Origin of the sequence: Lysinibacillus odysseyi 34hs-1 = NBRC 100172 (assembly GCF_001591965.1) — a bacterium.
In the GTDB taxonomy this organism is placed as follows: Bacteria; Bacillota; Bacilli; order Bacillales_A; family Planococcaceae; genus Lysinibacillus_B; species Lysinibacillus_B odysseyi.
This window is the reverse complement of sequence record NZ_BCVX01000002.1, coordinates 401,639-459,309: the sequence shown is the minus strand read 5'-3', so window position 1 is coordinate 459,309 and position 57,671 is coordinate 401,639. Positions and strand designations below refer to the sequence as shown.

At 40.0% G+C, this 57,671-nt stretch carries 42 protein-coding genes and 1 pseudogene (1 of these 43 cut by a window edge); 32 read left to right on the top strand and 11 right to left on the bottom strand.

Features of this window, described 5'->3' with window-relative positions:
* Positions 1-155: 155 nt before the first annotated feature.
* The 13 genes and pseudogenes from BOD01S_RS04900 to BOD01S_RS04850 all read left to right on the top strand — a co-directional run bounded on the left by BOD01S_RS04900 (position 156) and on the right by BOD01S_RS04850 (position 10,045).
* The gene (locus BOD01S_RS04900) at positions 156-1,400 is read left to right on the top strand and encodes a PDDEXK-like family protein (protein WP_036150750.1); all 1,245 of its coding nucleotides are present in this window, start codon (positions 156-158) and stop codon (positions 1,398-1,400) included.
* Positions 1,401-1,943: 543 nt separating this feature from the next.
* Entirely contained in the window at positions 1,944-3,563 is a 1,620-nt protein-coding gene (locus tag BOD01S_RS04895) for a ribonuclease YeeF family protein (protein WP_063180285.1), read from the top strand.
* Positions 3,564-3,567: 4 nt separating this feature from the next.
* Entirely contained in the window at positions 3,568-4,044 is a 477-nt protein-coding gene (locus BOD01S_RS04890; protein WP_036150747.1) for a DUF2247 family protein, read from the top strand.
* Between the two features lie 42 nt (positions 4,045-4,086).
* Entirely contained in the window at positions 4,087-4,248 is a 162-nt protein-coding gene (locus tag BOD01S_RS23200) for a hypothetical protein (protein WP_156117003.1), read from the top strand.
* Between the two features lie 218 nt (positions 4,249-4,466).
* Complete coding sequence (locus tag BOD01S_RS23640) at positions 4,467-4,790, top strand: CdiA C-terminal domain-containing protein (RefSeq protein WP_063180282.1); 324 nt, start codon at positions 4,467-4,469, stop codon at positions 4,788-4,790.
* Between the two features lie 34 nt (positions 4,791-4,824).
* Positions 4,825-4,971 carry a hypothetical protein gene (locus BOD01S_RS23635; protein ID WP_244887268.1) on the top strand — a complete coding sequence of 49 codons (147 nt, stop codon included), beginning with the start codon at positions 4,825-4,827 and terminating at the stop codon, positions 4,969-4,971.
* Positions 4,972-5,445 (top strand): hypothetical protein, encoded by a 474-nt coding sequence (locus BOD01S_RS04875; RefSeq protein WP_063180277.1) that lies wholly within the window; start codon positions 4,972-4,974, stop codon positions 5,443-5,445.
* A gap of 627 nt (positions 5,446-6,072) precedes the next feature.
* Positions 6,073-7,119 carry a hypothetical protein gene (locus tag BOD01S_RS04870; RefSeq protein WP_156117041.1) on the top strand — a complete coding sequence of 349 codons (1,047 nt, stop codon included), beginning with the start codon at positions 6,073-6,075 and terminating at the stop codon, positions 7,117-7,119.
* Entirely contained in the window at positions 7,116-7,496 is a 381-nt protein-coding gene (locus BOD01S_RS04865) for a hypothetical protein (RefSeq protein ID WP_036155530.1), read from the top strand. Before BOD01S_RS04870 ends, BOD01S_RS04865 begins: the two co-directional genes overlap by 4 nt.
* A gap of 613 nt (positions 7,497-8,109) precedes the next feature.
* A complete protein-coding gene (locus BOD01S_RS23630; RefSeq protein WP_233153093.1) occupies positions 8,110-8,664 on the top strand; it encodes a hypothetical protein in 555 nt (184 codons plus the stop codon).
* Positions 8,613-8,807 (top strand): EndoU domain-containing protein, encoded by a 195-nt coding sequence (locus BOD01S_RS23625; protein WP_233153094.1) that lies wholly within the window; start codon positions 8,613-8,615, stop codon positions 8,805-8,807. The genes BOD01S_RS23630 and BOD01S_RS23625 overlap by 52 nt, the downstream gene beginning before the upstream one ends.
* Positions 8,808-8,827: 20 nt before the next feature.
* Entirely contained in the window at positions 8,828-9,163 is a 336-nt protein-coding gene (locus tag BOD01S_RS04855; protein WP_036155533.1) for a hypothetical protein, read from the top strand.
* Between the two features lie 388 nt (positions 9,164-9,551).
* Positions 9,552-10,045: pseudogene (locus tag BOD01S_RS04850) on the top strand (DUF4274 domain-containing protein).
* Positions 10,046-10,318: 273 nt separating this feature from the next.
* On the opposite strand, the gene BOD01S_RS04845 reads toward BOD01S_RS04850, so the two are convergent.
* Together BOD01S_RS04845 and BOD01S_RS04840 are read right to left on the bottom strand one after the other, a co-directional pair.
* Complete coding sequence (locus BOD01S_RS04845) at positions 10,319-11,095, bottom strand: response regulator (protein WP_052124886.1); 777 nt, start codon at positions 11,093-11,095, stop codon at positions 10,319-10,321.
* A gap of 112 nt (positions 11,096-11,207) precedes the next feature.
* Positions 11,208-13,079 carry a sensor histidine kinase gene (locus BOD01S_RS04840; protein WP_036155536.1) on the bottom strand — a complete coding sequence of 624 codons (1,872 nt, stop codon included), beginning with the start codon at positions 13,077-13,079 and terminating at the stop codon, positions 11,208-11,210.
* Positions 13,080-13,265: 186 nt separating this feature from the next.
* Here BOD01S_RS04840 and BOD01S_RS04835 point away from each other — a divergent pair, with 186 nt between their 5' ends.
* The 7 genes from BOD01S_RS04835 (at position 13,266) to BOD01S_RS04805 (ending at position 23,683) form a co-directional block, all read left to right on the top strand.
* A complete protein-coding gene (locus BOD01S_RS04835) occupies positions 13,266-14,654 on the top strand; it encodes an insecticidal delta-endotoxin Cry8Ea1 family protein (protein ID WP_036155538.1) in 1,389 nt (462 codons plus the stop codon).
* A gap of 18 nt (positions 14,655-14,672) precedes the next feature.
* The gene (locus BOD01S_RS04830) at positions 14,673-15,134 is read left to right on the top strand and encodes a GNAT family N-acetyltransferase (RefSeq protein ID WP_036155540.1); all 462 of its coding nucleotides are present in this window, start codon (positions 14,673-14,675) and stop codon (positions 15,132-15,134) included.
* Positions 15,135-15,176: 42 nt separating this feature from the next.
* On the top strand, positions 15,177-15,707 hold the full coding sequence (locus BOD01S_RS04825; protein ID WP_036155542.1) for a phage tail protein: 531 nt from the start codon (positions 15,177-15,179) through the stop codon (positions 15,705-15,707).
* A gap of 22 nt (positions 15,708-15,729) precedes the next feature.
* Positions 15,730-16,230, top strand: a complete 501-nt coding sequence (locus BOD01S_RS04820; RefSeq protein ID WP_036155544.1) for a phage tail protein — start codon at positions 15,730-15,732, stop codon at positions 16,228-16,230.
* Positions 16,231-16,251: 21 nt separating this feature from the next.
* A complete protein-coding gene (locus tag BOD01S_RS04815; protein WP_036155546.1) occupies positions 16,252-16,788 on the top strand; it encodes a phage tail protein in 537 nt (178 codons plus the stop codon).
* Positions 16,789-16,873: 85 nt separating this feature from the next.
* The gene (locus BOD01S_RS04810; protein WP_169745619.1) at positions 16,874-22,345 is read left to right on the top strand and encodes a cadherin-like beta sandwich domain-containing protein; all 5,472 of its coding nucleotides are present in this window, start codon (positions 16,874-16,876) and stop codon (positions 22,343-22,345) included.
* A 294-nt stretch (positions 22,346-22,639) separates the two neighbouring features.
* Positions 22,640-23,683: a YdcF family protein gene (locus BOD01S_RS04805; RefSeq protein WP_036155548.1), complete on the top strand. Its 1,044-nt coding sequence runs from the start codon at positions 22,640-22,642 to the stop codon at positions 23,681-23,683.
* A gap of 228 nt (positions 23,684-23,911) precedes the next feature.
* On the opposite strand, the gene BOD01S_RS04800 is transcribed toward BOD01S_RS04805, so the two are convergent.
* Positions 23,912-24,961: a DUF418 domain-containing protein gene (locus tag BOD01S_RS04800; RefSeq protein WP_036155551.1), complete on the bottom strand. Its 1,050-nt coding sequence runs from the start codon at positions 24,959-24,961 to the stop codon at positions 23,912-23,914.
* A 263-nt stretch (positions 24,962-25,224) separates the two neighbouring features.
* Between BOD01S_RS04800 and BOD01S_RS04795 the strand changes: the two genes are divergently transcribed.
* Together BOD01S_RS04795 and BOD01S_RS04790 are read left to right on the top strand one after the other, a co-directional pair.
* A complete protein-coding gene (locus BOD01S_RS04795) occupies positions 25,225-26,370 on the top strand; it encodes a VanZ family protein (RefSeq protein ID WP_036155552.1) in 1,146 nt (381 codons plus the stop codon).
* Positions 26,371-26,603: 233 nt separating this feature from the next.
* Positions 26,604-27,146: a hypothetical protein gene (locus BOD01S_RS04790; protein ID WP_036155554.1), complete on the top strand. Its 543-nt coding sequence runs from the start codon at positions 26,604-26,606 to the stop codon at positions 27,144-27,146.
* 131 nt (positions 27,147-27,277) lie between these two features.
* On the opposite strand, the gene BOD01S_RS04785 is transcribed toward BOD01S_RS04790, so the two are convergent.
* The 5 genes from BOD01S_RS04785 to BOD01S_RS04765 form a co-directional block, all read right to left on the bottom strand.
* Complete coding sequence (locus tag BOD01S_RS04785; protein WP_036155556.1) at positions 27,278-28,888, bottom strand: amidohydrolase; 1,611 nt, start codon at positions 28,886-28,888, stop codon at positions 27,278-27,280.
* Positions 28,885-30,222: a branched-chain amino acid transport system II carrier protein gene (gene brnQ, locus BOD01S_RS04780; protein WP_036155558.1), complete on the bottom strand. Its 1,338-nt coding sequence runs from the start codon at positions 30,220-30,222 to the stop codon at positions 28,885-28,887. Before brnQ ends, BOD01S_RS04785 begins: the two co-directional genes overlap by 4 nt.
* 239 nt (positions 30,223-30,461) lie before the next feature.
* Positions 30,462-31,766, bottom strand: a complete 1,305-nt coding sequence (locus tag BOD01S_RS04775; RefSeq protein ID WP_244887265.1) for a sigma 54-interacting transcriptional regulator — start codon at positions 31,764-31,766, stop codon at positions 30,462-30,464.
* Positions 31,767-31,783: 17 nt separating this feature from the next.
* The gene (rpoN, locus tag BOD01S_RS04770; RefSeq protein WP_036155561.1) at positions 31,784-33,055 is read right to left on the bottom strand and encodes an RNA polymerase factor sigma-54; all 1,272 of its coding nucleotides are present in this window, start codon (positions 33,053-33,055) and stop codon (positions 31,784-31,786) included.
* A gap of 5 nt (positions 33,056-33,060) precedes the next feature.
* Positions 33,061-34,413 (bottom strand): sigma-54 interaction domain-containing protein, encoded by a 1,353-nt coding sequence (locus tag BOD01S_RS04765; protein ID WP_036156088.1) that lies wholly within the window; start codon positions 34,411-34,413, stop codon positions 33,061-33,063.
* Positions 34,414-34,687: 274 nt separating this feature from the next.
* Between BOD01S_RS04765 and pruA the strand changes: the two genes are divergently transcribed.
* The 5 genes from pruA (at position 34,688) to BOD01S_RS04740 (ending at position 45,174) form a co-directional block, all read left to right on the top strand.
* A complete protein-coding gene (gene pruA / locus BOD01S_RS04760) occupies positions 34,688-36,238 on the top strand; it encodes an L-glutamate gamma-semialdehyde dehydrogenase (protein ID WP_036155563.1) in 1,551 nt (516 codons plus the stop codon).
* A gap of 14 nt (positions 36,239-36,252) precedes the next feature.
* Positions 36,253-37,455 (top strand): ornithine--oxo-acid transaminase, encoded by a 1,203-nt coding sequence (locus BOD01S_RS04755; RefSeq protein WP_036155565.1) that lies wholly within the window; start codon positions 36,253-36,255, stop codon positions 37,453-37,455.
* A gap of 1,078 nt (positions 37,456-38,533) precedes the next feature.
* Positions 38,534-41,599, top strand: coding sequence for an S-layer homology domain-containing protein (locus BOD01S_RS04750; protein WP_036155567.1), 3,066 nt, complete (start codon positions 38,534-38,536; stop codon positions 41,597-41,599).
* A gap of 149 nt (positions 41,600-41,748) precedes the next feature.
* Positions 41,749-42,921: a polysaccharide deacetylase family protein gene (locus tag BOD01S_RS04745; RefSeq protein ID WP_052124888.1), complete on the top strand. Its 1,173-nt coding sequence runs from the start codon at positions 41,749-41,751 to the stop codon at positions 42,919-42,921.
* Positions 42,922-43,167: 246 nt separating this feature from the next.
* Positions 43,168-45,174 (top strand): hypothetical protein, encoded by a 2,007-nt coding sequence (locus BOD01S_RS04740; protein ID WP_036155569.1) that lies wholly within the window; start codon positions 43,168-43,170, stop codon positions 45,172-45,174.
* A gap of 54 nt (positions 45,175-45,228) precedes the next feature.
* On the opposite strand, the gene BOD01S_RS04735 is transcribed toward BOD01S_RS04740, so the two are convergent.
* The 3 genes from BOD01S_RS04735 to BOD01S_RS04725 form a co-directional block, all read right to left on the bottom strand.
* Positions 45,229-45,516 carry a hypothetical protein gene (locus tag BOD01S_RS04735; protein WP_036155571.1) on the bottom strand — a complete coding sequence of 96 codons (288 nt, stop codon included), beginning with the start codon at positions 45,514-45,516 and terminating at the stop codon, positions 45,229-45,231.
* Positions 45,517-45,834: 318 nt separating this feature from the next.
* Positions 45,835-47,274, bottom strand: coding sequence for an HlyD family secretion protein (locus BOD01S_RS04730; protein ID WP_036155573.1), 1,440 nt, complete (start codon positions 47,272-47,274; stop codon positions 45,835-45,837).
* Entirely contained in the window at positions 47,274-47,960 is a 687-nt protein-coding gene (locus BOD01S_RS04725; RefSeq protein ID WP_036155576.1) for a hypothetical protein, read from the bottom strand. The genes BOD01S_RS04730 and BOD01S_RS04725 overlap by 1 nt, the downstream gene beginning before the upstream one ends.
* Positions 47,961-48,217: 257 nt before the next feature.
* Here BOD01S_RS04725 and BOD01S_RS04720 point away from each other — a divergent pair, with 257 nt between their 5' ends.
* From BOD01S_RS04720 to BOD01S_RS04700, 5 genes are all read left to right on the top strand, one after another.
* Complete coding sequence (locus tag BOD01S_RS04720; protein WP_052124889.1) at positions 48,218-48,877, top strand: S-layer homology domain-containing protein; 660 nt, start codon at positions 48,218-48,220, stop codon at positions 48,875-48,877.
* A gap of 173 nt (positions 48,878-49,050) precedes the next feature.
* Complete coding sequence (locus tag BOD01S_RS04715; RefSeq protein ID WP_036155578.1) at positions 49,051-53,283, top strand: hypothetical protein; 4,233 nt, start codon at positions 49,051-49,053, stop codon at positions 53,281-53,283.
* 99 nt (positions 53,284-53,382) lie between these two features.
* The gene (locus tag BOD01S_RS04710; protein WP_036155580.1) at positions 53,383-54,444 is read left to right on the top strand and encodes a CAP and S-layer homology domain-containing protein; all 1,062 of its coding nucleotides are present in this window, start codon (positions 53,383-53,385) and stop codon (positions 54,442-54,444) included.
* Between the two features lie 226 nt (positions 54,445-54,670).
* The gene (locus tag BOD01S_RS04705; protein WP_036155582.1) at positions 54,671-55,591 is read left to right on the top strand and encodes a C40 family peptidase; all 921 of its coding nucleotides are present in this window, start codon (positions 54,671-54,673) and stop codon (positions 55,589-55,591) included.
* 579 nt (positions 55,592-56,170) lie between these two features.
* Positions 56,171-57,671, top strand: partial view of an N-acetylmuramoyl-L-alanine amidase gene (locus BOD01S_RS04700; protein WP_036155585.1) — the 5' portion only. The gene runs 209 nt beyond the window's last position; 1,501 of the gene's 1,710 nt are visible here — the first part of the coding sequence; its start codon is at positions 56,171-56,173; its stop codon lies off the right edge, out of view.

The following is a 57,671-nucleotide window of genomic DNA, read 5'->3' as shown; positions in this document are numbered from 1 at the left end:
GAATATGAAATAGGAGAAAGCTTGCCGAAGGAAGAACTTCGATGGGCTTTTTCTTTTATAAGAATGTGAATAGACTTACAGAGTGTCAGCTTCTGTAGAAAGTTAGGAAAAGACTGACTGAAATAAAAAGGGAAAGGGGAAGAAAGGGATTGATAATGAAAACACAATTACTTTTAAACGAAGTAACGAGTATCTCCAAGAAGTATCAATTAATCAATGAAAAAACGGGCAAGAACTTTAATATTTTTCGGATTTTAGGGAATGGCACAGCAGAAACAGCGATATGCAGGGTGATTCACGAATTATTGGACCCCCACGGAAGTCATGGACAGGGAGATATCTATTTGCGGTTATTTGTTCAATCTGTTCTGCAATTAACGTTCACCGAAAAAGATTTCCAAACAGCGCAGGTATACCGCGAGTATGTTATCGATGAGAACCGCCGGATTGATTTATATATTAAGACAAGAAATTATGCTGTTCCGATTGAAGTGAAAATTTATGCAAAGGATCAGGCCAAACAGTGTGAAGATTATTACCGGGTTGCGGTAAATTCGCCGCTCTATTATTTGACACCACTAGGTTCCATGCCTGGAGAGGAAAGCATAGGAAGCTTGACGGAGAAAGAAATCCAATGCATTTCCTTTAAGGAGTCGATTGTTTCGTGGATAGAAAAATGCATTACCTTAAAGGAGACTATCCGGCTTTCTTCTATTAGAGAGGTGCTATGGCAGTTTCTAGATACAATCAAGTTATTTACGAACCAGTCAGGAGATGAACAGGAAATGGAGATTCAGCAGTTACTTGCATCGAGCAGCCAGAATATGAAAAGTGCCCTTCAAATAGAGAGTAATATAAACGAGGCCCGCATTTTACTGATGAAACGGTTATTCCAAGCACTGGAAGCGGGAATAGAGATGGAGAAATTACATATACAGGATGACTATGCCTACAATGATTACGAAAGAACAAAAGGGTATTATGCTAAACGCAGCAATGGATTGCCGGGTCTTCATTATTTATATAAACAGGATGTAATAGAGGGGAATGATCTTTGGTTCTCCATTGAGATAGACCATTATTTATATGCTGGTTTTTATCTATCAGTTGAAGATGAGTCGAGGGAGTATTTAGCTCCTGAGGATATCCAAACATTACTGCCCCATATAAAGAAGTTTAATCGGGACGGTTTGTATTTGCATTGGGAGTACCTGCCTTTACATGAAGAGGAGAGACCTAATTTTCATATGGCCGGTTTATCAGATTGTTACAGTAATTTATTTGATGAGGCAACATTTCGGTTATTTATAGAGAGATGCTTGGAAGGTATACATACGTTATTGGATTCCCGTTTTATTGAACGACTGAATCTGCCTCGTAAACCGATAAATAACTGGTAGGTAGGAAAGGTTTCTTCCTTCAGCAAATCAAGATAGTGGATAAAAGAGGCAAAAACAACTACAGGCGCTTTCTAGGCTTATCCAAGTTTTTCGCGCCAACCATCTGCCTTACTTCAATTTATCTTTGTATCAACTAAACTGGGATTCTTGGCTATATTCAGATATACAAAAGTAAGAGGATAGATTTATATTCATCTCTTTTTCTATAGGGCTAAACAGACAAAAATAGACTAGAGAAAACAGGATGAAAAGCGATGTTAGAGAAGTTCTTTGTTATGTAATAATATGGTTATTATTTGCCTTGGATGGTACAGCGCCGTTCAAGGTTTTCCTGTGTTAAAGAGAAAGTAGTATGTAGAAAACTATGTTAGAAGGCTGAGGACATACTTCTAGATAAATTGGAGTGGGTGATCCTAATCAATTTACGCCTTGGCGTAATTGCGTCGGGATTCGGCTTTGTGCTTGCACAAAGAACACCTTTTCGAATCCATGACATCCAATACTTTCGCTTCTTTCAGCGGACAGCTGTAAGAAGCGAAAGTATTGGATGTCGATCATCTCCAAGATGGATTGACCCGTAACATAAACCGAATGAACCGGCTGGAAAAGGAAATAACCGCCATCCAGAAGGCAGTAGAGGAACTGACGAACATGGAGGAGGCGCTGAAAGGGGAGGGCGGCCAGGCAATCCGCGACTTCTACACGTCCTGCCATCTTCCTTTTCTTCAGTATTTCCTATCGTTTAAAGAGGAGTTCAATACAATCCTCCAGCAGGCCCAGCAGGCACTCTCGTCATTAGAGCCGATGGATGATGGGCATATCGTAGAAGAATTTCTCGAAACAACGGTGGAGGAAGGACTCACAGCAAGCGCTGATATCACGACAGCGCTGACAGACGAAGCGAATGCCATTATGGACGAGGTAGCCGATATTGTCGGCCTGCCGAAACTCGATGATACGCTTGTCCATGAAAGTATCGCGGATGCCAAAACAAAGCGGGATGATACGGTAGAGGCGCTACATACATTTGATAGCACGCAGACGGCACAGCTGCTCCCCATTGAAACAAGTATTCAGTCGATGAAGGAATGGGTGAAAAACATCGAAGGGCTGTTCCAGGCGGGATTGACAGATGTCAATTTCCCAGCTGATACCTGGTCTGCGATGGCTTCCCGCTCCAGCCTGGGCATGGCGATAGCTGCCCAGCAGGCACCAGTCGGCAGTGTGGCACATGCGCTGCATGAACAGAATCAGCTTACTCTGATGCTGCAGGCTTCCTTATCCAATATGGCACCGATCCGATTCGGCTTTGGCGGATTTGCGCAAAAGTCCTACCCAACGTATGGCCCTGTGATGCTCGGCTTAGGGAACCTATCACCAGGCAATCAAACAAGTGAAACGGTGCAGCAGGTAAGCAAAAGCAGCGATCCAGATCTGGAGGAAATCTATGCTGCACTGGCCAAGCAGGCAGAAGGCATGGATGTTAGCAGCCCGTCCTCACCTGGTACCTATTCGGCGAAGGAAGAGCTTACCTATGAAGGCATGCGGAAGGTGCTTGGGGGAAATGGCTCAGGTACACCGGACGGGCTTGCGCTATATGCCAAATCTATGGGGCCATCTGCCAAGTATGTATTCGATTTCTTTACGGAGGATATTCGGACCATACTGGACCCAGAAGCAACAGCAGTTGAAAAAGCAATGGCGATCGGGTTTACCTTCTTTAAGCCTGCGAAGCTATTGGATAAGGCAGGAGACGTTGCAGGGGCTGCGAGGGATGTAGGTAAGGCTGTTGATAGGGGTAGGGGTACGGGTGAACTTAAGCATCCAGTTTTAGATAATCCACGAGTAGGTAGTGCATTAAAAGATGATTTTTATCATAACTTTAATGATATAATTGATAATTATGCAGATGATGCTCAAAGATTTGATTTGCCAAATAAAAAAGGACATATGGATTCGTTGTATCAGATAGAAGGTTCAGTGGTTAAGTATGAAACGAAATATGTAAAGGTTAAGAATAACGCCTCTGAAATGATACAGACGAAAGAAACAAAAGATGGAGTGTTTGAATGGGTGGTAGATCCTAAGACTAACACAGTAACCCATAGAACATTTATACCTGGTGGCAAAGTTACAGGAAAAATAAATCAATGGGGGAAATAGGAAATTGTATAAAATCGAAATAGTTGAGAAAAATGGATTTAATTGTAACTGGGCTACGTTATTTATTGGTAGACAGTTTAAGTTAATATCTTCCTTAGAAGTAACAAATTACGCTACCGAATATCTAAAGAATAATCCTAATGTTAATAATGAGTTCATCCTTGAATTGGCGTGGGAACAAGTAGAAGATAAAGTAGATGATATACTTGAAAGAATAATCTCTGACAGTTCTTCGGAAGACATGGCTAAAGAGTATCATAAGTGGTTATATAGTATTATAAAAGAGGCATATAATAATTATTCTGATGAAAATATCTTTGAAGAAATTGAAAATATTTTTTCAATGTTTAATACGCCCCAAAATATGTATGACTTTTTTAGAAAAGTATCGGATGCATTTTATTATCCATCTGATTCAAAACATACAATTAAAGAACTTGTTGAGGAGTTTTTGGATGCGGAGAAGCAATTAATATTATAATAACTAGAGAGTTTAAAGAGAACGATGGACTAATAAGCCATCGTGAAAGAAAGTTTAATTGATATAGATATCTTTGTAAAAAAGACACTCATAAATGCACAAAAGTTTTTAAGCTTTGTATCAGTATTAAACCCTCAATTATTAAAAAGTGAAAATATAAAAATGGTACAAAATTTAATCTATGAGCTAGAGCTTAGTTTGTAGTAAAAATAATCTTCCTTTTAGATAATTGATGTTGATTAATGCTTATAGATTAGAGTCAGCAATAGACGCAAACTCATTGTCTATATCTTCTAAGAAAGCTAGACACATAATAATTTATCCAGATATTTTATTTTCAATCCTATCAGCAGAACTTACAATACAATCAATAAACCATAATGTGAGCTAGGCGCTTGTATTGTGGTTTGTGTTTTTTATAAATGGTCTATAAAATCCTATTGCCAGGGCATAAGGCTACGGGTAATACTAATCTGACTGAATCTTCATTACCTAATGGGAGTAAGCCAAAAGGAGAATACACAAAGGGTGATTCACCTGGTGTTAAGAAAGAGAATGAAACAGCAGAGTTCTTGGCAAATAAGGGCTATGAAATAAAAATGTTAAATGAAGTAAATGGCGGTAATGGTCACGGTATAAAAGCAACATCTAATCCAGATTTTCTCATTGAAGGCAAAGTATTTGATTGTTATGCTCCAACACCAAATACGAAGACAGATAATGTCCTTAGGACCCATAACAAGTAAAACAAAAACACAGGCAGAAAGAATTGTTCTTAATGTGGATAATTTTCCACCTGAGAAAATTCTTGAAATTACTGAAGGTATTCAAAGAAAAGCTAATCCAAATGGAGATTTGAAAAACTTAAAAGAATTACTTATTGTGAACGACGGAAAAATTACACGAGTATTTGGAGAGGAGAAATAAATGGATTACGAATTGTTTTTAAGCTCTAATTTAAGTTGTAAATCCCTGGCGGAAATTATTCGAAGTATAATAGTTGAATCTGTGAACGAAGAGATAACTGTTCACATTAGTGAAGAAGAAATAGTTATTGGGATTAAGTATTTTTCATTAGCTCTAGAAATTGAGGATATATCTGACATAGCTTTTATTAGAAGGCATTACGATTTAGATGTAAATGTATGCATTAGAGTTCAATTATTTGGTAACACTTTCTATCAAGGAATAGAAGTTTTGTTTAAAGTTATTGGGAATCTTATGAGACAAGTTGGCGGAAATCTATTGTTTTTAGAAAACGGTTCGGATCAATTACTTAGAAAAGAGAATGGTCAGTTAATTGTCAATAGTGATTTAGATCAATACCAGGTAAAATATTTAACCAAGAGTTTGCTTAGTTTTCTTGAACATTCTTACATTAAAGAAAAATTGCCAAACTAGGCATTTGGTTATTATAAACGAATAAAACCATTATAATTATAGAAGAAATTAACATCTACCTAAAAGTTAGAGCAGTCTTAGGTGCACGAGCATTACTAGATGATAATGACCTAAGAATTGAGCAGGAATAGGAAGAGTTAATTGTTTTACTAAGTAAAGATGAAAACTTGACTTTGAGTTTTTTAAAGGTTTGTACAAAAAAAACAGAACTTTCATTTTTAAGTGAGGTTGTTGAAGAAGTGGCTTATAATTTACAAAGTAAAAAGTATATTGAATTAATATATTGCCTAGATCAAAGATACCTAGATTTAAACTTAAAGAGAAGTATACGAATTGCTGAGGAGTATATGGATTAAATTTGAGATATCAAAGTTTTGAATCCAAAAGTTTATGCGAAAAATTACTTTATTTAGACTAATTACTTCTTTAGAAGAAACAAATAATGATATTTTGTATCAAGAGAGATTAATCCTGGTTTCCAAGCAAAAACCTTGATTGGCTAAATGCCTTTCAAGGTTTTTTCTCTGATGATAAAATTAGCTGATACATTCGAGACAATTTAAAACCGATTTATCTGCGAGTGGAAAGCTCAAGTAGATTGCAATAATATTTTGTTTCATTATACGGATGACGAGAATAGCAAAGTTCGAGGGTAAAGCGGGGTTGACGGATGTCGATTTCCCAGCTGATACCTGGTCTGCGATGGCTTCACGGTCCAGCCTGGGCATGGCGATAGCTGCCCAGCAGGCACCAGTCGGCAGTGTGGCCTATGCGCTGCATGAACAGAATCAGCTTACTCTGATGCTGCAGGCTTCCTTATCCAATATGGCGCCAATTCGGTTTGGTTTTGGCGGATTTGCGCAAAAGTCCTACCCAGCGTATGGCCCTGTGATGCTGGGCCTAGGGAACCTATCACCAGGCAATCAAACAAGTGGATCGGTGCAGCAGAGCGATCCGGACCTGGAGGAAATCTATGCCGCACTGGCCAAGCAGACAGAAGGCATAGATGTAGGCAGTCCCTCCTCACCTGGTACCTATTCGGCGAAGGAAGAGATTACCTATGAAGGGATGCGGAAGGTACTGGGCGGCAATGGGCCTGGCACACCGGACGGGCTTGCGCCATATGCCAAATTCCTGGGACCATCTGCCAAGTATGTATTCGATTTCTTTACGGAGGATTTGCAGACGATAGCAGATCCGAATGCAACTAATATTGAATATTTCCAGGCTTTGAGTTCCTTTCTCATTAAACCTGTAAAGTTATTGGATAAGGCAGGGGACGTTGCAGGGGCTGCGAGGGATGCAGGTAAGGCTGTAGATGCAGTTGATGATGTGAAGAGCACAGGAAAGGCTGTTGATAAAGGTACGGATAAAGAGGATGGCTTTGCAAAGGAACTATTTGTACCTGATGAATATTGGAAAAGTAAGGCACCTAGTAATGCAACGCCAGGTTTAAAAATAGAGCATTACAGAGATTATAATGGAAAAAAAGAGAAATCCACTGTAATTTATGATGACTTCGGTAGGCAACGATATCGGATAGATCATTCGGACCATAGTATGCCACTAGACCATTCCGTTCCACATTTACATGAATATAAATTTGACGACCCTGGATACTCTGAAAAAGGTAAGGACTTCAGGTATAACTTTTTTGAGGAGGAAAAGAAATGATAAATGAGTGGTATGAAGGAACAGAGTTAGAAAGTAAAATTCCTAATTTCAAATCAACTGATGTTAAATTTATTACTGATTTCCATTATTTTATTGGATACAATTCTTATTATGATCAAGTCTCATTTTTAGAAATGAGCTTTTTAGTAGAAGCCGATAGTAAAAAGTTCGTTTTGAAAATGAAGTTTAATGATGTTACTACTTTAGATTTATTAGGATTTGGAAATAGTTATAATCAAATAACGGGCTTTAGAATTAATAATTTGAAAGGTCAAGGTTTTGAATTACCAAAAAAATATTTGGTAGAAGATTATGAGAATAACATTCTTAAGTTTTTCTGTGCAAGCTTTGAAGTGTTGTCATTAGTAGAAATGTAAAAAGGGATCACTACTTAATAATAAGATCACTATTTTACTAGATGTAATTCTATTATAATGAGAGTTTACATAGGTAGTACTATCATGAAGTTTTATTTTACATCCCAGCTAGTAAGAAAAATGTGAGAACTGAGCGAAATGAAACTTTTAAGTGAAGTATAATACGAATGAGAATGACTAAACTCGGGGAGATAAATACGAGGTATAATATGACAGACTCATTTAAAATTTGTTTACGGTTAAAGATTCCTCGAGTTTGAATTACTAACTCAGGAAGGCATGCCATCAAGAGATATTATTTTAATACTAATGTAATAATAGTGAGAATAGAAGAGATGGCTTTTTACTTACAAGAATCGCTTTATGGATGGCATAGGTAACAAATAAACAAAATTAAGCAGGCTAAAGAGTTTAAACATTACACTTGCCATATGATAAAAAAGATAGCACGTTGTTCACAACAAAAATAACTTATAAAACTTGCAAATGTTAATAAAATTAGAAAGTCTATAAACTTAAAGCACTTGATTGTCTACTAAAGGCAGCGAGTGCTTTTTTGTAAGGAGTCACTGCTTTGAACAACAGCAAAATAACTGTATGAAATATATAAATCATGAAGGTAGTACCATCATGGATCAACACGGGCAAAGAAGTGCTGGGAAAGATGAAAAATTTGCTTCATCCAGACAAGGTGAAAGAAGCTGCCAAGAAAGTGTACGACGATTATATCAAGTCTCCACTGCAGAAGGGGTATACGTACTTTAAAAATTATACGAAGAAATTAGGAGATGTAAAAACACCTCTTACGCATGAAGCAGTGACACCGCTAGGCAGCACAAAAGTGCCGAAGACAGTAAGTGAGGTCACACAGGACTTAAAGAAAGCCACTGTTCAGATGGCCAAGAAGCTGGATGAGAAGATTGGTGGTAAGGGTGCAGATAAATATAATACTGGTACAATGAAGCATATATATCATGGGGAAATTAATAAAAATGGAAAAGCAGTTGGGTATCATCACGAGAGTATGAGGGGTGGAAAAGTTATCCCCGGCACTGAGAGTATTCCTGATAAAAATGGGATGTATAGGGCTAGATTGAAATTGATGGGGGTAAAAAAGTGGCTAAATCTAGTTTCTTTCCAAAGGAATGGAATCGTGTTGATGTATTAAAAGCAATTGATGAAGCTTACCAAAATAAAAAACAGATAGGTTCTTATAAGTATATAGGTGAGACTTCATCAGAAATAAAAGTAGAAATGTACTTGAATAAGGATGGTTCAATAGCTACAGCCTATCCATTATATAATAAATAATAAAGAAGGTAGCCGATAATATGAAATATTCCTATGAATTGAAGAAAGACCCGTTTGGCATTACAAGAATTGTACTGCCGGATGAAATAAGTATTTTATCAGATTTTGTTGAAGATATTTCAACGCAAGAAGAGATGGATGAGTATATAAGATACATTAAGAATGTATTAGAAGGAGTATATAATGATTTTGAAATCACACTGAATACTACGAGTGTAAGTATTAGGAAAGACGTGACAATAGCTGAACACCATTACCGGATTGATGAACCTTGTGAAAATACAATTGAAACTAAGGAATTTTTAGAGTTGATGCTAATATGGGAAGAAAGAATTATAGATGAGTCAAGAGAATGAATGGGGGAATATTATTACCTTGATTGGCCAAATGCCTTTCAAGGTTTTTCCATGATTAAAACAATGCAACTCCAGAATGACAACTTATAATGTAGCCTGTTCACTATAATTTATTTAGAGAAAAAGAGATAAAACTTGTAATGTTTATTTTATATACAATAGATAAGTCACACTATATTGTTAATTCTTATGTTCTAGTTGAAGAAATTATCCCTAGGGAATTTACTCAACAGTCAAGATTATAAGAGAAGACGGCATTAAGTGAGTTTACTAAAAATATTCTTCTGGTTAGAAAATTGCCTTTTTCAAATTTAATCCGAATGCTTTAAAAGATGGTCGACTAATTAGACGACTAAACTTTTCAAAACATAGCGGGAGGTAAGCGGAGATGGACGAGCAAGAGATTAAATTCCTTGAAGAGTTGCTTTATAATACGGATAAAAATAATATAATTAGTCAGTTAGGCGAGGTAGATAACCCATTAATGCTCCATGTTTTTGCAGCAAATTATATTGGAATAGTGGATTTGATATTCCAATAGTTATTTTAGAAAATAAGGTTTGTGATTTAGGGACGGGTTTACTCATATTCCATTCGGCAGATAGCTACCGTCTATTGGGAAATACCGATGAAGTTTCAAGGTCATCATTAGATCAATGGAAAGATTTTTTAAGGAAAGTTTATAACAACCTTATAAAATTAGTATTTAAATCACAGAATATTTCCTTTGACCCTGGTTTAACAAAAGTTCAAAAATATAGGTTGAAGAAAGATAACCCGAATCTTCCTGAAATTCTTATTAGTAAATCTCCAGGTGAAGTGGTGGATATATCTAAAATAGAATATAGTTACCTAAAACCTTGGATGATTTTCGGCTTTTGAAGTTGCCTCTAAAAGTTTGGTATGTTAACACCAAGCCGGACCAAAATTATAAGGCCTGTTACTTCAATCCTGAAGATGTTAAATAGCTCGTGTTTCCATAAATTCGTATGTTGCTGAATCAATGAACAAAATCTGCTAAGCTCAAGAACGAGCTGTTCAAGAGAAATGAGCTCCGTTAGTGAATGATATTTTAAATACCTTAAACATGACTTCAGCTTATGTTCTATCCCAGCTCCTCCAAATTAAGGAGAGCATTAACCCCCTCAAATAATATTAAATATTTAACCCCTCTACCCAGGAATATTGCTTATCCCCAAATAGTACTGCTTTGTTAAATTGGCGCTGCTCGTCTATGTCTATTGTACAGTTAGATAATTCGAGAAAATATTTACCTTTCGCATTTTTAATCCGGACATCCAGACCGCTTTCCAATAAAATTTTCTTCAGCCGGTAGATGGTTGTATAAAGGTTTTGCTCAGCCTTTTTCAGTTCGATACTGGGCCATAGCTTTTCTGTAAGCTGCCACTTTTCAATCCCGTGGTTACGGCACATAAGCATGAGGGCAAATAATTCTTCCACTTTTACGGTCGGCCATTTTAATCGCACTTCTTGACTATTTTGAAAGATTTTAATGTGGCCCAGGAGCTCAATTCTCAAGTTGTTATTGAGTACAATATCCGAATAAGCTTTCCTTTTTTCGATAACTCTTTCCAGTGCTATGCGAAGATCTTCTTCATCAGCTGGTTTCAATAGGTAATGGATGGCGTTTAGCTTGAAAGCATCTACAGCATATTGATTGTATGCGGTGACAAAAATAATTTCTAAGCCTATGCATGTATTGAGGAGCTTTGTACCAAGTTCAATTCCGTTCATTCCAGGCATCTCGATATCAAGGAAAACAACGTCTGGTTTTAGATTCGGAATTTCGCTAAGTGCAGTAGACGGTTTTTGAAATTGGTCAATCACAGTGGCTAAGCCGGTACTTTCTAATTGTATTTTTAAAAAATTGGAGACTAGCATTTCATCGTCAACAATCACTGCTTTAAGCATAAAACGCTCCTTTCTTATTTGAAAATATATGTATAGTTTTAGCCCCGCGATTTTTCCTCCGTAGACGAAAATCATTTTATTAACGGGGCCTAAGCAGGACGCCTTCACTTATTTAATGAAGAGGTATTTCAAATTTTACCTTCGTCCATAATCCTTGCTCACTTTCTATTATTAACTGCGTACGGTAGTATTTTGTTAATCTTTTATTAATGTTGGCTATGCCGATTCCACGTTCTGCCTGCTTTGTTGCATTCAATAAATCTAGAATCTTTTCGGCCGGTATCCCTACCCCCGTATCAAACACACTAATCACTAAATTTGACTGTTCCTTATGGATAGAAATGTTGATAACACCGCCATCTTCCTTTGGATAAATACCATGATTAATCGCATTTTCCACTAAAGGCTGGATGGAAAGGGGGATAATATATTCTTCTGATGCATTAGGATCAATGTCGTATTCAATATGCAGTTTCTCTCCGAATCTTTCCTTCTCGATGGCAATATAAGAATGGAGGAGCTTCATTTCTTTTTCGACTGTTACAAACATATCACGGGAATTAAATTCAAAGGACTGTCTCAGAAAACTGCTGAAATGTGCCAGTAATTGGGCAGCCTTTTTTCCATCCGTATAGCATAAAGACATCACACTCGTTAATGTATTGAAGAAAAAGTGCGGCTTGATCTGGGCTACTAAATACGCCTGTTCTGTCACATCCAATTCATGTGTTAGATACTCATTTCTTTTGTAGGATTGGTTGACTCTGATCGTTAAATAAATTGCAAGGGCGATAGCATAAAGCAGGATGTTTAAAAAGCCAAGCTGCAATTTTGTTGTTAATCCAAAACTATATAGAAGTAAGTTGATATTATATATATTAATATTCAAAATACTAAACAAAATAATAGTTTGCTGGTAGTCATTCGAAACCGTATTCTTTTTCAGATAAAAGTAGACAACTTTTATCATGATATACAAATAAGTGAAACAATTTAATGAAATAAAGATAAGTAAAAAGGAGTGATAAAACTTCAACGGTGTCAATAAAATCATTAGAATATAAAGAGAGTAAGCCGTAATTAATGAGTTTCTTAATCGATGGGATAGTAATCTTTTATCGATTTGAGTCACAATCAGTATTAAAGAAATGGTCGCAAGAAAAATTGAGATGTCTTTAATTTTAAACATTGTCTCGAAGGATAGACCCGGCAAGAGATAAAGAATCGTCCGCTCGCTTAAACATAAATTAATCAATGCAAAAAATATACACGATAAAGCAAAAGCAAGGATGAAGAATTCTTTTCTGCGATACTTTTCCACAAATAGATATAAAAGAATATATAACAATCCTATCGTCAGTAAAACAGTAATAATCGCTAGCTCATAAAGTACGTTTTTCAGGCTTTGGGTAACGATCGTTTCCTGTTCACCGAAATGGATGGAGTTTGCAATTCCCGCGCTATTAAAGGAAAAGTCGGAAACTTGGATAATCACCTCAATCCGGTCAGTATCCGATTGGAAGAAAAGCAGCTTAGGGACATTCCCTTCTGTATAATTTGCCTCGTTCTTTGTGACAGTTCCCTCTTCACTCATCAATTTTCCATTAATAAAAATTTTACTCGCACTGCGGATGTTCTGTTTCTTAATGCCAAGAACCTTCCCCGTTGGCACGTTGTTAATGACAAGTCTATACGTACCGACCCTCTTATTTTCTTCCTCAGTCGTCCAGGCACCCGGAACATGAATAAATACTGCATTTTCCTTAGTCCCATTCGTAAATGCGCTCGGTTCATATAACTTTCCTTCGTAAAATTCCCATTTTCCATCAAGTGTAATCATTTTGTCATCATGAAATGGCGTCTGATCAAGATCAAGCGTACCGTGTGAGGTAAAAGAAGGTTGATCATTTTGTAGTAAAAATAATGTGAGTGTTAATAGAAAAGCAAAACCGACTAAAAAAAATAGCACTTTCTGTTTTTTCAATCCCATTCCTCCATCCGGCTATAGGAACTAAGCTCTTATTTTCTGTCGAACCTTGTAAGATTCTTGTAAGAAAGTTCTATTTGAAACATTAAATCTTCTATTTCATAATAAGAATTATAAATTTGTCTAGGTATTAAGTCTATAGTGAAAATTTACTCAACTATAGTATGTAGGGGGACTGAAAGAATGGGAATGTTGGAGATAGCTGATTCAAATTCATTGAACAATAAATTAAAAGGAATTGTATCAGCGGCAAGTTCAAAAATTCCGGTAGTAGGCGGAGCGATTAAAGTATTGTTAGAGACAATTTGGCCTACAAAGAAAGTAAGCATTTGGGAATCTTTGAAAGACCAAGTTTCTCGTTTGGTAGACGAAAAAATTCTGCAAAAAGAATTAGAGGAACGAAAAAGTGAGTTAGATGGATTGAAATCTTCAATGGAGAGCTATTTGAATGCAAAACCATCAGAACAAGGGGTTTGGTTAGGTGCCATGCTGACAAATGCCAATACCATTTTTAAAAAGCTAACGAGCTCTTCAAACAGAATTCATTTGCTTCCGTTGATTGTTATTCATGCACACTTACACCTCATCTTATTACGTGAAAGATTACTATTTGGACAAGAAATTTTCAAGGAAGATAATCGCGGTGAATGGGAAAAGGATTTGATAAGTACCTATAACAACTATAATAAGTATTTTCAGTCGAGTACCCTTTTTTACGATTGGAGAAAGTGGCGTGAAGACCAAATCAGCTATAAATCTTGGGTAGAAAGAGATTGGTACACGGCTTTCGTAACAGCAAGCACTTTCGGTGAATTGTCTGATCAACTAAATAGCGCAGCACATGTTAAGTTTCAGGCTGATTATGTTGATGGAGATACATACTATAACAAAGGATTACGAGCTATTCGCGATAATATTGTAAATCAGGCGTATGCAGATTTACTAAAAGTAGTAGAACCGATTTTCTACCTTGGGAAATTAATACCTGGCAGAGAAATGGAACCGCCTCATGTGGATTTCCACTTTGGCAAGCTGTGGCTCGGCCCGCAATCGATGTTTATCTATGACAAACAAAAGAAGGGATATCATACATCTAGCGGCCGTCTTGGCTTAGTAGAAACAGAGAATAATGGAGATTTACCGGGACATATTAAACAGGTATATGTGTACGTCAAAGAAACGGTATGTGGCTTGAAATTTATCTTTGATGATAACGGAGTAAAAAGAGAGGGAAGTCTACTCGGAACGAAAAATGACTGCAGACCTCATTTAATAAATATTCCTGAAGACTCTTACATCATTGGGGTAACAACAGACATCTGTGACGGTGTATTGACGAGTATTCAATTCCATTATTTAAACGGTGAAAGCAGCGATATTATCGGCAATACAAGTAAGACACAATATAAAAATATCGCAACAATTCATAATGACAACTATATGTTAGTAAACGCTCAAGTGGGGTCCTATTGGAAATATACATCAGGTATTGAAGCCATTCAGTTCCAATTTGCCCATATCGATTATGACCTGCAGGATGAAAGTGATCCTAACTTAGTGTTGCATGAATAGGGAAGGGTTTATCGCGAATTGAGGTTACTAAAAGCAGCACTTGAAGATAATGAATTTCTGTTCGAAGTATATGCCAGTTCAAGAATGAATGAACTGAATGAATGGCCGTGGAATGAAGAACAGAAAAAACAATTTATGCAAATGCAATATCATTGTCAGCAAATCTCGTATAAACAGAAATACCCGCATTTAGAAACTAGCATATTAGTTTCTCATAAAGAAAAAATTGGACGATTGTTACTAGCGGATCTGAGAGATACGTTAGTAATTGTCGACCTGACAATCCTGCCGCATTTTCAAGGAAGAGGAATGGGAACGAAAATACTGCTGGAATGCCAGAAAAGAGCACAGCAGCATGACAAAACTGTTCAGTTAAGTGTTTTTCGTTCAAATGAAAGAGCAAAAAGCTTATATGAACAACTAGGTTTTAAGCAAATAGAATGCAGCGATATGTATATTTTTATGGAATGGACAGGTTAGGAGCAATTCATTGTAAGGCGAAAAAGAGAGGAGTGAAATAGTATGGAGCCATATGTAGGGGAGATTCGTATGTTTGCTGGGAATTATGCTCCGGAAGGGTGGGCATTTTGTGATGGCCAAGTTCTGAAAATAGAGCAAAATGAGCTGTTATATGCTCTTATAGGAGTTACTTATGGAGGAGATGGACAAACAACATTTGCACTTCCGGATTTTTGCGGAAGAGCCGTTCTTCATCAAGGAGTCAATCCTTTAACAGAGACATCTTTTAATATGGGGAGTACAGGCGGAGTGGAGTCTGTCTCTCTGACACTAGATCAATTACCGGCACATACCCATACTTTAAATGCATATTCATTAGCCGGTAACAGTGAGCTTCCCGCTAATGCAGTATGGGCAAAAACAAACCAGGCACAGTACGCTGAAGTTCCAACAATTAATCCCGAAAAGTTTGGGAAGATGAATTCAAAAAGTGTGTCTCAGGTCGGCGGAGTTCAGGTTCATGAAAATATGATGCCTTACCTTACAATCAGTTACATTATTGCATTAGTTGGGCTTTACCCAGCACAACCTTAAATAGTGAAAAGGAGAAACAAACATGGCAGAACCATATGTTGGTGAAATAAGATGCTTTGCATTTAATTATGCTCCGAAAGGTTGGATGAAATGTGAGGGGCAGCTTCTTCAAATTCAACAAAATGTAGCACTATATTCGATTATTGGAACAACATACGGCGGTGACGGAAAAACAACATTCGCTTTACCAGATTTAAGAGGAAGAGCTCCCGTACATATAGGGGGAAATGATGTTACGTTGGGTTTAAAAGGAGGAGAGGAAACACATACACTCTCAATAAATGAAATGCCGGCACATACCCATCAAATTTCTGGATCTTCTCAACCTGCAACTTTAAAAAACGCTTCCGGCAACGTATGGGGAGGTAATAAACAAAAAGTCTACTCGAATGTAATAGACTCACCAATGAATTCTCAAGCATTAACTATAGCTGGAAGCTCGGCACCACATACAAACCTGCAGCCTTTTAGTGTAGCAAATTATTGTATTGCTATTATCGGGAATTTCCCATCGAGAGGATAAATGAGGAGGGACAAAATAAATATGGATGCTTTTGTGGGAGAAATCAGACTGTTCGCGGGGAATTTTGCACCGTTGGATTGGGCATTTTGTAATGGCCAATTATTAAATATTAGTGAGTACGGAGTTTTATATTCAATATTAGGGACACAGTTTGGAGGAGATGGTAAGACTACGTTTGCCCTTCCAAATTTATGTGGTAAAGCCGCTATTCATCAAGGAACAGGACAGGGGTTAACCTCCAGAAAATTTGCCAGTGCTGGTGGAAGTAAAACTGTAACCTTGTTGGAAAATCAAATGCCGGTACATACTCATACTCCACAATATCGGACTGATACGATGGCAGATCAAATGAACCCGGCAAATAATATTTGGGCGAATATCGATAATAAACCCTTTTTGCCAAATGTATATAAAAATATTGAATCACCCGAAGCGCCTATGGGCCCAACAGCCATTAGCCAGGTAGGGGGGAGCGTACCACATAACAATATGCAGCCATTTCTAGGGTTGAATTTTATTATTGCTCTCTACGGTGATTATTATCCAATAAAACCCTAAAAGGCTCTTCAGGGCCATGTACGAAAGGAAAATAGAAAATAAAATGAAAAGAGTTTTTAAAATATTTATAATAGTTATACTTCTGTTGGTCAATTTGCCCAAAGCTTATGAGGCCAGTGGTACTTCTGCTGGGTCATCAGGACCTAATGGTGAACCACCAAATATTCCAGCAGATGCAAAATGGGCTGTTATCGATTATCTTTCTCTTGAATGGGGAGACTACTTTACTTACTACTATAAAGATGAGAATGGAACTTTAATTGAAGTAAAACAGCCCCAGGCTTTCGCTACCATTCCTTCTAATGTAAATTGGGTTGTTTACGATGCTCCAGATATTGGAAGTGAATATATTTATTCGGATGGAACAAGTCAACATATTGTAAGTTCTCCAAGCGAAATAGACAAGGATGCAGTTTGGGCAATTCAACGTCCAGATTCAAATTTAGAGTGGGTTTGTGAGGGGTTAACTGTTAAGTTTTATTACCCGGGTGGTATTGCTGATAATATAGAAGATGTACCGGCTAATGTAAATTGGGTAGTTACAAATGACTTGTTTTCTTACAAGTGCTGGGAGTATAATTCTGAGTATTATTACGGGGGAGTCGTATCGCCAAAACCTAACCCGCCTTCTGCACTAGACCTAGAAGCAGGTTCTGACTCAGGGTCCAGTAATACGGACTATCTTACAAGTGACGATACGCCAACTTTTGTAGGGAAAGCTGAAGCAAATAGTACAGTCACTCTCTTAAGTAATGGAACTTCTATTGGTACAGCGCCTGCAAATGGAAGTGGTGATTGGTCATTTACACCGACAACACCAATAATTGAAGGAACAAATACAATCACTGCTACCGCTACAAATGCTGGTGGGACAAGTAATGAATCTGAACCATTAGTAATAACGGTTGATAAGACTGCACCTGCAACTGGTGTCATCTCTTCATCAAATATTACTACATCGGGAGTATCGCTAAGCTGGTATAAAGCAATAGATAATATCACAGTCCTAGGTGACCTGGAATACCAAATCTATCAATCTACTAGTAGCAATTTTAATACAGTGGGTGAAGTAGAAAGCGGTATTCCGGTGAGTGATAGATTTATAAAAGACCTGAATACACTGGATATCATAGGTTTATCACCAAATACAACTTACTATTTCAACATCCTGGTTAGAGATGCGGCGGGAAATAAGAGCGTTTATTCAATGCGGCAGGTTACAACACAAAATATAAAAAGCAGTAATGCAGATTTGAGTTCATTATCGTTAAGTCCTTTTCTTATCAATGAAACTTTTAGTTCTAATACAGTAAACTATACTGCAACAGTACCATACACAACGACAGAAGTACCTGTAACTGCCATTGCAGCTGATTCGAATGCAGAGGTACATATTATAGGGGCTTCCAATGGGAAAGTACTATTGGATACAGATGGCTCAACCAATATCCAGGTGGAGGTAACAGCTGAGGATGGTACTGTTAAGACATATACGATTGTCGTAACAGAAGCACCACCTTCTAGTAATGCTGATTTAAGTAATTTAACGATTTCCACTGGCCCGCTAAACCCTGTTTTCAGTAAAGATAAGATAAGTTATACAGCGATTGTACCTTTTATATCATCTACCATAATCGTTACACCGACTTTGGATGATAGTAAAGCAACTATGATGTTAATGATTAATAATCGACTGGGATTTGAACATGAACCAATGCTGCTTAATATGGGTGAAAATATTATTAATATTTTTGTCACAGCAGAAAATCAGTCAATAACAAAGATATATACTATTAAGGTTTATAGATTATTCCCTCCTCCCATTGTTAGAGGAGATGATGAGAACAATGTCCTTATCCCAGATACGGACGCTCCAATAGAATACCAAATTAACGGAGGTACGTGGACGACATTTGATTTAGCAAATCCCCCTGATTTAAGCGGAGATAAGACAGTGAAAGTCCGTTATCCTGCGAATATTTCAACTGGTCAACCTGCCAGTGAAGAAGCAACTTTACTTTTTACGGAAAACCCGAAGACAGAAAGCGCACCTCCACATGTAACAGAGGCAACTACTGAGGAGGATACAATGAGCACAAGTGGGTTGGTGATTACACCGGACGCACAGGACAACAATGGTGTAACTCACTATAAGATAAGTGAAATTACGGGCGGTACTCTTTATAAAAATGATGGGACCTTCCCAATTGGAAATGGTGACTTTATCACAAAAGAAGAAGGGGAATTAGGATTGAAGTTTCACCCAGACTCTGATGCAAATACGTTAGCAGGCGATAGTTTCTCCGTTAAAGTACAGGCATCTTTGGATGGGACAGGCAGTGGGTTAAGCGAGGCTGCGACCGCTTCTATCACTGTGACAGAAGTAAATGATGCTCCGATAGCTGCTGATGACCAGCTTTCAGAAAAAGTAATGACTTCAGAGGGTATCGAGATTCCATTTGGAGAACTTTTACAAAACGATCAAGCAGGACCGGAAAATGAAAATGCCCAGACGCTAGCAATTGTCTCCGTTTCAGATATAGCTGGAGGCACAGTTCATCTTGAAGGTAAAAAAGTTATCTTTAACCCAAGCGGTACAGGAACGGCAAGTTTTAACTATACAATTCAAGATAACGGTACAACAGATGGAACTGGCGATCCGAAAACAGCTAGCGCAACAGTTCAATTTAACGTAATTTCAAAACCTCTCATTTATCTTGAAGGTGACCATACGATTTATATCGAATTAGGTAGTCACTATGTAGAGCCTGGATATAGTGCACGTGATGAAATAGACGGTGATTTAACAGATAAGGTAACTGTTACTGGAACGGTTGACCGTAACCAACTTGGTACGTATACGCTGAAATATAATGTGAAAAACAGCAAAGATGTCTTTGCTGCAGAGATAACTAGAGTTGTCCATGTTGTTTCAGCGAATTTAGAAACACTATCCGTGTCGTCAGGGAATTTAATACCTTCATTTGACCCGGCGCAAACAAATTATCATTTGACTGTACCATCCAATGCGACGAGTATTGATATTTCGGCTGGTACATTAGATGAAACGGCAAGTGCTACGCTAAACGGCGAAACAATCGGTAATAGCGAAAGCCGTTTAATCACACTGCGCCCTGGGGTTAACATTGTGTCGATAGTTATAACGACTCAAGGTGGAATGACAAAATCTTATACATTGGAAATCATAAGACAGCTTACTCACGCGGAAGTACCAGTAATCTTACATCAGCCGGCTGACCAAACAGTAAGCATAGGCGGAGAGGCAGATTTATCTGTGAATGCCACATCAACGAATGGCGGGCTAAGCTACCAATGGTATTTCAATACAACAAACAGCTCTGTAGACGGAGTACTTATTCCCGGTGCAACAAATGCAACATATTCAGCTCCAACTTCAGTAATTGGCACGACGTATTATTATGTAAAAGTAACAAATACAGATAGCAGTGCTACAGGTAACAACACAGCTGAGGCAACAAGTGAAGTGGCAGCCGTGACGGTAAATGCTTTAACACATGCAGCAGTACCAGCTATCACAGTGCAGCCAGAAAACAAAACGGTAAGCGTGGGTGATGCAGCGGATTTATCTGTAGATGCTACGGCTGTCAAAGGCGAATTAAGCTACCAATGGTATTCCAACACAACAAACAGCAATATTGACGGAACATTAATTCCTAGCGCAACAAACGCAATATATGCAGTGCCAACTGGAGACGCCGGCACAACATATTATTATGTAAAAGTAACAAATACAGATAGCAGTGCTACAGGTAACAACACAGCTGAGGCAACAAGTGAAGTGGCAGCTGTGACGGTAAAGGCGAAAAGTACGAATGCTTATTTAGATGATTTAACTTTATCTAGCGGTGTGTTAAGTCCGGTATTTACTAAAGATAGAGAGACTTACACAGTGAATGTCCCGAATTCAGTGAATAACATCACATTCACGCCGGTAGTAGAAGATATCGGTAAAGCAACAGTCACGGTTAATGGGCAATCTTCAACGACAGCTGTACCGTTAACGGTAGGAGTGAACGTAATCAAGGTAGTGGTGAATGCCGAAGATGGGGTCACGAAAAACACGTATACAATTACGGTCAATCGGGCACAGCCATCATCCAGTGGTGGCAACGGCTCTACACCAGCACCACAGCCAGACCCAACGCCAACTCCACAACCGACGACGGAACAAATCGTTGTAGATGTAGATGGCAACAACGGTTCGCATTTAACAAAAACACCGATCACTCGTACGACAGAACCAAACGGTACAGTGAAGGATAAAGTAGCAATGACAGATTCTATTGCAAAGGAAACAGTTCAAAAAGCAAAAGAGCAAGGTGTCGATACTGCAAGCATCATTATTCCAGATAAGGAGGATAAAGTGGCAGAAGTGCTCGTTGAAGTTCCCCAATCTGCATTAGACGAATTAAATAATGGGAAGCTGAAACTTGAAATTGTCACACGAAATGCGGTAGTTTCGATTCCAACGAAATCTCTTAATAATTTCGAAGGAAATTTATACTTCCGTGTCGTCCCTATCAAATCTGAAAGTGAAAAGCAGCAAGTAGAAGATCGTGCGAAAAATGAATCATTAATCCAAGAAGCCATTGGAAATAATACTGTGCAAGTTATTGGCCGTCCAATGGAAATTGAAACGAATATGCAAAGTCGTGAAGTAACAATTATGCTTCCATTAACAGCAAGCTTACCGACAAATACAGCTGAGCGTGAAAAGCTTTTAACTAACTTAGGTGTTTATATTGAACATAGTGACGGTTCAAAAGAGTTAATAAAAGGTACTATCGTAAAAATGCCTGATGGTTCGGAAGGTCTTCAATTCACAGTGAATAAATTCAGTACATTTACTATGGTGTATTTAGAAGGCTGGGAAGATGAAGCAGCTGACGAAACATTGCACACACCATACATCAAGGGCTATGGAAACAACGAATTCCGACCTGAAGCATCGGTCACTCGTGCCCAAATGGCGACAATGTTAGCGAGAAATATAAATGCCGCACCTTCTAAGCAGGCATATACTGATGTTCCAACGAAGCATGGGGCATATGAAGCGATTATGGAAGTGAAGGGTGCAGGCATTATGATGGGTAAAAACGTTTCTACATTTGACCCGAATGGAACAGTCACTCGTGCCCAAATGGCTGCTATTGTGTATCGTTGGGTTCAAAACCAATGTAAACAAGATGCCGCATCCTATGCAGGCTGTGCAATATTAAAAGATATCCCAGTCGCAGACTTCAAGGATGTAAAGGACAACCATTGGGCAAAAGAAGCTATGAATTTCACAAAAGCAACAGGTATCATGGTTGGAGATAGTAAGGGACAATTCCGACCAGAGGAAAACTTAACGCGTGCTCAAGCTGTGAAAGTTCTTAACCGCCTATTCAAAAGAGGTCCGTTAACAGGAATAACAACGCCAACGTTTAAAGACGTTTCGGCAACACACTGGGCATTCAGTGAAATTGAAGAAGCCGCAAGAGAGCATCTTTCTTCATTGGATACAACGAAATAAAGGACAGGGGGACAGGTTTCTGTCTCCCTTATTCTGTCAACAGCAGTTTCTACAACGGAAATGCTGCAAATGCAAAGGGTTAGGCAGCTGCTTGACGTATATACTAGGAACCGGCCATGAGCCGGTTCTTTTCTTTTCTATAAAACACCGGAACATGCTGTACGGAAATGAAAGACGCCCACTCAATGAGTTGTTGATCGTAAATATAAACAGGCAAAAGTAAAAAAGACTTTAAAAGCGGGTACTACTCTATCTATAATGAACAGGACAATCTTATAAAAAACGAGGTGCAAAATGCTCATTACCGGAATTATTACCCTTACTTTATTTTTGGTTTTCCTGGGATTTTATTTAACAGATCCGAGAAGGATGATAAATGGTTTTCTATTTAACCTGTTTTTTTGTTCATTACTTCTTTTTTGTGGTTATGTGGGCTTCAGCTCAGGTAATCGGATTTTAATAATAATTGCCCTTATTCCAATGGTATTTCTTTTCTTTATTTCGACATTTGGATTATTCGCTCTAGGCATCGGGTTATTTTTAAATGGCCGAACTCTGCTGAAAAAAGAAAGCAGAAGATTCTCCAACAGTTTAGCTCTTATTTTAGGTGTTTTTCTTTTATTATTATTCCTATTTCAAATCATAAGTCCTGAGCGCTTTTTATCTCCTGAATTACGGCCTTTATATGCAGGTATTTCTTTAATAATGGTATATTTCTTCCTGCACATAACTAATTTTTTAACTGCTTATATTTTGTACCAATTTAATAAGCCGAAATACAACCAAGACTTTATCATTGTACTTGGCAGTGGGTTGATTAATGATAAGGTCCCGCCGCTCTTGGCCAGCCGGATCAACAAGGCAATTGAGTTTTATCGGAAACAGGCGGCTGCCAATTTCCCACCTATTCTCCTTTTCTCAGGTGGACAAGGGGTAGATGAAAATCTCCCGGAAGCGGAAGCGATGCAGAAGTATGCAGTTGAGAAAGGAATTCCTCCTGAACATACATTGACGGAAACCGAGTCGGTTAACACCCTCCAAAATATGCTTTACTCAAAACGAGTAATGGATTCAATAAAAGGGGACAAATATAACAGCATCTTTACTACGAACAATTTCCATCTATTCAGGGCCAGCCTATATGCAAAAATGGCAGGCTTAAAGAGCCAGGGAATTGGTTCAAAAACAGCATTCTACTACTGGCCGAATGCGATGATCCGTGAATATATTGCCATTGTTGTTATGCAGCGTAAACGTCATATCGCTGTTGTGGTGACTATTCTAGGGGGTTCTATCCTTTTAACTTTAATGAATGTTTTATTTATGAAATTAGTATAGAAAGCCGCTCATCTTTTGTGAGCGGTTTTCCAAGCCCGATCAATGAGTGGCAAGAGGAAACTTTAATACTTCGCACATAATAAAGGCTATCTTCAGCATTAAGATATAAGAAATGCATGTATCTTATTATATGAATCAATTGAAAAGGCAGACGGAATGCGCTGATTTACGCATTTCGTCTGCCTTATTTTTAACACTAACGGAAGAATCGATATATTTATAGCCTAATTATTTCTTAACAGATACACCGTTCCTGCCGTATGTCATAAACCGCCACACTTTTTCCATTGGCCCCATCTTAAAGAATTTGAACCAGATGACGCTAAAAACGATTTGAATGATGAAAATAATGACCGAAATGATAACACTGTTAATCGGCGAGACAATTTCAAGGCCCATCAGCGAGATAATGGCAAGGCCAATGAAGCTCTGGGCCAGGTAATTTGTAAACGCCATTTGTCCAACACGTGCAATCGGTTGGAGAAGTTTTGCAATACGTTTGTTTTCCAGGATCGCAAATAGAGTCGATAAGTACAAATAGGTTGTCGGTATTGTACCTAAAGCAATGATTCCTTGAACACGTTCATAATTGTCTTGCGGTGTGAACCAGATCCAAACAGAAAAGCCGATAAACAATGGCAGTGTAACAATTTGAATCCATTTTATTTGAGGAGCGAAATTACCTATGTTTCTAAACCAATTTGCTTTAGCTGCGAGAAATCCTGATAAAAACATGATGAAAATCGTTACCGTATCATTCCCAAGAAAGGCAATAACGTTTGAAAAGACCCCCAAATCCGAAGTGAAGATTCCTAATAGCTGCGATATGACATATACAGTGATGATTCCGCAAAGCCACTTGCCAATCGTTGACACTTTTGCCCGGTAAAAAGGAATCAGAAGGAAGCCGATAACAGCGTATATCGCTAGAATGGAACCCCAAAAAAATATGAAATGAATAATTCCAATCAATAACAGAGCTAATAAACGTCTGGCAAAACGCCGGCGCGGCTTATCACCACGGCTTTCGGCACGTGAGGCAAAAATATAAAACCCCGCACCAAATAAAAAAGAAAAAATGGAAAAGAACTTCTTTTCGATAAGGATTTGAATTAGCAATTCTATCGTGCTATTCAAGCCGGTATAGTCAGGCAACTGAACGCCATCAGTAAGAACTAGAAATGCTCTAACATTAATAAATAAGATTCCGAGCAGGGCAATGCCGCGGATAATATCCAAGGAAATGATCCTTTCCTTCTGTGAAATGGATGGATTCATGCTGTTATTACTCCTTTTAATAAGTAGTTTCTAATATAAAGTTAGTATAGCGAGGCATCCTTACACTAAATTAATGTAAACCTTACATTAACCTTAAAGTTTACAGGTTTTTTAAAACGGGCCTTTGCAGCACAATCAATTTTTCATATGATCCTATTAATAGAAAAAGGTAAATCAATACGACTGACCATAAACAACATGAAAAAGGGTATACTGTTGAAAAACTGAACTTTTATTTATTATTCTTCTAGGGAGGTGCCAATATGTCTGTATATTTTGTTCCAATCAATACGGCATTTATTGTTTTTTGTTTAGCGGGCTTTCTCCTCATGATTCCGTGGCTGATATATAGTTATAGAAAGTATGGTTATGTAAGTCTTTGGGCTTCACTTGTGGCTTTCTCCTTCATTTTTTATATGTTAGCTGCTTTGTTTCTAGTTCTTCTCCCTCTTCCCAATACTCGAAATACTTGTGCCTTGCAATCACCTGGTACAGTGCATTATATGCTTGTCCCGTTTACTTTCGTTCGAGATATAGTTGACGGCAGCTCAGTTATTTGGTCACAACCATCCACCTACAGCAGGTTACTGACACAAAATGCATTTTTGCAGGCGGCATTCAATTTTCTATTATTGCTCCCTCTTGGTGTTTATTTGAGGTATTTTTTTCAGCACAGACGATATTGGAAGAAAGCGCTTGGTTGTGGATTTGCGTTATCTCTTTTTTATGAAATAACCCAGGGAACAGGGATTTATGGTATTTATAATTGTCCGTACCGTATTTTTGATGTCGATGATCTTCTATTAAATAGTACGGGCGCTTTAGCTGGCTTTATTATTGCACCTGTCATACTTGCCCTATTTCCGTCCCGGAGAAGCCTTATGGCAAAGGGCGAAAGAATACAAGAAAGCCTTATTGTATTTCCGTTAGCACAATTACTTGCAGTGTTTATCGATTATTTATTGATCAAGATAAGCTGGAATCTTACGGTTGGATTCTTTACAAACAGCGGATTCATAGAATTTGTTTATACAACGATTTGCTTTTTTATTCTTTTCTTTGTAGTGCCTTCTATTTGGGGAGGAAAAACAATTGGAACAAATATACTGCGTTTTAAACTTATTAATGAGGATGGAGGAGTACCATCGCGGCGGTCGTTGTTAAAAAGAGCCTTTGCGCTCTATTTACCTTTGGCAGCATCATGGTCCCTAACTATATTGAATGGTACTGAGTTAGACATGAACTCAACTCTGTATCCTTATCATGTATGGACTACTATGACTATATTTGCACTGCTCATCATTATGTGGGCTGTCTTATTTATCCATACTATGTTCATCCTCTTTAAAGGAGGAAAACGGAATTTTTACTTTGACCATGTAGCTGGTTTAGTGCTGAGGAAAAAATAAATAGTATCTAAAAAAACAAATCATGCTTCGGTGGGGGATGTATAAAGTTACATCTCCCTAACGTTTGATTTAGAACTGAAGTTATTAAAAGAGTATTGGCTTCCATCATACTGCTCGTCACTTAGTTGGAATGCTGCATTAATAAGGAAGAGAACCCAATAATGCTACTAGACGATATTATTTTCCGTAGTTTATGATAAAGGGCAGTCTTTAATTATAGGAGGATATAGAGGTTGAAAAGGTATTTATTGGCGGGGATTGTTTTAGGTGGTGCTATTTTGCTCGGTGCTTGCAGCGGAGAAGAGGCAGAGGAATCGGAAATCGAGGAACTGGAGGAATCCGTGCCTGAAGAAATTCAGGAAGAGCCGGCTGTAGAGGAAACAGTTGAAGAGCCAGAGCCGCAGCTAGAAGAAACACAGGCGGTGGAACAGGAAGCGGAGGATGAATCATCGTCTTACGGGCCATTAACAGAGGAGACGGCAAGATCAGTTATTAGTGACTTTTTATATAATGAAGGAGACCTGCAGACGTTTTCCTTCCGGGACGGCCATATTTCGATAGATGTGACAGGACAGGGTTCAGCAGATGAGGCGGCAAATTGGTATATGCAGGTGAGTGATGAGCTGCTATTTTATGAGGGTATGCAATCACTAACGGTTAACTTTGCCCCGTATGGCACGGTGAGCTTTAGTATTAGCGAGGCAGAGACAAGTGATTTCGGGGCATATTTCCCGTCTGAAGAAATTGAGGAACAGTTGGGCATTACATACGAGTAATAGTGGGACAGTGGAGAAAGGCTGAAGTTCAGACCAAGGCACACACGGAAATAGCTGTCCGCCCATAAAAAACAAAGCCGCAGCAGGATTTCCCGCTGCGGCTTGTTTATTGAATTTAATGAACAGGAAGGCTATATTTCATTTCCAACACCCGTTGCCGCCTGTATTCTTTCAAATACCTTTTCGCCCTTAATATAGGTAGCAAGCGGCTTGATATGCATAAGCTGATCTGCAGGTATATTCATCAAATCTTCTTCTAATATAACGAAATCAGCAGCGTAGCCTTCTCTTAATTGGCCGATACAATCGGTTCTTGTCAGTGTTTGAGCATGTTTTGTATAGAGCTGGAGAGCCTCGGCCGTCGTAATGCGTTCAGACTGGCCAAGGTCTGTTCCATCGTAAGCCTTCCGTGTGACAGCGACCTGCATGGAAATGAATGGGTTAACCGCCTCTGCCCAGCTTGTAGCAGGGGCATCGGAAGTGATGGCGGTTGCTGCCCCGGCATCAAGAAATGAACGAAGACCGTATAATGTCTGGGATTTCTTCAGGCCAAGGTTTGATAAATAGCTTTCAATTTCACAAAACAAAAAGATTGGTTGGGGGACAAGACCGATTCCCCAATCGACTGCTTTTTTCAGCACTTCGTCACTGATCATGGTCGCGTGCTCGATACGTACAGATGGGCCGTCTGTGAGCCAAGGTGTCAGTTGGCTGCATGTATTAACAATCTGCTCAATCGCTTTATCACCCATTGCATGGATGGCGAGCTGGACACCGTGTTCCTCTGCTTTCCTAGCAGCTGCAAGGATTTCCTCAGGGGAAGTCATATCAATGCCCGTCTGATTTGACTTCAGGAAGGGCTCATGAACAAGCGCTGTTTTCCCGGAAATGCTGCCGTCGGCGAAAAGCTTGATACCGGCAATATACGTATCATTTGCGGTATTGGTTGAAACCAGATTAAGCGGATTTTTCCGCTGAATGGATTCAAAATGATAATAGTTGGCAACGCGCTGCTTAACCCCTTTTTGCTGTGCGTGCTGGTAAATTGTAAAATAATCGAACGGCTCCTCTGTTGCCATCATCTCGGTAATCGTTGTAATGCCGTATGATGATAGAGTGTTTGATAGCTTTACTAGCTTTTCGATGATTTCCTGCTCTGTATCAGGCTTAATATGCTTGAGGACAAGATTTCTGGCATTTTCCCGTAAAATGCCTGTTGGCTCGCCTGTTTCATCCCTGTCGATTTCACCACCTGGAGGATTTGGTGTGTCCTTCGTAATCCCGGCGATTTCCAATGCCTTGCTGTTAACCGAGATGATATGGGCGCATGTTCGCATGACAACAACCGGTAACTCTGTCGATACCCGGTCAAGATCACTGCGGATGATGCTGCGCTTTTCGGCAAGTTTTCCTTCATCATATCCCCAGCCTTCATAGCAACCCTTTGCAGACGGATCATACTGCTTCATTACTTCGATCAGTTCTTCAATTGAATGAATAACAGGTGGAAGGCAAACGACCTGCTCTAATAACTGGGCGAGCATGATGGGATGAATATGTGCTTCGATCAAGCCTGGTATAACAGTTTTGCCTTCGAGGTTGATTACCTTCCCATCAACCGGCGGAATATCCGCTTCCTGACCAACCCAAATAATCTGCCCATCCTCGACAATCATGGCCTCTACTTGCGATTGTACATCTGCTGCTGTATAGATAACGGCGTTTTTATAAATTGTTTTCATATCGATTCTCCCTCTTTCAGCTCTAGTTGCTCAAATGTATGTTTCACCGGTGACTTCCATTTAAAGAGTTTATGGAAAACTGCACCTACAATAAAGCCAATAATGGCGGGCACTACCCAAGCGAATCCGCTCGACTGGAAAGGCAGATGATAAACGAATGATGTCAGCACAGGTATAGAGTAGCCGTAGCTGGCAACCGTTTCGATAATGCTGATAAAGAAGGTAAGCAGCATCGCTCCCCGGTAAGCCCCGGCATTTGGCACAAAACGGTCCATTACTCCTAATAGCACAAGGACGATGACCGGCGGGTAGATGATTAATAAAATCGGTGTTGTAAATTCACCAATTTTATCCACACCTAGGGAGCCGATAACGGTTCCTATAATAGCGATAATTCCTACCCAGCTTTTATAACCAAGCATGTTCTTCGTCAATTCATTTAAAAACTCCGCTGCGATAGCCATGACACCGATAGCAGATGTGAGACATGCCAAAATGATGGCAATTGCCAGTGCGTATTTGCCAAAACTTCCGAGTGCTATTCCTACGATGCTGGAGAGCAGCTCTGTACTGCTTGTAGTACCAGACAGCATGGCACTGCTTGTTGCCCCGATATAAAGTAGGCCGCCGTAAACAACAATTAGTGCAATCATTGCTACTAAAATGCCGCCCCAAGCTATTTTTTTGAAGGCTTTTCCACGATAACCGTAGTTTAGTACTGCTGCTAAAAATATAGGTGCTACCAATATGCCTGTACCAACATCACCTGTTTGATATGCCGTGATGACGGCTGAAGAGAATTGGCCTGTGGCATCTGTATCTGTAATCTCGCCAATCGGTGTGAAGATACCTTTCCCGATGATAACCAGCAAAATGAGGACAAGGACCGGCGTTAGCCATTTGCCGATTTTATCTATTACATTAAGCGGGTCAATGGCAAAGTAAAAACAAATCACAAAGAAAAAAGCGACTGAAACAAATTGCGGTATATTCGGTGCAAATGATGTAACACCGATTTCATGTGTTGTTGCCGCCATACGAGGGATTGTCAAACACATCCCGATACAGACCATAAGTACCGTATTAAAAGCCTTGTAAAACCAGTCTCCCATAGGACTTGTTAACGCTTTCATCGTTCCCCCGGTATTATAAATAGCGACAACAGCTAGTAACGGTAGAATGACGCCTGTCAGACAGAAGCCGAGTAATGCCGGGAACCACTGTTCACCGGCTCCATTCCCTACAGCAGGGGGGTAAATCAGATTCCCCGCTCCAAAATATAATGCAAATAAAGCAAAACCAACGACTAATACATGCTGTGATCCCTTCCCCATACATCCACCCCTTGTTAAAAAAGTTTTAATATTTCAATATTAAGAAATATTAAACTGTAAAAAAAGGAGGTAAAAAATTGCCTCCTTGCGTAAAAAAATTTTTACATCTTATTTATGGGAAACAGGAAATAATAGCGTGTGCTTCCGTAAACATAAAATTATTGAAGTCTTTTGGCAGGCAGTATGATTGAAAGGATTATTCGCCTTTAGCCGGAAATTCGTTCAAATCAGCATCCGTTTCAGCGGATTTCATATTTCGTGCATTTATATTTTAATAGTTGTCGGGAAATACCTAGTTGGCGCGCCGTTTCGGCCAGTCTGCCGTTCGTTTGTTTCAGCTTGTCTGCTATAAGTGTTTTTTCATATTGCTCTGTTAGATCCTTTAGTGTTCCATGATATTCACCGGCCGGCTGCTTTTCCTCTTTCATATGCCGAATGCGGGAAGGGATATGTTCCCGTGTAATAACTCCTTCATGTGGCTCATTATAGGCATTTTCAACGGCATTTTTTAATTCGCGGACATTACCCGGCCAGTTATACATAAGAAAGAGCTGTTTTACCTCGTCTTCTATGCACTTCACCTTTTTTGTCATTTTGTCATTAAAAAACATAATGTACGTTTCGACGATAGGCAGGATATCCTCTTTTCGATTGGAGAGGGGTGGCAAGTCTACTTGCACAACATTCAACCTGTAATATAGCGAGGCATCGAGCGTACCGTTTACCAATAATTCATCAGGCTGGTGGCTCGTTGTGCTGATATATCGAATATTCAGTGGTACAGCTTGACCATCGATTACTATCTGCTGCAAATCCAAAGCATGTAGAAGCTTTGGCTGTAAAGATTTTGGCAGCAGATGGATATGGTCAAGAAGCAGTGTCCCTCCGTTCACCATGGCTAACATTCCATGCTGTTTGGCATCGCCGTATAAGAGTATATCTATATTTTCAGCTGTCAGCATGCCGCAATTTAATACACGATAAGGCTTTGTAAAGCGATCACTTTCATTGTGAATGCTTTGTGCAAACATTTCCTTGCCTGTTCCAGATGCACCATAAATCATGATGGCTGAATTGGTTTTGGCACTGTTTTTAGCGCGGGCGATCTGCCGAAGCAGCAGCTCGCTGTACCCAATGATATCTTCAAAGCAATAGACGGTGTGATTGTCACGGTACAGCTTATGAGCAGCATGCTGATGAAGCATGGCAATATCAGGAGGCTCGTACGTATGTCGTGAAAATTCAATTGTACCGATGCACTGTTCACCATCAAAAATAGGATAAGTAGAGTTCGTTGAGTAAAACGTGAAGCCGGCCTTCGTCTGCAGAAGCTGATTTTGCAGATGTACGGGCTTTTTATGTTTTAATACTTGGTAAATAGAGCTTGTCTCTTCATCAAGTGCCTCGTAATTGTCTAAAAAACATCTATGAAAAAAATCATCCGGTGTAACACCCATTTGCTGCAATACATTTATATCAGCTAAGTCATAAAACAAAACAGTACCTTGTTCATCTGTTATGAGCACATTATCATAATGGCTCATCGCATGGCGATCCTTTATCATAAACGGTTTTTCCTTTCCTTTCGATCGATGGAGGAGGGGAGGCGGAGCTGTTCCCTGTATTTCGCCACCGTTCTTCTTGTTACCTGGATGGATTGCAGCATCAGCAAAGCCGCAATCTGCTGATCGGAAAATGGCTTTTGTTTATTTTCCCCATCAATGATTTCCTTTATTTTTAATTGAATAAATGACCTTGAAACATGTTCCTGGGATTCGTTATGAACCCCTCTTTCAAATAGAGACTTCAGCGGCAATACTCCTTTTGGTGTTTGAATATATTTTTCATGCACCGCCCGGCTGATTGTTGAGACATGTAATCCCAGCATGCTTGCCATGTCCCGCATACGCAGCGCGCGAAGCGGTTTTCCGCCAAGGAAAAAAGCGGACTGGTATTCAACTGCTGTTTTAGCAACACGGAATAATGTTTCATACCGGTTTGTGACGCCGCTTTTTAGGCGGAGAGCTTCGGAGAGGTGAATTTTTAAATAATGATTCTCCCCATGGTCTTTTAACAGTTCCTGATACACCTCGTTTATTGAGATAGCCGGAAAATATTTCTCCTGAAGCTGTACTACTACTTCTTGGCCTATTGTTTCTACAAGAATTTCAGGAAACATATAGGTATTTTCGTACCTTTCATGGTCAGCCCGGAGTGACGGCTTTAAACGGCGGATAAGGGACAGACAGCTGTCGGCATCTTCTTCGGTTATATTGTATTTTTGAGCAAGCTTCCAAAACTGCTGGTCGGCAAGCAGCTCAAGGTCATTTTTGATAATCGGTGCTATATAATCCGGTACCTCCTGACAATCACGCAGCTGCAGTATAAGACATTCCTGCAGATCTCTAGCTCCGACACCGGCTGGTTCAAAATGCTGCAATGCTTTCACCTGTTTTTCGCAGTGTTCCAAAGGTATAGAGAAAATGTCTGCCATCTCCTCCAGGTCGCATTGTAAATAGCCATCCTCTGTTACATGCTCGACAAGGTAGAGAAGCTCCGCATGAGCAGCTGCGGGTAGACGAAGAGAAGCAAGCTGCTCTAATAAAACTGTTTCTAAAGAAGGAACCTGTTCATGGGCTATATATTCGGTCATATTCGTATTTCCGGGATGAGGAAGAGGGAAGTCGATCTCCAGTAAAGGATTGGACTCTGCCTTTTCCTGCAGGCAGTCAAGCAGTTCTTCATAGCTATAGGTTAAAAGAGAAAGAGACTGCTGTAGATGCTTTGACATAAAAAGCTTTGTCTGAAGCCTTTGCTCAAGATGCTGTTCCATTTTTCTCACCTTTCTCGCAGATTGCATTTTTTCATCCGGTATTGCAGGCTTTGTCTGCTAAGACCGAGATGGGCAGCTGCATTTGTAATATGGCCTTGATGTGCCTCCAGGGCCTGCTGAATAATCAGCTTTTCATACATGGCTAACTGTTCTGCAAGCGTTCCTTCCATCTCAACATGCAGCGTCTGCTCTCTAGGGGAAAATGGCATCCGCTTCCGGTAATGATAGGGAAGGTGCTCGTAGGTTAATGTTTTTTCATATTGAATCAGGTTCATTGCGGCTTCTATGACATGCTCCAATTCACGTGCATTGCCCGGCCAGTCATGTGCATATAAAAGCTGCTCAACTTCCGTTGTATAATCCAGCACGTTCATCTGAAACAAACGATTGTATTTTTGGATGAAATGATGAACAAGTACAGGGATATCTTCCTTCCGTTCGCGAAGCGGCGGAATGGCTATCGTAATAACGGCCAGACGATAATACAAATCCTTCCGCAAACGGTTATGGGTGATGAGATCGACCGGGTCCTCATTCATTGTCGCAATAATCCGTACATCTACGGGCTGGTCTGTTTTTCCACCGATTCTTCTAACCTTTTTTTCCTGGAGCACACGCAGCAATTTTGCTTGCAAGCTGAGGTTCAACGAGTTCAATTCATCGAGCAGCAATGTACCGCCATTTGCCTGCTCGAATAACCCCGGGCTGTCCACTGCACCTGTAAAGGCGCCCTTTGCCGTCCCAAATAACATACTTTCCATTAATGTATCCGGTATAGCGGCACAGTTCTGGGCGATAAAGGGACCGTTTACCCGGCTGCTGCCTGTATGAATGCTTTGTGCAAACAGCTCCTTGCCTGTGCCTGTCTCCCCAATAATCAGTACATTTGATGTCGTTCTGGTTGCCCGTTTTGCAATATCTATAATTTCCAGGAGTGAGGGACTGTTGCCGATAATTTTATCGAATGTGTATGGTTCATGCTCATACTGTACCTTTTGCTGCATGAGCCGGCTCATTTTTGAAATGTCAGTCGCAATCTCGACAGCTGCACAGATTTCCCCGTTTTGTTCAATCGGAATCGTCTGATTGACAGTCGTAATTTCAGTACCCTTGTTGTTGAAATAGGTCTGTTTTACATTGATGATCCGTTCAGCTTCGGCTAATGACTGCAGTAGAGTGCTCGTTTGATTGTCATTGAACTGAAATACCTCCCGCACATTCCTGTTCATCACATCCGCCGCAGGCATTGATTCAATCTCCCGCATTTTTTTATTATAGATGATTGTCTTTCCGTCTTTGTCTACAGCATGTATGCCAACGTCAACAGCTTCAATGATTGTTTCATATACTTTTTCCATCCAGCTCACTCGAATGCCCCCTATCGCAAAAAAAAATTGCCTTTTTCGGTAATAGCAAAAATATTTTGCGCAAAATTCTAATTTATCTATCTAAAGAATAGCATATTTTCAGATTTTTATGTTGGCACAAAAATTGCTACATAGTTTGTATAAAAGCAGGTGTATAGATTACCTAACTATTTAATGAGCATGAAAATAAAAATGCAGCAGAAGGTCATTGCTGATAAGAGGGAAACTATATACCCGCCGTTAAAGAAAATAAGGAGAGATGAGAATGCCGATCCCATACAAACATGAACCATTCACCGATTATAAAACCGATGAAGCAGCCTATACAGCTATGAGCGATGCCATACAATTAGTAGAAAGCCAGCTTGGAGCTGTGTACCCGGCGATTATCAACGGTAAGGAAGTAACGTCTGATCATACAGCGCTATCTATCAACCCTGCCGATATAAAGGAATGTATCGGAACGGTCCACTTAGCGACGAAAGAAATGGCTGAGCAGGCGATCCAGACAGCTGCTGCCGTTTATAAAACATGGCAGTATACATCACCGGTCATGCGGGCTGATATTTTACACCGTGCTGCAGCAATCATCCGCCGCCGCAAACATGAGTTTTCTGCATGGCTCGTAAAAGAAGTAGGAAAACCATGGCATGAAGCAGATGCCGAAACGGCGGAATGTATCGATTTCCTTGAGTACTATGCGCGTCAAATGGTGGAATTAAGCGCAGGGAAGCCTGTCTTAAGCAATCCCGGAGAGCATAATGAGTTTCACTATATTCCATTAGGCGTGGGAATTATCATCCCGCCATTTAATTTCTCACTGGCTATTATGGCAGGCACGACAGCAGCAGCAATTGTTACAGGAAATACTGTTATTTTAAAGCCCGCTGAAACGGCGCCGGTTGTGGCAGCGAAATTTATGGATGTACTAAAAGAAGCCGGACTGCCCGCTGGAGTAGTGAACTATCTGCCGGGCCTTGGATCAGAAATCGGCGATTATCTCGTTGATCATATTCAAACACGCTTTGTTTCATTTACAGGATCAAGAGAGGTTGGCTGCCGAATCTATGAACGAGCGGCAGTCGTACATGAAGGGCAGAAATGGCTGAAACGGGTCATTGCCGAAATGGGCGGAAAGGATACAATCATTGTGGATGCAGATGCTGACTTGAACCTTGCTGCAACTGCCATTGTTAAGTCTGCGTTTGGCTATGCAGGACAGAAGTGCTCTGCCTGCTCGCGTGCGGTCATTCATGAGGATGTATACGATACGGTGCTTGAAAAAGTTGTCGAGCAGACAAAAACACTACAAATGGGTAATCCAGTCGACCGTGATTCATTTGTTGGTCCGGTCATCTCAGAGAAATCAATTGAAAAAATTAAGAGCTATATCGAAATAGGCAAGCAGGAGGGCCGTCTCATGACAGGCGGGGCAACTGAAGAAGAAACAGGCTATTTTGTCGAACCGACTGTTTTTGCGGATGTACATGAGGATGCCCGTTTAATGAAGGAAGAAATTTTCGGTCCTGTTCTTGCCATCTCGAAAGCAAGAGATTTCGGTCACTTATTGGAAGTCGCCAATAATACCGATTACGGATTAACAGGTGCAGTTATTTCAAATAATGCGTCGCATATTGAACAGGCAAAGCGTGAATTCCATGTCGGTAACCTATATATTAACCGCGGCTGTACAGGGGCCATCGTCGGTTATCAGCCGTTTGGCGGATTCAATATGTCCGGAACAGATTCAAAAGCCGGTTCGCCGGATTATTTATTACTGCATATGCAGGCTAAAACCATTGCACAATCATTTTAAGGAGGAACATGATAATGTTAAAACAATCAAATTCAACAAACACAGTTATTGAAAAGACGAATCAATTTGGGGCAAACAACTATCACCCGCTGCCGATCGTTATTGAAAAGGCAGAAGGTGTATGGGTGACAGATCCGGAAGGCAACCGCTACATGGATATGCTGTCTGCCTATTCAGCGCTGAATCAAGGGCACCGTCATCCGAAAATTATCGATGCTTTGATGAATCAGGCACAGGCCGTGACATTGACTTCCCGGGCATTTTATAGTGTGACGCTCGGTGAATGGTATGAAAAGCTATGTGCCCTTACAGGTAAAAACATGGTATTACCAATGAATACGGGAGCGGAAGCTGTAGAAACAGCTATTAAAGCAGCACGCCGCTGGGCATATGATGTGAAAGGTGTACCAGATAACCAGGCACAAATCGTCGGCTGCCAAGGCAATTTCCATGGCCGTACATTAGCGGCGGTTTCTCTTTCATCAGAGGCGGAGTACCAACGTGCGTTCGGGCCGCTTGTTCCGGGCTTCTCCCTTGTACCATATGGTGATATCGAAGCTTTAAAAGAAGCGATTACACCGAACACGGCAGCATTTATTGTCGAGCCGATCCAAGGGGAAGCAGGCATCATTGTACCACCGGCCGGTTATTTAAAGGCAGCATTCGAACTATGTAAAGAAAACAATGTGTTATTTATCGCAGATGAAATCCAAACTGGTCTTGCCCGCACAGGAAAACTATTTGCTTATGAATGGGAAGGAATTACTCCGGATGTACTTATTCTTGGGAAGGCACTAGGTGGCGGGGTATTCCCTATTTCCGCTGTTGTCGCAAACGAGGATATTCTGGGCGTCTTCAATCCAGGCTCCCACGGATCAACATTCGGCGGTAACCCGCTTGCATGTGCTGTATCAATTGCATCACTTGATGTTATTGAAGAAGAGAAACTGGTAGAGCGTTCACAGGAGCTTGGCGAATACTTTATGGAACAGCTTCGTACAATTGAACACCCTGCTATCAAGGAAGTACGGGGACGTGGTTTATTTATCGGTCTGGAATTGACAGAGGCTGCCCGCCCATACTGCGAAAAACTAGCAGAAAAACGAATACTCTGTAAGGAAACGCACTATAATATTATCCGCTTTGCACCGCCTCTTGTGATTTCGAAAGAAGATCTAGACTGGGCGATTGAGCAGATTAAAGATGTATTTAAGTAAGCTTTCATTCGTAATGCTTTCTTATTATATGAAGTAAATTACAATGTGCAGGCTCCTCCGATTTTATTGGGGGAGCCTTTTTGACAGGGTGTTAGTTAAAAGCACGGGTATTTCATATGAATTCGCGGGTATTTTCCAAAAAATCGCGGGTATTTCTCTCAAAACCGCGGATATTATTTCAAAAGGAAGTTAAAGTTTTTCAATTGTTACATACAGGGCGAAGTTTATTTTAGGAATTGAAGTATCTTCTCTAAAGTTTGGAGAGCTTGAGTAGGGGAGAATGAGGTAAGAGAATTGTTATCATTGGGGAATTACAGGAATATTACCTAAAATTTCATAGCTAGAAGAATACTGCCGCAGAGTGTAAGGAATCTGGGGTTTTTTAACGTGATTTTACAACGAATATTAAAAATCCTTATAAACAGCAAAAACTCCCCAGATCGACGCATCCGAGAAGTTTTGGCTAACCAAGAAATACATTAAGTTGTAAAGGGCAACAGATTGGCCAGAATCTGCAGCTCTTTTATAGAAATGGGGAATAAAATAGATTCATTCCTGTAAAAGTTGAATCCGTAAGTGCGATCAAACTGGATTCAAAAGCTTTTACAATACATTTCTGGTACTTATTTTATTATACTGATAAAAGTTTTTAAATAAGGAATTGGTTGCTTTTTAGAGGAATATACAAGAAAAAATATGGAATAAAATAGATATATCAATATAAAAATTAAGTTGTATAAATTTGCTCTTCATTATAAGGCGGATAAAATGTAATTTATAAAACTTAAGACCTAAATAAAGTGATATTACATCAAAAATGTAACTATATACTTTATTACAACTATTATATATAATAGGAATTGTATGGTAAATATATTAAAAATACAAACTATTATATGTCAAATTAGTTAAAAGAGTAATTTGTAGAAATATAATCCAATAATATTACAGACGTGTTACAGTTGGAAAATTTGTTTGATATTTTCCTAGAATTAGTACATAATTTTATTATTATCAGTGGAATAACTGGTAGACTTTTTAGTACTTACTAAGAAATGATATTAGGAGGAAATTTTCTATGGGTTACCAACAGAAATCATATAAGAAATTTGTTGCTACTGCAGCAACAGCTACATTAGTAGCATCAGCAATCGTACCAGTTGCATCAGCAGCAGGCTTCAAAGACGTACCAGCAGACAACGAGTTTGCACCATTTATCAACGCATTAGTAGATGAAGGCATCATCAACGGTTATGCTTCTGACAATACTTTCCGCCCAAGCAATAAATTAACTCGTGGCCAAGTAGCAATCATGTTAGGCCGCTGGTTAGAAAACAACGGTGAAATCGTACCTGCTGACTGGAATACAGTACAACGTTTCAACGACGTTCCTGTAAACGCTACAACTGCTTCTGGTAAAGAGCTAGCTAAATATGCTGCTTTAGTTAAAGAAACAGGCGTATTCACAGGTGTTCTTGGCAGCTTAAACCCAGGACAAAACATCACTCGCGAAAACATGGCAGTGGTATTAGACCGTGTTGCTACTGCAGTGACAGGCTTCTCTTTAGTAGAAGTAGCTGAAGAAATCGAAGATGTTACAGTAGCTGATTTAGATAAAGCTCAAGCTGCATACCAAGATGAAATCCAAGCACTAGCTGATCTTGAAATCACAACAGTTTCTAACTTCCGTCCAAAAGAGCAAGTATCTCGTGCTCAATTCGCTAAATTCCTATACACTACTTTTGAAGTGATCGAAGAAATATTAGCTACTCCAGAAGTAACTGTAGATACATTACAAGCTGATATTGATGCTGTAGCGAAAGCTTTACCAACTGTAGAGTCAATTACTACTGTTGAAAATGCTGAAGCTGCAAAAACTGCTGTAACTACTGCTAAAGCAGAATTAGAAAAAATCAAAGCTGCAATCGAAAAAGCTGACTTAACTGAAGAAGAAGTTGCTACATTAAACAAAGCGATCACTGCGGTTGAAACAACAATGAATGGCTTAGTATCAAAAGCTGATCAAGTAATTGAAGATGCTAAAACTTTTGCTGTTAGCGGTGTAGAAGCTGTAAACGCAAAGCAAGTTTTAGTTAAATTCAGCCATGTAGTAGGTACAGGTGCGGCAACAGAAGCTAACTACGGAGTATCAACAGCTGCTAGCTCTGTAAATAACGTAGTTGCTGATGCTGAAGTGCAAGCTGACGGCAAATCAGTATTATTAACTTTAACAGACGCATATAAAGTTGAAACAGATTTAGTTGTAACTGTTGACGGAATCTACAAAAAAGATTCAATCAAAGAGCAAATCAAACGTTTCTCAGGTGTAGTGACAGTTAACGATACAACTGCTCCTACTATTAAGAGCATTGTCTCAACAACAAATACAAATGCTGCTCAAGTAGTAACTGTTACTTTTAGCGAGCCATTAACTGCATTACCAACTTTAAAAGTAAACGGTGCAGTAGCAACAGGCACTCTTTCTAACAACAATACTACAGTAACTATTACTGGTTTAAACTTATCTGCTGATAAGGCTCATACTTTAGAAGTATTAAACCTTACTGACTACGCTGATAATAATGTAGTTTATACAACTCAAAACTTCACTGTTACTAAGGATGCATCTTCAGCTACTGGTAAAGCAGCTGTTGTTTCTGACAATAAAGTACAAGTTACTTTTGATAAAGCAGTTAATCAAGCATCTTTAGCAAACGTTGATATCTTACGTTATGATAGTGCTACAAAATCATACACACCAGTTTCGTTTGACAGCACAACTCCTTATGCTTTAGATAAAACAGGTAAAGTAGCGACGTTCTATGTAGCAGACAGCGAAAAAACTAACTTCTTTGGTTTAAATGATTCAACTGAAAATTTAATTGTAAAAGTTAAATCAGGTGTACTAGATACAGCAGGTAACCAAGTAACAACTTTCGAACAAACAGTTGTTGCAAATCAAGATGTAACTGGTCCAGCCCTAGACTCTATTACTTACGATAAAAACTCTAAAGGCGAAGCAACAAAATTATACTTCCACTTCAATGAAGAGTTGACAACTGCTGCTACAGCATTAGTTGATGGCGACATCGTAGTTACTGATCTTGCTACAAATACAAAAGTTGCATTTGCAGATGTATTTGGCGCAAACAACACTGTATCTGTAGCAACAGATGGTAAAACTTTAGTAGTTGCACCAGAAGCAGTTGCATCAGTTACTAACAAACTTAAATCAGGTAAATATGCTTTCACAGTTAAACCAGCTTTAGTTAAAGATACTGCTTTTGCTAAAAATGATAACAAAGAGGCTACTAAGTCTGTAGATTTCGGTGCTGTTGCAAATGAAGTAACTGTAACAGGAACTACTATCAATGCTGCAACAGATGTAGATAACAAATTAACTGTTACTTTCTCTAAACCTGTAACAGCAGCTTCTGCTATCAATCCAGCTAACTACTCAATCAACGGAAAAGCTTTACCGATTGATACAGTAATTTCTGTTAATGCTGCAGGAACTAACGCGACATTTACTTTACCTGCAAACACAGTAGAAAAATCTGATGGCGCTGCAGTGTTAACAATCACTGGTATTAAAGCTCAAGATTCTTCAGCTACGTTCAAAACATATGTATCTGCAATTAACGCATTAGATAATACGGCACCAACAGCTAAAGGTTCTGTTTTAGCTAATGGTAAAATTCAAGTTACATTCTCTGAAGCAGTAACAGCAGCTGCAGCTGATTTCAGCTCTTTAACTATCAATGGTAAAGTACTAGCAACAACTGGCACTGCACCAACAACTGTAAATGCTGTACCAACTACATTAGTAGATGGTACATCGGCTGTAATTATCGATGTTCAAGCGAAAACACAAGATAATTCTGCTTCAACTGGTTTCTCTTACTTATACATCGATGTTGATGGAGACGATACATTAGACTTCACAAAAGATATCGTATTAAGCCAAGTGACTGGTGTTCCGAATGCTCAATGGACAGCAGTAGCGGACCTAAACTTAGTTAACACAGTTGAGGTAGTATTACCAACAACACCAGCTACTAAAGATAACTCTACTCTAAACAACGCTCAAACAGGCAATACTGCAGGTAATAAGCTTGCTGGCGGAGTTATTAAAGTAAAATAATTTATAGATTAATTATTATCTATATATTTTAGATAGACTGTATCGGTTTTTCCGATACAGTCTATTTTTTTATTGCAATCTTGCTATAGCAAATTACCCAAAAATATACTATCATGGATAAGGCGAACAAATTACATGGAGGTAATATTTTGAAAAGGGTAGTGATATTGGCCTTATTCCTGATTTTTGCCGGTGTGCAGCAGGCGGATGCGAATGTAGCACGGGTGAAGGGAGATCGGGAGCCGACGTTTTTCATTACACAGGCATCTGCGCCGGTGTATGATGAGTCGGGCGAGATAATAGGAAAAGTTTATAGTAAGCAGGATTATTTTTATGAGTCGAAAACAGCGGATTGCTATTACATAGAAATCGAGAATCATCTTGGATGTGTTCCTGCGAATGTAACAAAGCGGGGCAGCACGATGATGGTGCCGGAGAAGCTTAATCGTAAAGGAAAGATGATTTATACGACAAAGCGGGCGAATTTCACCGATGAAAAAGGCCGTCTTTTGTATATGTCATACGCTAATAGACGCCATTATGCCTATAAGGAAGATAAGAAATATTATTATGTCGAAGCAGGTGGCAGGGTAGCGCTGGTACCAAAGACATATGCGGCTGTGGATAAGGGCGTTCCGGTACTGATGTATCACCATATTTTAAAAGATAGTGAAAACAAAAATTACCGGACATCAACTACTATTACGGATGTGCAATTTCACAAGAATATAAGCATCTTAAAAGAAATGGGTGCCCGGACAATCACGATGGATGAGCTATATGAATTCCTGCAAGGGAAACGCAATCTCGGGAAGAATGCGGTAGTGATGACGTTTGATGACGGACTTTTGTCGAACTTGATTTATGCATACCCGCTGCTCCAATCAAACGGTATGCAGGCGACTAATTTCCTGATTACTTCCCGCGTATTGGATAAACCGCAGCAGTTCTATCCAGATAATCTGCAGTTTATATCAAAGGAAGAGATGGCATGGTCGCAGGATGTATTCCAATATGAGGGGCATACCCATGCGCTTCACCAAGTCATTGATGGCAAGTCACTTGTGGTGCAGCAGACGATCAAGACACTGAAGGAAGATTTAGCAGCGTCCCAGGCAATAGTACCGCAGCAGTATTTTGCTTATCCATTTGGCCAGTACAATGAAACAACCAAGCAGGTACTGAAAAATATGGGTTATAAGCTGGCCTTTACGACGAAGACCGGCTATGTAAAATACGGCGATGATCCGTTTGCGCTTAACCGTATCGGAATTGAACCAAAGACAACGGAACAGCAGTTTAGACAGTATTTGTCTTATTAATTTGGAAGGGGGTGTCCAGAAAGTGAAAACTTTTAGGACACCCCTTTTAATCCTTCCTAGTGATTCATTATGAAATTTTGACCTGGCGGTGGTCATGTCAACATGCCGCTATCCTTGTCGCAAAGGTTCTGTCTCGAAATGTATTTTCAGACGGAGCCTTTTTTCCACTTAGAAGGTAAATGAATCGGCAACAGACCCGATATGTAACATAGAGAGTAATAGCTGAAGTAGATAGTGGGGGATTGGATGACGCAAAAACATACGCTTTTTAAATTACTGGTTTCTGCAAGTGTGCTGCCAGTTGTAGCAACAGGGGCCGTTTCTGTATCGGCAGAGGATGGGCTATCCGTTTCCAAAATACAAAATAGCAGTACTACACAATTTACCGTTTATTTTAATGAGCCGGTAGAGCTGGAGAAAATGACAAAAAGTACAGAGCTGCAGAAGTATTTCAAACTTGAGACAGCAGATGGAAAGCAGACGATTGCCCTGAAAAGAGGGGAACTAAGCAAGGACGGGCGCTCATATCAAATAACGACGAGTACGCCTGTTTCAACAAACCGCGACTATCGTCTGCGCATTTTCGGTATTTATTCGCAACAGGGCGAAAAGCTTACTACATATAATGAAATCGTCCGTTTTACGAAGGACCAGACACCACCTGCAATCCAGTCGGTAGAATGGATCAATAAACATCAATCAAGAGTGGTGTTTACGGAGCCGGTGAAAAACTATACAGCAAAATTCAAGCTGGAGAATGGACAGGCTGTGACAGGTATCAGGACGTCAGTAGATGGCAATGTCCTGACATACCATTTAGGGAATGCCTATGCGGGCGGAAAATTTGTGGAAGATGGCAGTAAGATTATCGTCACATATAACGGTGTAAAGGATTTAGCGAATAACCTGGCTAGACCAAGTCTGCTGACAGCTACGATTGTAAAGGGTGAGGCAACTAGTGCGAATTTACTTGTCACATCGGTGGAGCGGGTCGGCGTAAGGAAATTCAAAATAACATTTAATCATCCGCTGTATTCGTTGTATCCAGGTGATCTGGCGGTTTCTGCCGGGAAGAAAAACTTTACAGTACAAAATGTAGAGCCGATAGATGATGAGTCTTATATTGTGACTGTACAGGAAGCATTAGCAGGTCAGGTGACCATTCGTACAGCACCCGACAGCTATGTAACGGATATGGAATCATGGGAGGACACAAGCTTTTCTATTAAACATGATTTCGATGCAGAAGCAGCCGGAGTGAAAATTGTAAAAACAGATATTATCCGTGAAAACAATCTGGAATATTTATTTGTTACGTTCAATAAAAATATAAGTGTGAACAGCAATACGACAGTTTCCTATACAGGCATTTATACGGAGCCGAAGAGCCAGCGCAAAAAGCCGGTAAAAGCGGAGCAGGTGAAAGTGCGGGCTGTATATAATGAGCCGACGAAGGTGAAAATCCCGCTTCGTGAGCTGCTGAATCCACACGATATAGAGCAGGCAGCCTATGAGATGGATCTCTCGTTTGAGAACCTTTCCTATGGAAGCATGGATGGCGGAACTGTTACCTTCCAGCGTTCTAAGGACTATTCGTTTAATGGAGAGAAGCTGCAAGTAGTAGCGGTGAATACATCAGTGACGGATCCGGGAAAAATTACGGACCCGCGCTACATTACGATTGATTTTAATCAGCCGGTAGAGGAAACGGTAGCTTTAGAGTTGGACAATTACGAGGTACGGGGTTATAAGCTGGGGCAAGTGCAGGTAAACCCGAAGAACCCAAAACAGGTAATCCTGAAAATCGAGAGCCGTAGCTACTGGTGGTATACAACACCGTATTTGTATATAAATGATCTACATGCAGCCGGTTCATATGAAGAAATGGATGCTTATTACGAACCGATTGCGCTACCGGACATTGTAGCACCGTATGAAAGCTACTGGAATCCGTCTGTCACGGTGAAAAACGCACGGGAGATTGTGTTATCGTTTGGCCAGGCGGTGTCGATTTCGAATGAAAACGACTTTATCGTCACAGATAAGGACAGCACATCGTACGGGGCAAAAGCGGCCGTCGATCCGCTGAATTCAAAGAACGTAATTTTAACATTATCAAAAACACTACCAAACTATTCAACGATTACCGTAAAACTAAAAGAGGGCAAAGTCATTCGGGATATATATAAAAACCCAGGGTCGTTTGAGCCGAAGTCAGTCTATATTTCTACGCTGCCTTGGTATTCTTATTAGACAGTTTAAAAAGTACATTTCTCATGAAGAGGAATGTACTTTTTTATTGGACTGTTATGTGTTTTGCAGGTGTAATAGCTTCTCTGCTTTTTGCTGAAGGTAAAGTGTATATTTAACTAAGAAAATAGGCACGGAGGAAGTAATGATAATAATAGAGATGATAGAAAGTGCTGCTGCTTCACCATGGATAAAAACAGCATACAAGTAGCCGATGATGCCTAGTATTATAAGTATGAAGATAACCGGTACACGGCGGACAAAATAAGAGATCAGACCACTCAGCGCCATAAGTACTACAATAAGGATGGAAAAATGCGAATAAATAGTGAGGTAAAGAATCACGTTATATCCTCCTTGAGTAAATCTCCCATATATGTTTATAGAGAAGTGGGAGGTTCCTATATTAAAATGAGGAAAGAGAATTTCCCTCTATTAAACATATGCAGCAAAAAGAAAAGACAGAATCAAAAATGATTCTGTCTAGTAATATAGGAGGTAGGGTTCATCTAAACGCGGGTATTTTCCAAATATCGCGGGTATTCGTCTTAAAACCGCGGATATTTCCCCGGAAATCGCGGGTATTCATCTCGTATTCGCGGGTATTCCTCCAGAAACCGCGGGTATTCGTTCAAATCCCTGTTTATTCACCCTCAACTATTTTTAAGGCTGGAGAATAAACTTCACAATATCACGCCATGTCACTGTGCCGACGTCTTCCCACTTATATTTTTCAAGGGGATAAGGGCGGAATGTAGGGGCATAGATGTTGCGCGCTGTTCCATCAAGTAGAATCGTACGGTCCTCGATGGCGCCTGTAAATACTGTGACATCGTAAAGCTCTTCTTTGTCCTCCTCATCTTCTTCCTTCTTCTGATCGAAGTCTACTGTATAGATTGTTTTCTCTTCTTCAGTCGCCTCATCTACGACTTCTTCTTCCTCCACGGGCTCTTCCTCGACCGGTATTTCTTCTTTCACGGTTTCAGTAACTGTACCTTTCTTTTTAAAGGCAACTTCTACCGGCACAAGACGTGTTTTTCCATCATAGCCGATTGTGTAAATATGTGTATTACCGATATCAGGTACTTCGTATTCGACAATCCAATCACTAGGGACGATGAAGCTGTTGAATACTTCGTCTGTCGTAATTGTTACATCAGCCTTTTCACCGAAAGGGTAGTCGACAAGCTGATCAAACGGCTGAATTTGGACTTCATACAGCGTTTTAGAAGGGTCCAGCTTATCGTGCTTATTCATCTCGTCATACCATAGCGATTCAACCGCAGGGATTTCCTGCTTTTCAACAACTGTCCCTTCGATCGTCATTTCATCATCCTTGCCAGCACGAACGATGATTTCGGCCTTTTGCTGTGGTTCGACGCGCTGCCACTGTTCCTCATCAATATAAGTGATAATGTTTTTGTCGGCTGCATAGATAATGAAAGTAATCGTATCGCCGTCCTGCACAATGTCTGCGACTACACCGTCCACCGGTGATGCCAGTGCCTGGTCTGTAATCAGCTCTGTCATCATTGCATCCAGAATCTCAATCTCGCGTTCTGTTTCCGCGATATGCCGGCGGATGATGGCCTCGCCTTCTGCAGTTGGTGTATTTTGGTCAATCCCAAATTCCAATGTTAAATCAATATTCCATAGCCCCGAGCTGCCGAGTGTTGTGCTGTCGGTAGATGTAGACGGGTTGGAGGAGCCAGACGCCATGGAAAGGTCAGAGAGGATATCCTCCAGCTCTGCCAATTCAGATTCATAGGCACTGCGCTCGATTTCCAGCTTTTGCTGCTCCTTTTCTACTGCATCCGTTTTATAGATTGCCAGCTCCTGCTGAGCCGTTACGGATTCCCCGCGCTGGACGAGCACTTCATCGATCGACTGTACAGGAGCAGCCAGCCGCAGGTCGTCACTCGTTGCGAGGATTCCTTCTTTATCCAGTTCTTTTGTATGTATACCACCGGCTGCATACTGGATGTTATCTATATAGTAGGCTTTTTGAATAACATCATTATTTTTCAGCGCAAGGTAGGCATTAATAACGACTAGTATTACTGCAATGAGCGCAAAGATTTTAAACTTTTTATTGATCACCATCAGCCCAGCCCCCTTTGGATCCATTCAGCAATTGGCAGGATACTGATACCTGCGACAAGAAGGGCCAGCACAATTTGTAAGCCAATCAGCTTCAGAAGCAGGGCACCTTTGCTATCTTCCTCCCATTGCGAAAGGAATGTGTACTGGATCACAATGGCTAGAACGGTTGATACCGTCAATTGGTTCAAGAAGTATAGCAGAAACTCATCCTGGTATAGGTAGGCAGTCATCGGAGCTAATGAGAAAAATGTGAGGGGAGTAGAGTAGCCCGCAATCACAAATACGATGAATGTAATGACCTTTTCCAGCAGAATGAACAGAATGACATAAAGCTGTACAGTTTGAATCCATCTAAAAGGTAAATCCGTCAGCATGTGCAGCATGTATGTAAGAATGAAATAATGAAAAACAAAAAATAGGACAGCCCATAAAAGAGCGCCTCCGAGAGAAATAAGACGGGCAAATTGATAGCGGTCATCAAGACCATTTGCCAGGAGTGCTGTCAGGCCCTCCGTATGCATTCCCCAAATGTTTCGTACGGCGAAAAATAATAATGTGGTAAAAAACAAAATCCACAATGATCTTTTATAGCCGTGTACCTTCTCGTATTCATCTCCATGCTCAAGTGCGTAAGTTAACGAGGATGGATTGAAAAGAAAGTGCCAAAAGCGGTATTGTAATACCATATATACCATCCTTTCAAAAAGTAGATCTCTACCTGTGTTTCCCACATTTCCATATTCCTAAACGGATTTATATAGTAGAGTAATAGAATAAAAAACGGCCCTTACAGGGATGCCACTCTTATTATAACCTCTTTTTTACTTTCCTCAATTAGCCATCTTATAAAATAGTACTAAATATATGGTTGAAACTGTATCAAGGGTCTTTAGTTTCGTGTAAAATAGAAAATGAATACTGAACAGTAGGAGGCTATAAAAGAATGAAAGCTTCATATTATAAATTTGCGGCAGCAGCAGCTCTATCAGCAGTAGCGATTGCCTATGTAGCGGAAGCACCGGCAAATGCGGCTGTCCCATTTAAGGACCTACATAACGTAGGAGACCACTATACAGCGATTGATGAGCTTTATAATCTTCGTATTATAGAGGGGCGTACATCTACATCTTTTGCCCCATATAAGCCGGCAACACGTGAAGAGCTTGCTCTTTTCATCGCTAATGCCTTAAAGCTTGATACGAAAAATGTAAAGGACCCGGGCTTTAAAGATGTGCCTAAAGACAGTAAATATTATGGTGCGATTGCAGCATTAAATGAGAAGGGCATCATTAAAGGCTATAATGATAACACATTTAAGCCGGAGGAAATTGTAAAACGTGCACAGGTGGCAAAAATACTCGTGCTTGCCTTTGACTTAGAGATTACTGATTCTGTCACAACAAAATTTAAAGATGTTAACGCCATCAAGGACTTGGATACACGCCGTTATATCCAAACACTCGTGCAATATGGCATCACACAAGGAACAAGTACTGCAGTGTTCAGCCCGAATGCTCCGGTCAAACGTGCACAGCTTGCCACGTTCTTAAAGCGTGCCATCGACGCTACAACAACTGATCTTGAAATTATAAGTATCGAATAACATTGTAAGGCTACCTATCTTCTGGAGAAGAAAGGTAGTTTTTTTATAGAAAAATCTAACATTTGGAAGAAATTTGGGCGTTTACGTAAATAACCCTACCCTTTTGCCGATAGAAAGTTTAGAAGAATGTATAAAAACGTGAAGGTTTATATAGAAAGAAAGGGTGACGATCAATGAAAACTACTGCACGCGTCAGTGTACTGGCAAGCCTATTACTAGCCCCGGCAGCTATTGCCAGTGCGAATGAGACTGAGACACCAATGGATGGAGAGCAGCTTGAACCGGTCGCAGCAGAAGAGGTAAGCGCCACAGCAGTACCGTATAATGTAGTGGCAGCAATTGATGTAAATAAGGAACGTATTGAAGAGCTGTTTGAATTAAATGGAAAGACGTCAATTTCGAATTTTGCTACATATCGACAAATGGTGGATGAATTTTTCCCGGCTAACACTTTCGCAGCTGAAAATACATTATTAAAAGCGAAGCTGACATTTTTAGAAGGCTTACAGGATTTAAATACACGGGCAGCAAGTCTATCAAATGAAATAGGCTTATTAAAAACGACGCAGCCTAAATTATTCGAAACCGTACCGAAGCTGGTAAAGGAGCGTGCGGCAATTGCTCAATCTTTCAAAGACATTCGCCAAGCATTAGATACGGTAGTTTTAAGTAATGCAACTTATTCAACAGAAGCGGATAACGTAAAATATCCTTTCATTACTGATTTTGATTCACAAGCGATGCAAGCGGTAGACAGCTATTTAATGTCAGTTCAAGATTTTGAAGCATTTTTCATCAAAAATGTAAAAGTATTGGAAACATTTGAACAGGATATTATTAAAGCAGAGGCCTTTGTTGAAGGGGGAACAATCCAGACGACGGATCCGGAAGGAAAGCCTGCAACGGTAGAAGTGCCGGCGTATGTTAAAACAATTGCAGACAAAGATATAGTAGCCGATGAGAAAGAGGCGACTGATTTTAAAGAAATATTAAATAAAGCGAATCAGTTTTACGATGAGAAAATGACTGCAAATGAAAAGAAAATTGCGGATTCTCATATGCTTCCTGATGAGCGGCTAGTGGCAACTGTGATGAAACAGGCCAATGATGATTTATCAAAAGCAGATAAAGTGACGGAACTAATTGCAGGGATTCAGTCTGTAACTGGAAAAGACTATAAGAGCAAGGTAGGCAAGATTGTTTCAGAATATGGCAAACTAAATGTTCGTTCGAAAATGCTTGTGCTTGACTACGATAATAAAGTAGCAAACCAAGTTATTGACGAAAAAAATGTAGGCTATAAAGACGGACTGGATTTTATTGCATTAGTGGAGGCATTAAAACCAAACGCGACAGCTGAATATAGAACTGCGCTAAAAGAGGCGGAGGATGCTTATGGCAAGCTGGCCGATAATCTCCAAGCCTTATTAGCGGATTATAACATGAGTCTAGATTTATACCGTAAAGATGTCACAGCTGCAGAGGCGGTTGAGAAAATAATTGAAGGTTTAACGACTAATGAAGATGTGACTTCACAGAACATTATAGATGCAAGAAAAGCCTATGATGCTCTTACAGCAAGTCAAAAGAAAATTGTCGACAATTATAAAGAACTGCAAACATGGGAAAAGTCCGGTAAGACAACGATTAAGCTAAGTGACCAAATCGATTCAATTGTTATAGAAAATAAGAAAACATTTGCTACAAAAGTGGAAGCGTTAAATAAAACATATGCTGGTTTAAGTGCAGGTGAGCAGTCATTAGTCAACAGCTATCCTCGTTTAGCATATTTAACCCCTTTTGCTACAGTGACTGGGAAGTTTTATAACTTAAAAACAACAGCAGACAGCTATAAGGCGGACGTATTGGCATTGTATACGACATTAACTGCCACAACGGGAGACCTTGTTGACGTTTTGGCCGACCCTCAAATGAAAGAAGAGGATAAAGCAGCTTTAACTAATTTAAAGAAAGAATTAGAAACGGCAGTCACAGCTTTAAAGGCTCAGTTGGACAAAGCGGATCCTGTTATTGAATTAATCGAAACCGCTAAAAATGAAACAGACGCTGTAAAACAGCTTCTCGCTATCCAAGCTGCCCGTGAGGCATATAATGCCCTTCCAAAAGAGGAGCAAAAACTCGTCACAAACCTGAAAACATTAACGGAGCTTGAAAAACAGGTAAAACAGCCGGCAGCTGTGACAAAGGCGATTGAGGAAGTAGACCCGACAGCAAAAACATTTGCGAGCAAGGCAAAATCGGCCGTGACTGCATTTGAGAAGCTGACAGGGGCACAAAAAGCATTTATCTCTGAAGAGAATAAAAACCGGGTGGAGGATTTCAAAACATACTTGGCCTTCGTAGATCAGGTGAAAGCCCTCAAGTCAAGTGACCCGACATTCCAAGATGCCTACAAGGCTGCGAAGGAACAATATGAAAAATTAATAAAAGATGATGCGTGGAAGTCAAAAGAAGATTACAAAAAAGACATTATTGAAGTCATTAAAACATACAAGCCAACATTGGACGCGCTTGATAAAGCTATTGAAACGGGCAATAGCCTCGTTAACGCAATCGACAAGCTGGGGCTATTAACAGGCAAGGCATTTTTAGATGAAGCTGAGCGCATTGAGGCTGCATATGCTGCGCTTTCTGCCGATGGAAAAAAACAGGTCACAAATTATAAGCAGTTCCAAGAAATGAAGAAGGATGGGACAGCCGCATTAAAAGTAGTGGACTTGATCAATGATCCAATTATTAAAAATGTAGATGTCGCAAACCGCAGCTATGCTAAAAAAGTGGATACTGCTTTAAAGGCGTATGAAAAGCTGACTGCCCGCCAAAAATCATATGTATACAACTATACAAGCGGACTACAGCCGTACTTGAAAATTTATCAGGTCGTAGAGGCAGTCGATAATTTAAAACCGACTGCAAAAACATATATCGAGGATGTAGCGGCAGTCCGCGCAATGTATAATCGCTTAACAGATATGGAAAAGCGCTACCTGGCACCGCTGCTTGATAAAATTGAGGGAGCAGAAACAGGGCTTGTGACGGTCAATGAAGTGATGGATATGATCGATGAGGCGCGCCCGGGTGTAGAAGATTATGTTCAGAAGCTTGTCGCGGCACGGGAAGCGTATGATAAGCTGGCACGTATCAATTCCTCGTACCAAAAGCTTGTGTTGAACTACAAGACATTGCAGGAGCGGGAAAAGGCCTTAAAACCAGTAACAACATCGATCCATCAAATTAAAGAGCTGGAGGAAATGCTCGCCCGTCCAGTGAATGAAGCATCTGATTTTGTGAGAAAATATAATACAGCAGTAAAGGCATACGAGGCCATCCCGTATGAAAGCCGTGAGCTTGTCTATAACCGAGAAGTACTGCTTTCTAAAATCTACCCAGTAGCCAAAACAATGGAGGCAATTTTAAATATTAAGCAGACAAGTGCCACATTTGGCCAGGATGTAGCGAAAGCTCGAGCTTGGTATGATAGCCTGTCTCCGGCAGATAAGGCACTGGTCAGCAACTATCAGGATTTAGTAGCCTTTGAGCAGACGGTATCGGGGGGCCTTGCGGTGGATGAATTAATCCGTCAAATTCCACGGACAGGCCCATCGCAGTACATGCAGGCGATCAAGGTTGCACGTGCTGCCTATGACCAGCTGACGGCAGGAGAGAAAAAAGCGGTTACCCTTTATAAAGAGCTTCAAAATTATGAAAAAGGGGTAAAGAATGTACAGGCAGCCATTGACGCTATCGATAACCTACAGTTTGCCAGCAACCTTGTCTCAGCTTATGATAAGGCAACGAAGGCTCTCGATAAGCTGACGGCTGAGCAGCGGCAAATGGTGCATAACCTGAACAAACTGCAAAGTGTCGGTCCGGCAATCGAAGTATATAAATTGATTGCTTCGTTAAAGCCGTCAAACCCTAACTATATGGGTAGCGTGCAGGCAGCTTATGCAGCCTATAATATGCTGTCGAGTGCTGAAAAGCAGTTTGTAACAAACTTTGCGGCACTGCAGGAAGCAAAAAATAATGTGGATATGGTGCAGGAAGTAATCTCGAAAATTGCAGGTCTGTCCTCCTCTTCTGGTAATTACTCCAAGCAGGTGGAAGAGGCGTTGGCTCTTTATAATTCATTGCCATCGTCTGTACGAAAGCTTGTGACGAATTATGATGTGCTAAAAGGCGCTCAAAAAGAAGCGGATGCAGTGGACAAGGTTCGTGCGCTCATTTCTGAGATCAATCCAAATGTAGGCACTTTTGCCTCTAAGGTAAAGGCAGCCCGCTCTGCCTATGATAAGCTGTCAACACAGCAAAAACGCCTTGTGACAAACTACTTCCTATTGGAAGACTATGAAGCACAAATTAATGACTCTTCGTTATTTTTCTAAACGTATTGTTTTTTGAAAAAAATTTGGTACTATAAGTTAATGAACTTCGCCTTTCAACTAATGAAAGGCGAGTTTTTATTGAGAAGGGAGGCACGCAATTTGAAGAAAAAAGGTATTAGCATCATTTCTTTTCTACTTATCTGTTTATTAGTATTCCCTCCAATGGCAGGAGCCAGCAGCGTGCAGGTAACCGATGTAAAAACTACTGACTGGGCCGCACCTTCCATTAACAATATGTTGAAAAATAACTATATGCATGTCGATCAGAAGGGGCGGTTTTGGCCTCACAGGGCAGCCACGAGAGCAGAGGTGGCAGAAACAATCGTCAATGCATTGCAATTGCCGCTAAATGCTTCTCTAGCTTTGCAGGCAACAGATCTGCCAGCCTCACATCCGCAGTATAAAGCCATTCGCAAGCTGGTGGAACTCGGAGTGATGGACAACCGCACATCCATTTATCCAGACAGCCAGGTGACACGGGCGCAAATGGCAAAAATGCTGTCCCTTGCCTTTCATGTGGTTGTAGATGATAAGAATGAAGCAAAATTTTCTGATTGTGGAAAGCGCCACTGGGCGACAAATTATATCGAATCATTGGCTGATGCAGGCATTGTTCAGGGGAAACCGTACCAAAAATACGATCCAAACGGCAATGTAACCCGTGCACAGCTTGCAGCGATGGTTTCACGCGGCCTTCAATTCAAATCTCAAATGGCTAAGCTGGAAATGGCCTATGATTTTTTAGGAAAAACATATATTTCGACGTTTAAAGAAAATGAGACGTGGGTAAATGAGACAATAACAATGGTAAATGCAGAGCGCAAAAAGAAAGGCTTGCCTTTATTAGTACATGATCCTTACCTAGACCAGCTGGCGGTCATTAAAATACAGGATATGTTTGAACATGAGTATTTTGCCCATGAATCACCGTATTACGGGCATCCATGGGACATGGCAACCATTTACGAATATCAGTTTTCAAGCTTTGGCGAAAACATTGCAAGATATCTTTCTTCACCACATGATGTGATGAGGGCATGGATGGCATCTGCCCCACATAAGGAGAATATTTTAAAATCCTCGTATACTAATATCGGTGTTGCCGTGAAAAAAGATGACAATGGAAAATATTACTGGATTCAACTGTTTTCCAGTAAATAATATGTAAAATAATGGTCTGTAATATTACAGCAGTATTACGGAGCTATTTCTTGATGTGTATAATTTTGCTATAGAAAGCACTAAACTTCTAGTTTTGGCTAGATTTTTAGTGCTTTTTGTTATGGTAGGAAACTGTTACACAAGTGAAAAATTACGGACGGGTATTCTGTGTTAGTCTGTATGTAGGCAAAAAAACCAAGAGTTTTGAAGGGAGTATTAAATACTTATCATGAAAAAATGGTTATTGCCGGTTTTTGCATCATTTATGATTTTTGCAGGGGCTGGTACACACAATGCAGAAGCAGCAACACAGACACAATTAACAACGACAGCATATAAATATATCGGGATTCCGTATGTATACGGAGGCACAACAACTAAAGGATTAGATTGTTCAGGCTATACACAATTAGTATTTAAACAATTAGGTATTTCCATTAACCGTACATCATCAGCACAATATAACCAGGGTACAGCCGTTTCTAAAAGCAACTTGCAAATTGGAGATCTTGTATTCTTCAACACATCAGGTAATGGCGTATCACACGTAGGAATTTACGTAGGAAACAATAAATTTGCACATGCAGGCACAAGCACAGGGGTTACAACAGCAAGTCTGGGTACATCTTATTGGGCACAGCGCTATGTCGGAGCAAAACGTATTGCTACTTTTACAAACGGTACAACACAAGTAGCAGCAGGTGAAGTAAAAAACGCAGCAATCGACTTTAAAATCTATGCATCTCGCGGAGAGGTAGCAACTCGATTGGCGAAAGTTCTAGGTGTGGATACATCAAATACAAATTCACCTTTCTCAGATATTAACTCTTCTTCTACATATGCAGGGGTAGCAACAGCAATGTACAAGCTAGGAATTTTCACAGGTACAAACGGTAAATTCAATGCTGGTTCACCACTGACTCGGTCACAAATGGCAAAAGTATTAGTAGAAGCATTTGATCTGAAAATGGCAAATAAAGTCGTTAGCTTTGGGGATGTAAAGCCTGGAAGCTGGGACTATAACTACATTCAAATTTTAGCTTCTAATGGTATTACAATTGGTAAGCCAAATGGTACATATGGTGGAACAGATTATGTAACATTAACTCAATTAAATACATTCATAGAACGCGCTAAAAATATGTAAAGTAGATTGTCTACTTTTGTAAGAATAAGGCTACCAACCATAATCTGGCAAAAGTTTCACAATAAAAGCTGAGAGGTTTCCTATGGGCGCCTCTCTCTTTTTTTATCTCAAAAACCGGTATTTTTTTCTAAAATAGGATATGTTACAATAAAAATATGATACTTCATAATAATCAGTTTCCCATTTTAATAGAAAATGAAACATCCAGTGCAAGCTTTCGTCAGAACATGACAATTTGAACCTGCTGGAAAAAAGAGAGGGAAACGTCAGTATTTGTCGTATAGCGGCTCCATAGCCTGATACCGTGTGTTAGGTAACAAGCAGAGGACCCAGATAATGAATGAGGAAATATTGGTTTCATTTCTTATAAAAAAGATCTTTTTGTTGGGTGTGCTTAGGGGAAGAGCGGGCTTTTTGTCGCCGAAAGCATCGAGGGCGGTTCACGGTATGGTAGAGAGGGACCAATATACGTAATTTTCGCTACTAAAGGAGGGATACGGTAAAAAAGTAATATATTATTCATAAGAAAATTTTGATAAAATGGTAATGTTTCAAATAACTGAAGGAGGAAGAAAGACATTGTCTTTTAAGAAATTTGCTTTAACTTTTGCCGTCGTCATCATGTCAATGTTCAGTATACAGAGTGTGTATGCCAGCCCGAATTTTGCTGATATTCCAACTTCCCACGAAGCTTACAAGGAAGTGAGCTACTTAGTAAATAAAGGGGTTATTAAAGGTTACAACGTAAATGGTAAACAGATGTTTAAGCCGGGGGATAGCGTCAAAAGATGGCAGGTAGCGAAAATGGTATTGATCGCTGCAGGCATTGATGCCCCAAAAACATCTAAATCATCATTTAAAGATGTAAAAGCAGGATCTGAGGAATCCATGTATGTGGAAAAGGCCGTTCAGCTGGGGATTATTGCTCCTACTTCCAATACAACTTTTTCACCATACATAGCGGTAACGCGTGATGAAATGGCGAAAGCTTTGGCAGTAGCATTTAAGCTGGATGTTGCAAAATATGATAGTTTAGAGATTCCATTCTCTGATATCAAACCGTCAAATGCCTATTATAAGTACATTTCAGCTATTTACTATGAGGGCATTACGAAAGGAACAAGCGGAAATTACTTGCCGAAGAGTAATGTAACACGCGGCCAATTCGCTTTGTTTGTTGCTCGCAGCGCTTCAAGCACATACCGCCTGCCATTACCTGTTCAAGGAGTGGGCGTGCCGAATAAATCGGACGCAATCATGCAGGTAAAGGCTAATACAAATGATTTAAACATCCGTTCTACTGCAGTATTTACAGGAAATAACGTGGTAGGAAAAGTAGATAAAGGATATATCTTTAATGTCTACTACGAAGGTTCAGATTACTATAAGGTAGATTACAATGGAAAGTACGCTTATATCTACAAAATATATGCAGATAAAGTAATTAATGTGGACAACCCTTCAACGGAGGCACCACCGACAGAAGTGGATCCACCAGTAGTGGAAAAACCGACACCACCGACAACTTCTGCCAAAGTAATTGGAGTTGCAACAGTAAATGGCCTGAATATTCGTTCACAGGCTTCTGCCAGCTCAACAGCGATTGGCAGCATCAGCCGTGGAACAAAAGTAGATGTTTTATCTATTTCAGGATCTTGGGTAAAAGTTTCCTATAACGGAAAAACAGGCTATATTAGCAAAACATACTTGCGTTTAATCAATACATCAGGTTCACCGGTAGCGGGTCGTATTATCATTATCGATCCAGGCCATGGCGGTAAAGATCCTGGAGCAGTAAGCAGCAATGCTGTTGAAAAAGCAATTGTCTTCAACACAGCAAGCAAGGTACAGAAAAAGCTGGAGGCTGCAGGTGCTATTGTAAAAATGACACGTACAGGGGACACATATCCAAGCTTAGAGGATCGTGTCGCTTACGCTAAAAAGAATAACGGCGAAATTTTTATCAGTATCCATGCCAATTCAGCAAGTGCAGCTGCAAGTGGTACGGAAACATACTATAGTAAGAGTGCCAACGATAACGAAAAAGAAGATTATGCATTAGCGAAATTCATCAATGATG

Bases quoted from the DNA above. Each gene is read 5' to 3' on its own strand.
- BOD01S_RS04900 (WP_036150750.1), top strand. From the start codon at position 156: ATGAAAACACAATTACTTTTAAACGAAGTAACGAGTATCTCCAAGAAG.
- BOD01S_RS23640 (WP_063180282.1), top strand. From the start codon at position 4,467: ATGGTCTATAAAATCCTATTGCCAGGGCATAAGGCTACGGGTAATACT.
- BOD01S_RS04875 (WP_063180277.1), top strand. From the start codon at position 4,972: ATGGATTACGAATTGTTTTTAAGCTCTAATTTAAGTTGTAAATCCCTG.
- BOD01S_RS04870 (WP_156117041.1), top strand. From the start codon at position 6,073: ATGACGAGAATAGCAAAGTTCGAGGGTAAAGCGGGGTTGACGGATGTC.
- BOD01S_RS04865 (WP_036155530.1), top strand. From the start codon at position 7,116: ATGATAAATGAGTGGTATGAAGGAACAGAGTTAGAAAGTAAAATTCCT.
- BOD01S_RS23630 (WP_233153093.1), top strand. From the start codon at position 8,110: ATGAAGGTAGTACCATCATGGATCAACACGGGCAAAGAAGTGCTGGGA.
- BOD01S_RS04855 (WP_036155533.1), top strand. From the start codon at position 8,828: ATGAAATATTCCTATGAATTGAAGAAAGACCCGTTTGGCATTACAAGA.
- BOD01S_RS04845 (WP_052124886.1), bottom strand. From the start codon at position 11,095: ATGCTTAAAGCAGTGATTGTTGACGATGAAATGCTAGTCTCCAATTTT.
- BOD01S_RS04835 (WP_036155538.1), top strand. From the start codon at position 13,266: ATGGGAATGTTGGAGATAGCTGATTCAAATTCATTGAACAATAAATTA.
- BOD01S_RS04825 (WP_036155542.1), top strand. From the start codon at position 15,177: ATGGAGCCATATGTAGGGGAGATTCGTATGTTTGCTGGGAATTATGCT.
- BOD01S_RS04820 (WP_036155544.1), top strand. From the start codon at position 15,730: ATGGCAGAACCATATGTTGGTGAAATAAGATGCTTTGCATTTAATTAT.
- BOD01S_RS04815 (WP_036155546.1), top strand. From the start codon at position 16,252: ATGGATGCTTTTGTGGGAGAAATCAGACTGTTCGCGGGGAATTTTGCA.
- BOD01S_RS04805 (WP_036155548.1), top strand. From the start codon at position 22,640: ATGCTCATTACCGGAATTATTACCCTTACTTTATTTTTGGTTTTCCTG.
- BOD01S_RS04800 (WP_036155551.1), bottom strand. From the start codon at position 24,961: ATGAATCCATCCATTTCACAGAAGGAAAGGATCATTTCCTTGGATATT.
- BOD01S_RS04795 (WP_036155552.1), top strand. From the start codon at position 25,225: ATGTCTGTATATTTTGTTCCAATCAATACGGCATTTATTGTTTTTTGT.
- BOD01S_RS04785 (WP_036155556.1), bottom strand. From the start codon at position 28,888: ATGAAAACAATTTATAAAAACGCCGTTATCTATACAGCAGCAGATGTA.
- brnQ (WP_036155558.1), bottom strand. From the start codon at position 30,222: ATGGGGAAGGGATCACAGCATGTATTAGTCGTTGGTTTTGCTTTATTT.
- BOD01S_RS04775 (WP_244887265.1), bottom strand. From the start codon at position 31,766: ATGAGCCATTATGATAATGTGCTCATAACAGATGAACAAGGTACTGTT.
- rpoN (WP_036155561.1), bottom strand. From the start codon at position 33,055: ATGGAACAGCATCTTGAGCAAAGGCTTCAGACAAAGCTTTTTATGTCA.
- BOD01S_RS04765 (WP_036156088.1), bottom strand. From the start codon at position 34,413: ATGGAAAAAGTATATGAAACAATCATTGAAGCTGTTGACGTTGGCATA.
- pruA (WP_036155563.1), top strand. From the start codon at position 34,688: ATGCCGATCCCATACAAACATGAACCATTCACCGATTATAAAACCGAT.
- BOD01S_RS04755 (WP_036155565.1), top strand. From the start codon at position 36,253: ATGTTAAAACAATCAAATTCAACAAACACAGTTATTGAAAAGACGAAT.
- BOD01S_RS04750 (WP_036155567.1), top strand. From the start codon at position 38,534: ATGGGTTACCAACAGAAATCATATAAGAAATTTGTTGCTACTGCAGCA.
- BOD01S_RS04740 (WP_036155569.1), top strand. From the start codon at position 43,168: ATGACGCAAAAACATACGCTTTTTAAATTACTGGTTTCTGCAAGTGTG.
- BOD01S_RS04730 (WP_036155573.1), bottom strand. From the start codon at position 47,274: ATGGTGATCAATAAAAAGTTTAAAATCTTTGCGCTCATTGCAGTAATA.
- BOD01S_RS04725 (WP_036155576.1), bottom strand. From the start codon at position 47,960: ATGGTATTACAATACCGCTTTTGGCACTTTCTTTTCAATCCATCCTCG.
- BOD01S_RS04720 (WP_052124889.1), top strand. From the start codon at position 48,218: ATGAAAGCTTCATATTATAAATTTGCGGCAGCAGCAGCTCTATCAGCA.
- BOD01S_RS04715 (WP_036155578.1), top strand. From the start codon at position 49,051: ATGAAAACTACTGCACGCGTCAGTGTACTGGCAAGCCTATTACTAGCC.